Annotated in this window: 40 protein-coding genes and 1 other RNA gene (1 of these 41 running past the window's edge); 23 read left to right on the forward strand and 18 right to left on the reverse strand. The window is 47.0% G+C overall.

All coding sequences use genetic code 11. The features are described 5' to 3' along the window. The 4 genes from JGK11_RS00205 to JGK11_RS00220 all read right to left on the reverse strand — a co-directional run. Positions 1-332 carry the 5' portion of a transposase gene (locus tag JGK11_RS00205; RefSeq protein ID WP_293190646.1) on the reverse strand. The gene continues 814 nt to the left of window position 1, outside the view, so 332 of the gene's 1,146 nt are visible here — the first part of the coding sequence; it begins with the start codon at positions 330-332; its stop codon lies off the left edge, out of view. A 262-nt stretch (positions 333-594) separates the two neighbouring features. After that, the gene (locus JGK11_RS00210; RefSeq protein ID WP_293179263.1) at positions 595-978 is read right to left on the reverse strand and encodes a hypothetical protein; all 384 of its coding nucleotides are present in this window, start codon (positions 976-978) and stop codon (positions 595-597) included. Between the two features lie 23 nt (positions 979-1,001). Continuing rightward, positions 1,002-1,098: signal recognition particle sRNA small type (gene ffs, locus JGK11_RS00215), an RNA gene on the reverse strand. A gap of 23 nt (positions 1,099-1,121) precedes the next feature. Next, the gene (locus JGK11_RS00220; RefSeq protein WP_293179261.1) at positions 1,122-1,388 is read right to left on the reverse strand and encodes a YciI family protein; all 267 of its coding nucleotides are present in this window, start codon (positions 1,386-1,388) and stop codon (positions 1,122-1,124) included. A 29-nt stretch (positions 1,389-1,417) separates the two neighbouring features. On the opposite strand from JGK11_RS00220, the gene JGK11_RS00225 reads away from it, so the two are divergent. Beyond that, positions 1,418-2,071: a 2'-5' RNA ligase family protein gene (locus JGK11_RS00225; RefSeq protein WP_366053240.1), complete on the forward strand. Its 654-nt coding sequence runs from the start codon at positions 1,418-1,420 to the stop codon at positions 2,069-2,071. 662 nt (positions 2,072-2,733) lie between these two features. On the opposite strand, the gene JGK11_RS00230 is transcribed toward JGK11_RS00225, so the two are convergent. Then, positions 2,734-3,663 (reverse strand): sterol desaturase family protein, encoded by a 930-nt coding sequence (locus JGK11_RS00230; RefSeq protein WP_293179259.1) that lies wholly within the window; start codon positions 3,661-3,663, stop codon positions 2,734-2,736. Between the two features lie 342 nt (positions 3,664-4,005). Then, positions 4,006-4,692: a ComF family protein gene (locus JGK11_RS00235; RefSeq protein ID WP_293179257.1), complete on the reverse strand. Its 687-nt coding sequence runs from the start codon at positions 4,690-4,692 to the stop codon at positions 4,006-4,008. A 73-nt stretch (positions 4,693-4,765) separates the two neighbouring features. Here JGK11_RS00235 and JGK11_RS00240 point away from each other — a divergent pair, with 73 nt between their 5' ends. Next, positions 4,766-7,210 carry a putative PEP-binding protein gene (locus JGK11_RS00240; RefSeq protein ID WP_293210156.1) on the forward strand — a complete coding sequence of 815 codons (2,445 nt, stop codon included), beginning with the start codon at positions 4,766-4,768 and terminating at the stop codon, positions 7,208-7,210. A 672-nt stretch (positions 7,211-7,882) separates the two neighbouring features. Beyond that, on the forward strand, positions 7,883-8,329 hold the full coding sequence (locus JGK11_RS00245) for a hypothetical protein (protein ID WP_293190643.1): 447 nt from the start codon (positions 7,883-7,885) through the stop codon (positions 8,327-8,329). A gap of 118 nt (positions 8,330-8,447) precedes the next feature. Here the strand turns inward: JGK11_RS00245 and JGK11_RS00250 are convergent, their stop codons facing one another. Together JGK11_RS00250 and JGK11_RS00255 are read right to left on the reverse strand one after the other, a co-directional pair. Next, positions 8,448-8,735: an RNA-binding protein gene (locus tag JGK11_RS00250; RefSeq protein ID WP_293179249.1), complete on the reverse strand. Its 288-nt coding sequence runs from the start codon at positions 8,733-8,735 to the stop codon at positions 8,448-8,450. A 295-nt stretch (positions 8,736-9,030) separates the two neighbouring features. Beyond that, complete coding sequence (locus JGK11_RS00255; RefSeq protein WP_293150155.1) at positions 9,031-9,249, reverse strand: hypothetical protein; 219 nt, start codon at positions 9,247-9,249, stop codon at positions 9,031-9,033. 14 nt (positions 9,250-9,263) lie between these two features. Between JGK11_RS00255 and JGK11_RS00260 the strand changes: the two genes are divergently transcribed. From JGK11_RS00260 to egtD, 4 genes are all read left to right on the forward strand, one after another. Next, complete coding sequence (locus JGK11_RS00260; protein ID WP_293150157.1) at positions 9,264-9,404, forward strand: hypothetical protein; 141 nt, start codon at positions 9,264-9,266, stop codon at positions 9,402-9,404. A gap of 34 nt (positions 9,405-9,438) precedes the next feature. After that, on the forward strand, positions 9,439-10,227 hold the full coding sequence (gene egtC / locus JGK11_RS00265) for an ergothioneine biosynthesis protein EgtC (protein ID WP_293210158.1): 789 nt from the start codon (positions 9,439-9,441) through the stop codon (positions 10,225-10,227). Beyond that, positions 10,199-11,590: an SUMF1/EgtB/PvdO family nonheme iron enzyme gene (locus tag JGK11_RS00270; protein WP_293210160.1), complete on the forward strand. Its 1,392-nt coding sequence runs from the start codon at positions 10,199-10,201 to the stop codon at positions 11,588-11,590. Before egtC ends, JGK11_RS00270 begins: the two co-directional genes overlap by 29 nt. 346 nt (positions 11,591-11,936) lie before the next feature. Then, on the forward strand, positions 11,937-12,980 hold the full coding sequence (gene egtD, locus JGK11_RS00275) for an L-histidine N(alpha)-methyltransferase (protein ID WP_293179237.1): 1,044 nt from the start codon (positions 11,937-11,939) through the stop codon (positions 12,978-12,980). A 303-nt stretch (positions 12,981-13,283) separates the two neighbouring features. Here egtD and JGK11_RS00280 read toward each other — a convergent pair whose 3' ends face one another. The 5 genes from JGK11_RS00280 to JGK11_RS00300 form a co-directional block, all read right to left on the reverse strand. Continuing rightward, positions 13,284-13,895, reverse strand: coding sequence for a hypothetical protein (locus JGK11_RS00280; RefSeq protein WP_293198213.1), 612 nt, complete (start codon positions 13,893-13,895; stop codon positions 13,284-13,286). Positions 13,896-14,301: 406 nt separating this feature from the next. Beyond that, on the reverse strand, positions 14,302-14,613 hold the full coding sequence (locus JGK11_RS00285; protein ID WP_293179231.1) for an RNA-binding protein: 312 nt from the start codon (positions 14,611-14,613) through the stop codon (positions 14,302-14,304). Between the two features lie 457 nt (positions 14,614-15,070). Continuing rightward, positions 15,071-15,277 (reverse strand): hypothetical protein, encoded by a 207-nt coding sequence (locus tag JGK11_RS00290; protein WP_293203115.1) that lies wholly within the window; start codon positions 15,275-15,277, stop codon positions 15,071-15,073. 133 nt (positions 15,278-15,410) lie between these two features. Then, positions 15,411-16,661, reverse strand: a complete 1,251-nt coding sequence (locus JGK11_RS00295) for a transposase (RefSeq protein ID WP_293179225.1) — start codon at positions 16,659-16,661, stop codon at positions 15,411-15,413. Positions 16,662-16,845: 184 nt separating this feature from the next. Next, positions 16,846-18,528, reverse strand: coding sequence for a tetratricopeptide repeat protein (locus JGK11_RS00300; RefSeq protein WP_293179222.1), 1,683 nt, complete (start codon positions 18,526-18,528; stop codon positions 16,846-16,848). A gap of 742 nt (positions 18,529-19,270) precedes the next feature. Between JGK11_RS00300 and JGK11_RS00305 the strand changes: the two genes are divergently transcribed. The 12 genes from JGK11_RS00305 to JGK11_RS00360 all read left to right on the forward strand — a co-directional run bounded on the left by JGK11_RS00305 (position 19,271) and on the right by JGK11_RS00360 (position 37,137). Then, on the forward strand, positions 19,271-20,086 hold the full coding sequence (locus JGK11_RS00305) for a hypothetical protein (RefSeq protein ID WP_293179219.1): 816 nt from the start codon (positions 19,271-19,273) through the stop codon (positions 20,084-20,086). Between the two features lie 95 nt (positions 20,087-20,181). Then, positions 20,182-21,075, forward strand: coding sequence for a hypothetical protein (locus JGK11_RS00310; RefSeq protein ID WP_293179216.1), 894 nt, complete (start codon positions 20,182-20,184; stop codon positions 21,073-21,075). A gap of 11 nt (positions 21,076-21,086) precedes the next feature. Further along, positions 21,087-23,645, forward strand: a complete 2,559-nt coding sequence (locus JGK11_RS00315) for an Ig-like domain-containing protein (protein WP_293210162.1) — start codon at positions 21,087-21,089, stop codon at positions 23,643-23,645. Between the two features lie 642 nt (positions 23,646-24,287). Next, positions 24,288-25,760: a hypothetical protein gene (locus tag JGK11_RS00320; RefSeq protein ID WP_293210164.1), complete on the forward strand. Its 1,473-nt coding sequence runs from the start codon at positions 24,288-24,290 to the stop codon at positions 25,758-25,760. After that, positions 25,703-26,356 (forward strand): RluA family pseudouridine synthase, encoded by a 654-nt coding sequence (locus JGK11_RS00325; protein ID WP_293210166.1) that lies wholly within the window; start codon positions 25,703-25,705, stop codon positions 26,354-26,356. The genes JGK11_RS00320 and JGK11_RS00325 overlap by 58 nt, the downstream gene beginning before the upstream one ends. Before the next feature lie 85 nt (positions 26,357-26,441). Then, entirely contained in the window at positions 26,442-27,005 is a 564-nt protein-coding gene (locus tag JGK11_RS00330) for a Uma2 family endonuclease (protein WP_293179210.1), read from the forward strand. 231 nt (positions 27,006-27,236) lie between these two features. Continuing rightward, positions 27,237-28,355, forward strand: coding sequence for an alkene reductase (locus JGK11_RS00335; RefSeq protein ID WP_293210168.1), 1,119 nt, complete (start codon positions 27,237-27,239; stop codon positions 28,353-28,355). A gap of 163 nt (positions 28,356-28,518) precedes the next feature. Further along, positions 28,519-30,795 (forward strand): ATP-binding protein, encoded by a 2,277-nt coding sequence (locus JGK11_RS00340; protein WP_293210170.1) that lies wholly within the window; start codon positions 28,519-28,521, stop codon positions 30,793-30,795. Positions 30,796-30,818: 23 nt separating this feature from the next. Further along, positions 30,819-31,277 (forward strand): response regulator, encoded by a 459-nt coding sequence (locus JGK11_RS00345; protein ID WP_293179202.1) that lies wholly within the window; start codon positions 30,819-30,821, stop codon positions 31,275-31,277. Positions 31,278-31,316: 39 nt separating this feature from the next. Next, the gene (locus JGK11_RS00350) at positions 31,317-32,987 is read left to right on the forward strand and encodes an ATP-binding protein (RefSeq protein WP_293210172.1); all 1,671 of its coding nucleotides are present in this window, start codon (positions 31,317-31,319) and stop codon (positions 32,985-32,987) included. A gap of 505 nt (positions 32,988-33,492) precedes the next feature. Continuing rightward, on the forward strand, positions 33,493-34,497 hold the full coding sequence (locus JGK11_RS00355; RefSeq protein WP_293210174.1) for a protochlorophyllide reductase: 1,005 nt from the start codon (positions 33,493-33,495) through the stop codon (positions 34,495-34,497). Positions 34,498-35,130: 633 nt separating this feature from the next. Next, on the forward strand, positions 35,131-37,137 hold the full coding sequence (locus JGK11_RS00360) for a ShlB/FhaC/HecB family hemolysin secretion/activation protein (RefSeq protein WP_293210176.1): 2,007 nt from the start codon (positions 35,131-35,133) through the stop codon (positions 37,135-37,137). A gap of 142 nt (positions 37,138-37,279) precedes the next feature. On the opposite strand, the gene JGK11_RS00365 is transcribed toward JGK11_RS00360, so the two are convergent. From JGK11_RS00365 to JGK11_RS00385, 5 genes are all read right to left on the reverse strand, one after another. Then, entirely contained in the window at positions 37,280-38,473 is a 1,194-nt protein-coding gene (locus tag JGK11_RS00365) for an AIPR family protein (RefSeq protein WP_293179190.1), read from the reverse strand. A gap of 236 nt (positions 38,474-38,709) precedes the next feature. Beyond that, positions 38,710-38,925 carry a hypothetical protein gene (locus JGK11_RS00370; protein ID WP_293179187.1) on the reverse strand — a complete coding sequence of 72 codons (216 nt, stop codon included), beginning with the start codon at positions 38,923-38,925 and terminating at the stop codon, positions 38,710-38,712. A gap of 23 nt (positions 38,926-38,948) precedes the next feature. Then, a complete protein-coding gene (locus JGK11_RS00375) occupies positions 38,949-39,299 on the reverse strand; it encodes a DUF5615 family PIN-like protein (RefSeq protein ID WP_293179184.1) in 351 nt (116 codons plus the stop codon). Then, positions 39,293-39,631 carry a DUF433 domain-containing protein gene (locus tag JGK11_RS00380; protein WP_293179181.1) on the reverse strand — a complete coding sequence of 113 codons (339 nt, stop codon included), beginning with the start codon at positions 39,629-39,631 and terminating at the stop codon, positions 39,293-39,295. The genes JGK11_RS00375 and JGK11_RS00380 overlap by 7 nt, the downstream gene beginning before the upstream one ends. A gap of 14 nt (positions 39,632-39,645) precedes the next feature. After that, positions 39,646-39,882: a hypothetical protein gene (locus JGK11_RS00385; RefSeq protein ID WP_293210178.1), complete on the reverse strand. Its 237-nt coding sequence runs from the start codon at positions 39,880-39,882 to the stop codon at positions 39,646-39,648. A 405-nt stretch (positions 39,883-40,287) separates the two neighbouring features. Here JGK11_RS00385 and JGK11_RS00390 point away from each other — a divergent pair, with 405 nt between their 5' ends. The 4 genes from JGK11_RS00390 to JGK11_RS00405 all read left to right on the forward strand — a co-directional run bounded on the left by JGK11_RS00390 (position 40,288) and on the right by JGK11_RS00405 (position 50,463). Next, a complete protein-coding gene (locus JGK11_RS00390) occupies positions 40,288-40,905 on the forward strand; it encodes a Uma2 family endonuclease (protein WP_293210180.1) in 618 nt (205 codons plus the stop codon). 52 nt (positions 40,906-40,957) lie between these two features. Beyond that, positions 40,958-43,882: a filamentous hemagglutinin N-terminal domain-containing protein gene (locus tag JGK11_RS00395; protein WP_293179172.1), complete on the forward strand. Its 2,925-nt coding sequence runs from the start codon at positions 40,958-40,960 to the stop codon at positions 43,880-43,882. Between the two features lie 61 nt (positions 43,883-43,943). Next, positions 43,944-47,078, forward strand: coding sequence for an S-layer family protein (locus JGK11_RS00400; protein WP_293210182.1), 3,135 nt, complete (start codon positions 43,944-43,946; stop codon positions 47,076-47,078). Positions 47,079-47,847: 769 nt separating this feature from the next. Then, positions 47,848-50,463 (forward strand): CHAT domain-containing protein, encoded by a 2,616-nt coding sequence (locus JGK11_RS00405; RefSeq protein WP_293210184.1) that lies wholly within the window; start codon positions 47,848-47,850, stop codon positions 50,461-50,463. Positions 50,464-50,680 lie beyond the last annotated feature (217 nt).

The following is a 50,680-nucleotide window of genomic DNA, read 5'->3' on the forward strand; positions in this document are numbered from 1 at the left end:
TGACTGTTAGTCTTTTTTTTAAACCTGGGTTGACCGAGTTTTTTACCTTTTCTCTTCCCTTTTAGGGAGTCAAAATAGTTTTTGTAAGCAACATCTAATTGTTTGAGGGATTGCTGCAATGGCACGGATGACACATCTTTTAACCATGCTCTCTCTTCTGTCTTTTTAGATAGAGCTAGAGACTTGGATAGAGTGTTATAGCCGGGATATTTTCCTGACTTGCTTTGAGTTAAGGCATCATTCCAAACAACTCTCACACAACCAAACAACTGCGCTAAACTTTGGCGTTGTTGAGTGGTAGGATAGAATCTGTATTGGAATCTTGCTTTCATTGTTTGTCGTTTGTTTTACTATTCCATTCTAACAGGCTCAGTAAAATTTACCAAAAAATTAAAGCCGTCCTTAAGGACGGGGTTTTAAACCCAATTTTTTGATAAGTACAGCCTGCCTCCAGCGAAGCTATCGCACCTACTCTCAATTCTATTACCTATTGCGGTATATCCACCCACATCTGACAGAGAAGATATTCAAAAAGGGAACTCAAGATTATTATCCTGAGTTCCCTTCCTGCTTTGCTGCGCGAGCTTTTTTCGCTTAATCGCGCTTGAGCCGCCGCAATTCGTCTTGTAAATTCTGTACCTGTTCGCGGAGCTTGTCTACGCCGCCGGTTTCTTTAGTTTCTTTTGTAGAAACTTCTTCTTCCTCAGAAACAATTTCAATCCGCCGAGGTTCAGCGGGTTTTTTGTCCCCAGCAGCTTCTACAGGTGGTTGCTGCTGCTGAGCTTGTTGCACCATATCATCAACAAAGCGACGAGCTTCTTCTGTTGACATCTCACCGCGCTTCACCAATTCATCTGCCAGCTTTTGGGCTTCAGTGCGTAATTCAGTTAACTTGCTGCCAGCTTTTTCACCAGCGTAGGAAGCTAGCCCGACACCAAGGTAAACTGCTTTTTGTAAAATATCTCCGAAACCAGGCATAGGAACTACACCTCATAAAACTGGGTGAACCGGAGACCACGCCTATTACAAGCATCCCGTGTTGCTGCTACCTTCCGGTCCTGACAAGATTTGGGCGTTGGAATCGCGTGGATCCAGTTCATTTACGAGTATAACACAGTTATTTATTCTTCAACCACACACCAGTGATAAATTTCATAAATAACGCAACCGTTCTTCACCAGCGGGTCTTCAGCGACGATCGCCTTTGCCTCATCCATCGAAGCCGCCTCAAACATCAACATACCGCCGCCCCGCCTCGCCCAGTAGCCAGTTTTCGCTCGGTGTCCTTTAGAAATCAAATCTCGGACATAAGCTCTGTGAGCTGGCACGTGCTGGTCAAACACAGGCTTTTCGACAATTCCTTGCTCAATTTTGACAAACCAAGGCATTTTAAATTTTAGATTTTAGATTTGGGATTTTGGATTGTAGATTGGGAATGGGTGTTTTGGTGCGGGGCATTGAGGAAATACTCGATCGCCCGTACTCGGCCATTCCTTCCTTAATTCGATGCTATCCCATGCACCTGTCAAAACAAAGATTTTTTATAGCTTTAGTGGCGCCAGACGATATTCAAGAGCAGATTACCGAGATTAAACTGTATTTTGCCGATCGCTACAACAGCCGTGGTGCTTTGAATTCGCCACCCCACATCACACTGCAACCTCCCTTTGAACGGCCTGCGGCGGATGTGGCGCAATTAGAGGAAAGTCTCAGGGCCTTTACTGCAAATCGGCTCCCAATTCCCGTTACGCTATCCGGTTTTGCCGCTTTCGCACCCCGCGTCATTTATGCGGATATTGTCAAATCGCCCCAATTGCTGGAGATGCAAACAGATTTGATGAGTTATGTCGCGGCAAATTTAGGAATTGTCGATCGCATTTCTCAGACTCGCCCATTTGTACCGCACATGACTGTAGCGTTTCGCGATTTAACTGAGGAGAATTTTCAAACGGCTTGGCTGGAATTCGCAGCGCGCGAACTCCACTTTCAGTTTACCGCCGCTGCCTTAACCTTACTGCTTCACGACGGCAGCCGCTGGAACATCAGCCAGCAATTTCCGCTTGGCGCCTAAACTCTCTCTTCTTTCTCTTCCTTCGCGGACTTCGCGTCTTCGCGGTTCGTTTCCCCAAAAAAATCTTGCTAGCAAATCATCATCAATCAACACTTCGGACACTTTCAGAGGCGACTCGCGGGGGGCGAGAAACCGGGTTTCTACGAGTTTTTGGATTTAGTGACGAGAAATATTCATAGAAACCCGGTTTCTGAGGTTGCAAGTGCATCCACTACAAACCTATAGCCCAATACGGTTGACTTAAGATGGTCATTGCGAGGAACGAAGCAATCGCAGTATATATTTTTCATAGCGATTTACCCCCAGGGCGGTCTTAAGTAAACGGTATTGACCTATATTTCGAGTTCCCATAGGAGGTACTCATGGCCTGCGTGGCCTGCGTGGCCTCCGTGGGCATAGTGCATATCTCACCATGCTTGAGAACCGCTATATCAAATTCTGCCAATCCCGTTTCAATCGCGCTATCAATTGCGAACGGCAGTACGTATTAGAAGTATATTTGAAGGTGTGGGTTCTCAATCATGAGGTAGTTGATGTATCAGAATTCTTCAAAAACTTCCCGATCGCTAGCGCAATCATCTCTTTGTCTTCGAGATCCCGAACCGATCAAAGCTTAAGGAAAGCTTTGGATCGGCGATCGCCCTACCAGAACGAGTCGAGGTTCAATTCCCACCATCAATGCCCTTATAGGACGGCTTGAGGAGGCTCTTTTCCAGAGAAGCCACCGGGAACATAATTCCGGGCTTTTTTGTGGGATGGTTTAGCGTATTGAATACCCTGTCCCAAAATCCTTGAATGCCGTAGTTTCCCTTAAACCGAGAGTGGTGGAGATCGTGAAAATCCGAGGAAATGAAAAATATTGACAGAGAACTGTGACCTTCTAGGTTGTAAGCATTCCCGATAATAGTCCAGGCGCACAATTGAGCAATATCGTATCCGAATACAAAAACAGGCAAAACGTCTGCAACGGTGACGATAGCATATTCAAGCAGGCTTTTATGACCGGCAACAAAACTCGATGAATCCAGGAAGTCGTGATGTTTGAGATGTATTTCCTGAAAGAACTTTTTGTGAAAGAGCCAATGGGTAACGTAAAAGCAGAAATCCGCCGCAATTATTCTCATCAAGAACCATTCAAGATTTAAGAGCCAGCTATTTCCTCGATGAACTTCGGGAGCTAGGTACAGGATAATCGCTGCTGCTGCTAAACTTTTAATTTCTCCGGCCAGGATTCCTCGAACAGTAAATGCAGGGAACGGTTGTTCTTTCACTTTCTTGACTCTGACATTGAATCTTTGCCACCAAGTCTCGTTGGTTTTAAGAACTTTTTCAATAACAATACCGATGCTGTAGAATGAAACCGACCCAACCAACCAGTACAGTAAAACCTCGGCGGTAAAGTCGAGATGGATTTTGTTCGAGAGCCAATAAATTAACTGCTGGAGCAGGGTACAAGCAATAGCAACTTTGATGAAAAACTCTATTTCAAAAAACAAATTAAATAGTTTTACTATTACTTTATCCTTGAAAAGTACAGTTTTTTCAGGGCAATCATTGAGTGGGTTCGGGGGCTGAGATCCGGGACTAAGCATTGTTTTTTTTCACGTTTAGTTATCTGGGTACAAGGAAATACAGTGGCTATCGGTTTGGCAAGGTAGGTGGTGAAAGCTAAAAAGCTTGACAGTCAAATGATTCAGTGTGCCTCACCTGGTAAGAAATGCAGCAGCGCAACTTTGCTCTTCCGAAGGGAGTAAGCTGTTTTACCCTTGATTAGGGTATAATAAAAGGTTAACTCAGTCAATCACTACAGCATTTCAGCATAAGATTATAGCGGTTCTCAAGCGTGGTGAGGTATGCCCGCAGAGACCGCGGAGGCCATGAGTACCTCCTATGGAAGCTGGAAAGGCTATATTTAAAATTGAAAGTAAAACAGCTTAGCGATCGCGCCGAGGGGGACTGGCAAGTGCCACAGTTCCATAAACCGCAATTCCCGACTCTTTCAATGTTTTAATTGCCGACTTGACAGTAGTACCGCTAGTGTAAATATCATCAACCAACAAAACTGGATTGCGCGGGAGACGGCGCCGAAAATCTTTCCCCAAAATTAAAGCATCTTTCATTTCCGCTTGCCGCTGCTGTGCTGTCAGAGCGAATAAAGCCTGAGTATTTTTCACCCGCTCCAAACCGTGCCGCTGCAAAGGCAAACCAGTCAGCTCGCAAAAACTTTCCGCCAAAAGTTCCGCCTGATTGAAACCCCGTTCCTTGACCTTTGATTTGTGCATGGGAATCGGTACAACTGTTAAATTGTCAATAGCTAATTCGGGAAAACTCAGCCAAGATTCTGCCAGCCAGCCACCGAGAGGTTTTGCTAATTGTGGATTTCCTTCATATTTTAAAGCTGCGATCGCCCGTTTGAGAGTCCCGCCGTACTCCCCCCACACAAAAACACGCTGTTGGGAGGCCCAAAATCGACCGGGATCGGGTAGCTGACATTGCTGAAGTTGCTTGTAGCAGTACCCACAAAACTCCTCGGTAGCCGATCGCTGACAAAGAGGACAGTTAGACTTAAGAAATAGATTGAGAAAAGATTTGACTAATCCCGTCCAATTTCGCTCGTTCATCGTAAAATTGTGGTATGTGATTAATGGGAAAAACTATCAAAATTAAATCAGTTTCCAAGGACAGGCTCCCAGCGTGACAAATCTCTACTGGCTAGACAAAATTCAACCTTCAGACCGAGATGCAGTGGGAGAAAAAGCATTTTACTTAAGCTGTTTACTCGCCCAAAATCATCCCGCTGTACCGGGTTTTGTCGTGCCGACTACAACATTTTCGCAGTTTTTAGAGTCGATCGACTGGCTAGAACCGCTGTTGGCTGACTGGCCCCACTCTTCGCTACACTTGAATGTCGATGAACCCAGACAACTGCAATCGATCGCTCGCAGCATCCGCCACCAAATCCTCACCGCCAAACTGCCAGATGCACTACTCTCCACCCTAGAGTCTGCTGTTTGTCAGCTCAACTCCCAAGCCTTAATTTTTCGCCCTTCCCTGACTTCCTGGAACCCGAAAACAACCGGAATCCTGGAATCTCACGCAGTAAGTGCCGAACCAGAAGCCATTGAAGCCGGACTCAAACGCGCTTGGGCAGAATTGTTCAGAGCCAGAAGTCTATTTTACTGGCAGCGGTGCGGCATGAAGATACAGCAAATCAATCCCGTAGTTTTGGTGCAGCCCCTCGCCCCAGCCATCGCCGCGGGCGAGGTAAAAACTAACTGCGGTGCAGCCTGGGAAATCCAAGCCACCAGCGGTTTGGGACTGTCCCTCGCTCGGGGAGAAACCATCCCCGATTACTATCAAGTGCAGCCCGAAACAGGGGCGGTTAACTTCCAGCGGCTCGGTTACAAAACATTAGCATACAATCTCAAAACCGGGGAGGGGAAGCCGAAAAAAAAACCGCTGCTCGGGAATTGGGAAAGCCGAAAAATCACCAATTCTACATTGTTAATTCCCGATTTTGCTGGCAGTTGCGTAGAACTTTTGACGCTGGGAGAGAAATGGCAAAGTGAATACGTTTTAGAGGAATCGCAATTGCAAAAACTCATTGAATTGAGCCAAAAAGTAATCGCCGAATTTGACTGTAATGTAATCTTGGAGTGGACGCTAAACCATACAGCAAACAGTAGCGATCCGCAGTTTTATTTTACTCAAATGCGTCTTTTTAAACGGGAACAAGTGGCGCCCTCCCGGGAAAAAGCGATCGCCCAAACGCGAACTCCTGCTATCCTCAAGGGTTTGGGCGCCGCCTCAGGAAAAGCCGAAGCAATTGCCCAAGTTATGACTAATTCCCACCCAGAAAACGCGGACTTCTTAGCCGGAGGAATTTTGGTAGCCCGCACAATCGATCCGAATTGGCTGCCTTGGTTGAAAGTTGCTGCTGGGATAGTTGCCGAACAAGGAGGGATGACAGGCCACGGCGCCATTTTAGCGAGAGAATTGGGAATTCCTGCGGTTGTGGGAGTTGTCGGGGCGACTCGCGCGATCGCCTCGGGGGATTCGGTATTGGTAGATGGCGATAGCGGAGAAGTTTTTGCCCTCGCTCCACATCCGGCGATCGACACAGCAGACAGCAACCCGCTTCAGGAAACGCCAAACAATGCGGATACATACAGTACAGCAGCAAAAATGTCAATAGCCAACCACCAATTTTCAATATCAGAGCGATCGTCCAATCCCGCATCCTTACCTCGACGGGCAGAATCTCCCGAATCAGTTTGGGGCGCGCCAACGGCAACTCAACTGCTGGTTAATGTCAGCCAAACAAGTTCGATCGATCGCCTCAGAAATCTGCCCATCGACGGCATCGGATTATTGCGATCGGAATTGATGGCATTGGAAGCTTTGGACTGTCAAAACCCCAAAATTTGGCTGCAAGATGGTCGCCAATCGGAATTTGTCGATCGCATGGCAGATTGCCTCAGCTTATTTGCAGCAGCGGTAGCACCGCGACCTATATTTTATCGATCTCTCGACTTGCGCGAGTCAGGAGCCGACGGCAGTTTCGGCGATACCTTTGAACCGGAGTTATTTGATTGGGAGTTGTCCGTACTTCAAAAAGTCTGCGAGTCAGGTCATACAAATGTCAATTTAATTTTGCCTTTCATGCGCTCTGTAGACGAGTTTGTCTACTGCCACCAGCGCTTAGAAACTATTTGGAAAAATCGACCAGACCAGTTTCAAATATGGATTATGGCGGAAGTTCCTTCGGTATTATTTTTATTGCCAGATTACGTAAAAGCAGGAGTTCAAGGAATTTCCATCGGCACCAACGATTTAACTCAGTTTCTGTTAGGCATTCACCGCAACTCCCAACAGGTAGCAGGTGGTTTCAACGGACGCGATCGAGCAGTAATGAGGGCGATCGAGCAATTAATCCAACAAGCCAGGGCTGCGGGGATTCCTTGTTCCATCTGTGGCGATGCTCCAGCTTTGTATCCCGAGATAGTTGAATCCTTGGTGCGGTGGGGGATTTCGTCTATTTCGGTGAATGTCGATACTGTAGAACAGACTTACAGGGCGATCGCCCGCGCCGAACAGCGCCTGTTGCTAGATGCCGCGCGCGCGATCGTTAAAAATTAACCAGCATCCCGCCAGCCCAGCACAAAAATTATTATTGCGATGCAAACAGCAACAATATTTAACCATGATTACAAAAACCCGGTTTCTGCATAGATATATTGCCTTCCATCCTTGAGTGGTTCAGTGATACCGCATTTGGAAACCTAAATCCTCAATTAAAAACATCAGATTTTCAAGCTAGCATAGAAATATCACCGACACTTTAACCGGAGGTAGAAACAGTCAGTAACCCAGCCCTAAAGGGACTGAGCTTGCAAGAGCGATCGAGTAAGCTATGCTGACCAGCCTAAGTCTTAACTGACTACGTTATTTGAGTCACGACACCCTGTGGATACGAAGCTAGTCCCCTGCTCTGTCGCTGAAGGTTAAACAGTCTTAGGGTCACTGAGGCAGTGCTTTCAGCCTAACAAGCTCTTATAACATTGACCGACAAGCTAACATTACCCCGAAAGGGAGGCTCGACAAGAGCAAAAATTATGCGATCGCGAGTTGCAAGGTTTGAGGCGGTAACTGTCCTGCCCTTAAGTACATTACAAAAGTACACCAAATCAAGCAACTCCAAGGCGGTAATGCATAAATGGATAGAGAAAGATTCAAGGCGGTTGAAACCGCCCGTGTTGTTTTCCTCTCAGGTCTTTCATACGCTGAGCTTCCCACTTACCGAGCTTTTTTGTGAAATCAAAAATTATTGCAACCGCAGCAATACTTGCTGCCCTCGGCTGTCTGCATCCCCATCCAGCATTATCTCAACCTGCAACTGACGGCGGTACAAAACCAGGATTTTGGCAACCTCAAGCACAGGTTGACTATACTCGCAACATTACCCTGAGACTGTTAAATGAAACCGGATTAAACCTAGAATACGGTCAATCAGGTGTCGGCTTGTCATCCTTGCCAGTTGGAGCTAGCAAAAATATCATGGTTCGCGTCAGCAACCGCACCGGAGACATTGCCAATATTCCGATTAATGTCAAAGGAGGAACCACAACTTTGAAATACGACTATAACGTTGATGCCAAGGAAAACATTGTGACGGTTCGCATCACCACATCAGACGGCCGCACTAGGCAAGATCGGTCAGTTTATATTGATGAAAAAGGGCGAATTTACTCTTTTTAAAGAACGAAAATTTAATAACTTACACTCTTGAAAGTGGGATGGGGCAGAAGAGCCCGTTCTTTCTGGACGGGCGGGACGCCCATCCCACAAACTTGTGGAAGTTATTTAATTTTCATTCCTAATATCCGCTGTTCCTATTCATGCCTGGGCCTCGATTGCCCTCTTCTTTCGGTTTAGCTTTGTTCACTCGCAAGGGACGCCCCATCCACTCTGCACCGTCTAATTCGGTAATTGCAGCGTCTTCTTGGGCATCTTCCATCATCTCGACAAATGCAAAGCCGCGCATCCGACCGGTTTCCCTGTCGGTAGGTAAGACAACTCGCTTGACTGTGCCGTACTCTGCAAATACTGATTTCAGGTCTTCTTCGGTGGCGCGGTAGGACAAATTTCCAATATAGATAGTCATGTCGATCGAACTAAACTTGTTGTTGCTACATATAATAACCGGTTCATTTGACTCTCAAGTGCCATCTCGCTTAAAACTGACCAGAAAGAATTGGTTGAAAGCCCGCCCGCCCGATCGGGAGAAATTAAAATCAGACTATTCATTACTCCAATACTCGGACTTAAGGGTAGAGGTCGCTCTCCTTCTGTCAACTGTCAACTGTCAACTGTCAACTGTTGAAGGATCGCCTTTGAACTAAAAGGGTTTGCCGCACCGACAAACCCTTTCTACTGACTGCAATAGTTAGTCCTTTTGCTTAGTCGATCGAGATCGACTGAGGCCCCGTGCTTTTAGCATTGGTGGCTTCGGCTGCGGGAGGAGTGTAGGAAGTTGAACCGGCTTGCTCATCGATCCAGCTTCTAACGGGATCTTCGTGAAGGTTGAGTCGAAGCAGGCCAGAAAAAAATCCGCCCGCAAAGGCTATAGGCTGTTGGATCAATTCTTTGACCACTGGGATGAGTTCGTCGAGGAACATTCAAGAGTCTCCTTGTGCTGCTGGGGTTCTATCTTTACTGTACCGTTTGTACGGAGATGCTGGCAGCAGACTGCAAAAAAAGGGCGATCGAGCCTGTTAAAGATGGGCAAGCTCATGCTGCAAAAAACGCTTGCCGGAAAATTGTCGGCAAATGATTTACAATGCTAATCTGTTTGTTTACAAAATTTTATGTGCCGTTTGCTTGGCTACCTCGGCGAGCCGATTTTACTCGATTCTATTCTGTACAAGCCGGAACATTCGCTAATTGTGCAGAGTTACCAGCCCCGCGAAATGACTTCGGGCTTGCTCAATGCTGACGGTTTTGGTATCGGTTGGTATCACCCGCACCTCGATACCGATCCGTTTACTTATAAAAATGTACAGCCAATTTGGAACGACATCAATCTGCCGAGTATCAGCCGATATGTTGAATCCGGCTGTGCGATCGCCTATGTTCGCAGTGCAACTTCAGGACAAGCTATAGATTTGAGCAACTGTCAGCCGTTTCAACACGATCGCCTGTTGTTCGTACACAACGGCTTTGTGCAGAATTTTCGCAAAAGTCTTTACAGACCAATTCGCGATCGGCTCAACGATACCCTTTATCAATCAATTAACGGTACTACAGATTCAGAGCACATCTTCGGCTTATTTGTCAATGAATTAACAGCCAGCAATCTGAGCCTAAAAGCTGCTTTGCAAAACTGCCTGAAAACTTTGGCTGAACTAGCAAACGCTCACCAAGTTGAATTTTCAGCAAATATTATTATCAGCGACGGACAGCAGCTCGTTGCATCTCGTTTTGCTTTCCCAAAAGTCCCTCCTTCCCTGTATTGGCTGCGGGACGATTTAAATTTCCCCAATTCTGTCATCATTGCTTCTGAGCCTTTATTTGGTGGCAATTGGCACGAGTGTCCAGTCCAGAGCACGATCAGTACGGGAGTAGACGGTGAGATCGAAATCAATCCAATCTTGTAAAGAGGCAATTTATCAGGATTTGCAGCAGTGTCGCCGCGGCACTTTTCAACTATTTGCAGACATCGATTACAATACTTTCTGCCGTCAAGCCCATCCGGATTTTAGTCCGGTTGGTTGGCATTTAGGTCACATTGCTTATACTGAGGATTTGTGGCTGTTGCAGAAATGTGGTGGGTTCAAGCCAGTTTTTCCTGAGTATCACCAACTGTTTGCTGCGGATATTTTGCCGAAAAAACAACGAGTTTTTTTGCCTGCGCTACCAGAAGTTGAATTGTATCTGGATGCGGTGCGAAAAAAGGTGTTAGATTATTTGGACGTTGCGCCGATCGCACAACAGGAACGTCTCTGGCGGTTTATTATTCAGCACGAAAGTCAGCACTGCGAAACAGTTGCTTTCGTGCTGCAAATGCTAAGGAAGGAAGAAGGAAGAAGGAAGAGGGAAGAAGGAAGAGGGAAGAAGGAAGAGGGAAGTTCGGCAACGAGCAGTGTACAAGATGTAACGGATTTAACGGATAGAAGTAAGGAGGAAGAAGGAAGATTAATTCCCAATTCCCAATTCCCGATTACCAATTCCCAATTACCCATTACCAATTACCCATTACCCATTACCGATTCCCCAGAGATTGAGATTCCCGGCGGGGAATTTTATATGGGAAGCGATGCTGCTGAAACTTTGGATAACGAGCGATCGCGCCATCTGTGCGATCTAGAAGCATACGCGATCGATCGCTATCCGGTCACTTGCGGTCAATACCGAGATTTTATGACATCCGGCGGCTATCAGAACCGCGATTGGTGGTCTGCTGAGGGCTGGGAATGGCAAAAAGTTCATTTAGTCGATCGCCCGCTTTACTGGTCAGAAAACCCTGCTTTCAACAACCATCCAGTTTGCGGCGTCAGTTGGTACGAAGCCGAAGCTTACTGCAACTTCGTCGGGAAGCGCTTACCATCGGAAGCCGAATGGGAAAAAGCAGCAAGTTGGGATCCCACAAATCAGACAAAACTTACCTATCCTTGGGGAGAAACACGGCCAAATGCCAGCCTGTGCAATCACGGCAATCATCTTGCCAATACCTCCCCCGTTGATGCTTTTCCAACGGGAGCAAGTCCAGCAGGCTGTTGTGATATGTTGGGCAATGTCTGGGAGTGGACAGCTTCAACCTTTGACGCCTATCCAGGATTTGAAAGTTATCCTTATCGGGGATACTCTGAAGTCTATTTTGATGGAGAACATCGGGTTTTGAAAGGCGGGAGTTGGGCAACTTTTCCTCAGGCACTGCGATCGACTTTTCGGAATTGGTACTATCCGGGCGTGCGGCAAATTATCGCGGGTTTTCGCTGCGCCACAACTACAATCACATAGGTTTGTAGTGAGGAATGCGAGTCCTCTAATTTTATGCGGACTAAAGTCCTCACTACGAACCTGTAAGATTTAAATTTAAAAAATAAAATTTATTTCCAGTTAATTTTAGACAATATTTGTTTGTCAAACACCAAAACTTTTTTCCACTTAAAAATACTAGGTTAAAAAAGGTTTGTAAATGATTTAATAATTTAGGTTGATATTTGTTGAATTTTAATTTGTGGACGCGACTCGCCATCGGGTGAGAACATACAGAACGGAGAGCGGCCTCAAAAATCTAGCTTGAGTGCGATCTTCAGCAACGCAACTGTGTGCTATATCAATTTGTGCATCTTAATTTTACTCTATGAAATCTCCAAGACTTTCCGACAAGACAAACCCAGCGTCAACCAAAGAAAACCGGCTGCACTTAGAGCGGCTGGTGAGCGCTGTGGCACCGACACCCGCAGAAATCAATGCTGGCAGCGATGCAATTACCGGGTTGACTCAAAACCCCAAAACCCTGCCTCCCAAGTATTTCTACGACGATCGCGGCTCGAACCTCTTCGAGTTGATTTGTCAGTTGCCGGAATACTACTTAACGCGCACTGAGACGGCAATTTTGCAAGAGTGTGCAGGGGCGATCGCGCATTTGACGGGCCCGTGCGAAATCGTCGAACTTGGCAGCGGCAGTTCCACCAAAACCCGGATTCTCCTCGATGCTTACAGCAAATTGGAATATCCGCTGCACTATTTGCCGATCGACATCAGCCCTACTATCCTAGAAAGCAGCGCTTGTCAACTGTTAGCAGATTATCCATCGCTCCAAATTCACGGACTTGTCAGCACTTACGAATTAGCCTTAGCTAAAATTGCCCCGTCGCCATTGCCAACCCGAATGATTTGCTTTCTAGGCAGCACCCTCGGCAATCTCAACCATCAAGAATGCGATGTATTCTTCTCGCAAGTTGTCGGTGCATTGCAGCCGGGAGAGTATTTTTTGCTGGGAATTGACTTAGACAAATCTAAGGATATTTTAGAGCCGGCCTACGATGACAGTCAAGGAGTGACCGCAGCCTTTAACTTGAATATGCTGCGACATTTAAATCGGAAGTATCAGGGAAATTTTGATTTAGCGCAGTTCGAGCATTGGGCTTTTTACAATCAAGAACAATGTCAAATTGAAATGCACTTGAAAAGTAAGAAAGCGCAAACAGTCAACTTGCGCGCGCTCGATTTAACGGTTGAATTTGCCGCCGGAGAAACTATCCGCAGCGAAATTTCGCGCAAGTTTAATCTCAATACTGTAAAGGCAGATCTTTCGCAGCGCGGTTTAAAGCCGGTGCAAGTTTGGACAGACCCAAATCAGTGGTTTGGCTTGATGCTTTGTCAGTTGACAGTTGACAGTTGACAGTTGGCAGTTGGCAGTTGACAGTTGGCAGTTGGCAATTGTTATTTGTTATTTTTGAATATCTCCCAATAATCAGTAACTACTGACTACTGACTAATAATGACTAATGACTGCTGACTAATGACTAATATCATTTCCGGCTGCATCGGAATAATATATTTGGATGATATCAGTGCGAGCGTCTCGCTCGCGGCATAGATCGCGAGCGAGACGCTCGCACTCTTATAATTACGATGCTGCCGGATTTGATATAATGACTGCTGACTACTGACTGCTGACTACTGACTAATGACTACTGACTAATTAACAAATCGGCCGCTGTCCGGGTTTTACGGCGTGAATGTACTCGCTGCCGGATGTCGGCCATCCCCGCTTGTAATAGGCTTCCTCGGGCTTCCCCCAGCCCAACTGCAACAAAATTTCGAGAAAATCCAACTTTTCCCACTTCGAGAGACTCGCCCATTCTGTACGCTGGGCTAGAGCTTCTACGTCGATCGGCTCGATCGCTCGAAAATCCTTCCCACTATTAATACTCAAATACAAATCCATCCCCGCAGTTACCCGCTCCCAGAATTCCAACATCGCAGTCTTAGCAGCCTTCAGCGTCATCAAATCGATCGGTAGAGCGATTAATTCGTCATCCACTCCCGGGTAGCGCAGACTATTGCCTTTAACCGTCATTTCCCGCCAGACAATCCCAGAAACTTGATGTTCCCGCTGGTATTCGTGCACGGCTGCCTTAAAATTTTGATAAGCAGTGAACTTTTGAACGCCCTCAGATTTGAGAAAGCGATCGATCACGGGGTTTCCTGTAGCAGGAGTTTCAGTCAAATTGAGGCGTCGCCCGTGCAAGCAGGCTTGGCGCTCTTCTGCGAGGATGTTAATGAGTTCCGCCGTGCTGTAGATCTTGGGCATCTTTATTCAGGCAAAATCTATTGATTTGCGGGTCTGGCTGGTTTGATCTGCTAATTTTCAGTAAAGATTATTTGTTTTTTTGAGCAATATCACTTTTGCGTTATTGTAACTTTTCTTTGGAGTTAATTCTAGTTTTGATAGTTTACAGGAGTTGCGCCCATAAATCCCGAAAGCTTCTTGAAAAAAGCAGTTGATCGCGATACAGAATTGCGAGTTAGGCTGTCCGCTGCGCGGCGGGCGTACCTCGTGGAATTTTTCGCCAACAACAAAGCCCCCTCACTCGAAGGAGGGGGCTAAACTGAGTTAAAGGTTTGGCAGTTGTATGTAGCCAGTCTAACAACCCGAAAAAAAAGCAGCATTCGCACTTGCTGTCAACTACCAAAATTCAAATTTTCAGTCTCAAAGCTTAGTATCGTCGTGAAGAGCGATTGTTGTCGCCCCAGCCACCGCCACCCGAGGAGCGTTTGTTGTTGTTTTCGCGAGGTTTGGCTTTGTTGACTTTCAAGTCACGGCCCATCCACTCAGCACCGTCGAGGGCTGCAATGGCTGCTGCTTCTTCTGCTTCGCTGGCCATTTCGACAAAAGCAAAACCCCGCATTCTGCCTGTTTCCCGGTCCACTGGCACTTGGACGCGGCTTACAGTTCCGTACTCGGCAAATACTTCGTTGAGGTCGTCTGATGTGACCTCATAAGAAAGATTACCCACGTAAATCGACATAAAATCTCCAGAATCTATTAGGGTGCAGAGACTTAGATTCGGAGAGAGGCTTGTAAATAAACACCAACAAACTACGCAACCGAATTTAATTCTTGAAAAACTACTATAACATGAAGCCAGCAGAATCAGCAATTGCCTGTCCTAATTTTCAAATTAGGGTGCCGTCGGGCAATCTCCCGCGGAAAGTATTCTTGATAACTGACATATTGCACTGTTAGCCTCATCACCTTGGTTTTTTGCTGTGCGATCGAGCTGAGGGCTAATTTTTTTCGTTCCTGTTAGCAGGTGGATGGGGTTTTATTGAAAATATTGCTCTCGATCGTTATATTGAGATCGGGCACTTTTCGGGTTGCATAGATATCCTGCCTGTAACACCAGAGATCAATCTTTTTAGCCTCGGATTCATGTGTTGACTGAATTTCTAATCTCTGATATCCCGTCTCCGATCGCATTAAATTTAGCGCCCTGTAATGGCGACCCAAAAATAATTCTCAAAAGAGTTCTTAGGAATATCTACACGCATTTTTCTACCCCAAGTATAAACATCAAAACTAACGCGAGATCGATCGCCCTTTCGATCGCTTCCCTCATCAATTGCGACATTTCCCAACAGCGCCACCCAGTGACTCGGATAAGGGATCAGCGGCGGTTTGTTTTGCAGCATTCCCTCAGCGGTAATCAAAGCAAAAGCAAATCCCCCAGCTTTGAGCGCCTCATCGGCGGCCCGCAGCGCTGGAATATCGCCACTGAAATAAGCGTATTGATACTCCCCACCGATGAATCGGGGGGATTCTTGATTAAGACCACAAAGGGACTTTCAAAGGCGTTAACAAAGCACCTCTACTGACTTCTTTGAGACAAAGCCCCAAAGTTGCCGCTACTTTTCTACCGATATTAGCTGCACCGTTGCAGTCGGCATTGATTAACAAACCTTCAAGGGTGCGATACAATCCGCGCTTAACTCGTTTACCGCTTGACTGCCACCCTTCTGGTTTTTCGCAGAATTTAGGTAGCACGTCCCGATCGACAAATGAAGCTTTAGAAGTATATGATTCTTCGGTCACGACAAACCGAATCCCGTATTTTTCGCACAATTGAGCGATTCTATCCTTGAGTCTACAAGTTGGAATTTGAACAAACTTTTGGTTAGTTTGAGAACCCAGATTGAGACCATTTTTCATCCCCACATTCCAACCGAATATCACAGTACCTAGATTGTTAGCTAAACAATGAGCAATCACCTTCCGAGCAGCTTTGTTAACAGCATCTCGCATTGTGCGATTGCGATTTTCTGTCAATCTCTCCAGTCGTTTTGACCAATAACCATTCGCTTTCCCGGACATCAAAAACGCAACGCGCTTATTATATCCTTGATTGAGCGACTTTAGGTGCAACCCATCAACGATAAAGCTAGTCCCAGTATTGCTTACACAGGTTAGCCAATTGTTCATTCCGTGGTCGATCATCAAAGCTTTAGATGGATCTACATCTGCTTGAACCTGCTCAGTCTTGTAGATTAATTCCAAGTAAAAGCAGCCGTTTCTAGGCAGGATTCGATATTCTCTGATTGCTTTGTGGTCTAAGTTTGTGGGCCTAGGTAGATAGAAAGCATCCAGTCCGAACCAAGCTTTAACTTTGGTGCCGAGTGGAAATCTTAATAACCCGTCTTTAAGCTTCACAGAGCGAGCTGTATACGTTACTAAAGCTAGACCACCCTGTCGGTAATTAGGTAGTCTCGGTCTTTGAGTTACTGTCCCTTCTTTTATGCCTTTTAATAGTCCAATATAGGATTTGAAAGATTCGGCAACAGTAGTTAAAATCTGCTGTGCGGTATCCGAATAGAATGCTTTATAGTGCAAATTTCGGTTCTCCGTACCTAGCACTTTATGCAAATCTGCTCTCCCCGGTATTTTACCTGTTTTAAAATACATTTGACGAGCATAATAAATACCGCAATTAGTCAGTTTTGATGACTCACTGCACAGGAATTCGAGAATTGCTTTTAGGTTTTTATCCGGGCTAATTAAATTTTGTTGGCATCCAAACATTTTTGTTACCTCCTTTTTATATTATACCTTCTCACCTGCTATCAAAGGATATTAATTAAAGAGGAAAATGTAGGCGACTAAAGTCGCAGTCGCGTTCCGGACCATGTAAGACAGCCAGGGGCTTCTCGCTCGTCTTTCGGTGAACTGTCAACAGTCAACTGTCAACTGTCAACTGTCAACTGTCTTACCATTTTCCTGACATTGCATCTTTGAGTCTCAATTCTTCTCGGCTGACTAGAGCTTCGTAGTAATCTGGTTTGATTTCTAGGGCGACTCCGTAAGAACTAATTGCATCTTGAGTCCGCTGCAATTTTTGCAAAACATCGCCGCGCTGCGCCCAAGCTTCCCAGTTGTGGGGCTTGAGTTGAATCACTCGATCGAAAGCGACAAGTGATTCGGAATAGCGCTGCATTTTCCCCAGCACCAGGCCTCGCTGCACCCAGCCTTGATAGCTGTCGGGCCAGATAGTAATTGCTCGATCGTATGATGCTAGACTTTGTTCGTACTGTTCCAAATTTGACAGGGCGTTGCCACGTTTCAACCAAGCTTCAAAATTGTCTGGCACGTTTTGAATAACGCGGTTGTAAGCTGCGACGGCTTCTTCGTAACGCTGCAATTTTTCTAGCGCTGCGCCTTGCTGCAATCCTACTTTTGATGTAATGTCTGTTTCTGAACTCAGAGAGATTACTTTGTCAAAACAGGCGATCGCTTCTTCGTATTGCTCCAATTTTTCTAGGGCTTCGCCTCGCAAATTCCAAGCTTCTAGAAAATTTCCTTCAATTTGGAGGGCATTGCTGTAAGCGATAATCGCATCTTTGTAGCGTTCCAATTCTGCTAGGGCCATACCTCTGCCCAGCCAAGCTTCGGGGAAATTCGGATTAATTTGAATCGCTCGATCGAAAGCATCGATCGCACCTTCATAATCTCTTGATTCTGACAGTGTTTGACCGCGCCCGATCCATGCTTCGGGATAAGCGGGATTCATTTGAATAGCCCGATCGAAACAAGCTATTGCCCCATCGCGCCACTGGTGTTTCAGGGCCATTCCTTTGTACAGCCAAGCTTCGGAGTCATTGGGTTGGAGTAGCAAGACGCGATCGTAAGCTGTGACTGCTTCTCCGTATTTGTGCAATTTTGCCGAAGCAATGCCCCGATTGAACCAAGCCAAAGTGTTTTGTGGTTGCAGTTGAATGGCGCGATCGTAAGAAGTTACAGCTTCAGCGTAGCGTTCCGCCTTCATCAGAGCCAAACCTCGGTTCAGCCAAGCTTCCCAATTAGTCGGGACGAGTTTGAGAGCGCGCTCGTAGGCCGCCACAGCCTCAGCGTAGCGCGAGGCTTGCAGCAACACGCTGCCTTGCCTGCACCACATCGCGGGCAAATTTGGATGAAGTTGGGTTGCTTTTTTGTAACAGGTTGCTGCTTTGTCCCACTCCTGCAATTCTTCTAAAACTCTGCCCTGCTGATACCAAGCTTCGTGCTTTTCGGGATTGATTTCAATTGCTTTGTCAAAAGTCGCGATCGCCTCGGGGTGATTTTGCAAACTTAACAGTGCTGTCCCGCGCAGCATCCAGGCCCAATATTCTTCGGGATTAATGGCGATCGCTCGATCGCAACAGGCCACCGTTTCAGCCCAGGAGTGCAGTTGCTTGTAAGCTTTGCCCAGATTCAGCCACGCGCGGGCCCAATCCGGCTTAATTTGCACCGCTTTTCCGTAGCAAATGATTGCCGCTTCGTACCTTCCCGATGCGTAGTGTCTGTTGCCCCGATCGTAATCTGGAAATGCTGCAAAAATTCTTAAAATCGGGGGCAGGAGGCCGGACTCGGGATTTGAGGAGTTTTCTGTGGTAGAAGTCGAGATATCTGGCATACGCCTTACATATAAAATTTAGTGGGTTGACAAGATTGCGGTCTTATATATTAACTTATGCTTTTCTTAACTCGCTGCTATTTTGAGACAAATTTAGCATATCAGGTCTATTACCACAAATTATATTTACTTAACTGTAATGTATAAAATTATGCACCGCTCCCACTTTGCGTATACCGCTGTAAAATACGGTCAGTCGATTTTCGATGTTCGATTGACTCCACAGATGAATCTGGGAGCTTGAACCAGAGTCTAAAATTTTGATCTCTCCACTACGAGTGTCGGAAACTTGTATTCGTAAACGATATTAATTTTCCCAGAATCCTTCAAATCTCTGCGGTGCGAGATCTGAGTTAATAGAGTCTGTCCTCAAAAAGGCAGTGTGTTAACTTTTATTGTAACGGCCATACATCGTTTAATTAAGAGGTATGTTGTTCTTTATATCGAGTTGCTCAGGATGGCAATAAATAGTAGCTGCTAAATATTAGGCAATAAAAATCAATCAATTCATTTCATTGCAACACTTTTTTTTCCAAAGAGCTAAAAGGAGTTGGTTTGGCAAACATCAAAATTAATTTGTATCAGACGTTGATTTGGACAAGACAGTTGAGGGAAGGGTTTCATTATGCCACTCAATTTAAGAATTCGATCGTACAAAACGATCGCCCTAATATGTATTGCCTCGTTACTAATCAACGTGCTCGCGATCGAAAGCACGTACTCTCAGCAGAGCTGCCCAAAAGTGCAAACTTCAATTCAGATTATCGACGAAACTCAGATTATCAACAAAACGGGGAGGAAGATTTTTGGCACGTCCCTTGACACTTTGCAGGAGTCACATTTCAAGAACTATGTAACTATCCTTTCCAAACATATCTCTGCCAAGATTGACGATTGGGCGCAGTGCCACGGGGATTTGAAAAGTTCTCCAGAAGTCGAGCTTTTTTTCGTTAACCGTCCGCTGGTCAAATACCCTCGGCGGATCAAATCCACGACTGTGCCAATCGTAGTACCGTTCAACTTAGAGGGCACGCAATCTAATGGTACCAGGTATTTGGATAGTCCTTGGGTAAAACTCACGTTGGGCCGTTCGCCCACGATCGTTGTGCGTGCGGTGTTCCTGTGGAACGAACGACAGTTTCTGTTCGATCAGGCACTGATGTCGGGCATACGCGCCCCACCCACCAATCCTCTGCTTCCGATTGATCAGCCCATCTTCGAGCAATTTGTACAAGATTACATCGACTCTGTGCTGCTTGTACCGTCTCCAGAAGCCGAGTCTGTTGGCTTAGCCAGTATTTCAAAACGCTTGCCACCAGAAATCCTTTGGCTGTTTCGCAATTCGTGGCAAACTACGCGCGGTCCTTTCTCCGGGATCGTGGCCGGTGCTCTTAGATCCGCCGTTGGGAAGGCAGCGATCGGATATACCGATCTTACCAAGGCTCTCGTTGACCAATTTTTCGCGTCAGAAACGACTGAGATCCGCTACGAAAGCGTTCTCGATCTCAAAGACCTATTCACCCTCGATCGATACCGGATTAACGACCTTCTTCATTAAGGAAAAAAATTATGGCTTGGACATTTCTTCAAAAGACGACGTTAATTTGTATCAGACGTTGATTTGGACAAGAAAGTTGAGGGAAGGGTTTCATTATGCCACTCAATTTAAGAATTCAATCGCACAAGACGATCGCCCTAATATTCATTGCCTCCTTACTGATCAACGTGTTCGCGATCGAAAGCACGTACTCTCAGCAAAGCTGCCCAAAAGTGCAAACTTCAATTCAGATTATCGACGAAACGGGCGGCAGGCAGATTTCTGGCACCTCCTCCGTTGACACTTTGCAGGAGTCACATTTCAAGAACTATGTAACGACCATTTCCAAACATATCTCTGCCAAGATTGACGAAATATCGCAGTGCCACGGAGATTTGAAAAGTTCTCCAGAAGTCAAGCTTTTTTTCGTTTACCGTCGGCTCGTCAAGACTGCGCCCTTAGCACCGTTCAATTTAGAGCGTACAGAATCTAATGGTACCAGGTATTTGGATAGTCCTTGGGTAAAACTCACGTTCAGCCGATCGCCCAGGCTCGTTGTGCGTGCGGTGTTCCTATGGAGCGAACGACAGTTTCTGTTCGATCAAGCACTGATGTCGGGCATACGTGCCTCGCCCACCAATCCTCTGCTTCCGATTGATGAGCCAATCTTCAAGCAATTTGCACAAGATTACACGGACTCTGTGCTGCTTGCACCGTCTCCAGAAGCCCAGCCTGCCGCCCTAGCCAGTATTTCAAAGCGCTTGCCCCCGGAAATCTTTTGGCTGTTTCGCAATACGTGGCAAACCACCTTGATTCCGTTTTACATGTCAGTAGCCCGTGCTTTTGAATTAGCTGTTGGGAAGGCAGCGATCGGATATACCGATCTTACCAAGGCTCTGGTTGACCAATTTTTCGCGTCAGAAGCGACTGAGATCCGCTACGAAAGCCTTCTCGATCTCAAAGACCTATTCACCCCCGATCGATACCGGATTAACGACCTTCTTCGTTAAGGAAAAAAATTATGGCTTGGACTTTTTCTCAAAAGACGACGTTCACAGGTTTTACTACTGTCGCCGAAGAAACACAAATCCTTACCCTTTTGCAGACAGCATATAACGGTTCGTCCACAGCTAAGACTATGTTCGACAGTTGGATTAATGGCGGGAACACAATAGAGATACGATTCCAGCGGAACACTTTTCAAGCTGCTATTGGCAGGGGCATTGTTATAATAGATCCTTCGTATATTAGCGATGTGAGTTACATAAACGATACTGGCAAAGCAGTACCGTACTCGCTACTTGGTGCCCTACTTCACGAGCTTGGTCATGCGTTGACTGGAAAACAAGATAATGGTTCTAGCACTGACTACCAGGGGGATAACGTTCGCTATGTAAACCAAATCTGGAGCGAACTTGGTTTGGATAAGCAGATATCTTACATAGGGCAAGCCAAAGGCAATCTTCTTAGAGTTGGCTATGAGTATACAAACGGCGCGGCGATCGATGCCGCCAGAACTGAGGACGTTGACATGAGTTCGGCCGGACTCGGTATGTCGAACGACCTGCTGATCGGAGGGACATCCCCTAACATTCTTGAGTCTAGTGACGGCAATGACTTTTTGTTCGGCGGTGGTGGTGATGATGAGTTGAACGGAGGCGCTGGTAGAGACACCGGAGTTTATTTTGGGATGAAAGCTGACTACGACATCAAGAAAAATTCAGACGGTTCTTGGTCAGTTCGCAATGCACGCGGTGCAAAGGACGCTGGTTCAGATACGCTGAAAAACGTCGAATTCGTGCAGTTTGACGGTGGTAAGACATACGAACTTAAACAGGGTGGTCTTACCTTCCAAACCGATTTCGCTCTTGTGATCGACACTACAGGCAGCATGGGTTCATCGATAGGAAGAGTGAAGGCGCAGGCATCTTCACTTATTGATGCAGTATTCGCTGGCGGCGAAAAGGATGGTCGCATTGGGATAGTCGGGTTCAAGGACACTGCGCTTGGGCAACCGTCATCGGTTATTCTTCCATTTACAGATCAAGATGACTTTGCAGCCAGAAAATCCGCCGCACTTGCAGCAATAAATGGCATTACTGTAAGCGGTGGCGGCGACCTGCCGGAGACAGCCTTTGATGGGCTTCGTGTTGCGCTAGACGGGTCTATGGGGCAATGGAGGTTTGGCGCAGGCGTGCTTCGGATCGCTCTATTTACAGACGCAGCAGCGAAAGACGGCGCCCTAGCTGGCCAAGTGAACGCCCTTGCTAGTAGTATTGGAGCCACGATAGGAGCGCGTTCCTCAGTGGCGGGAGCGGGCGGCTCAGTCGATACCTTTAACCTGACATTGGGAGGTGACGGTTCGAGCGGTACACAACAACTACTTAACCCAAGTGACCCCAACGCTAATCCCCCTTTCCCATTTGTGCCATCCGACGATCCCATCACTCCTGACCCAACGACTGCACAAGTGCAGATATTTACAATATTTACTGGCCCTAATGGTGTTGATACGTCTGCCCTTGAGGGCATAGCAAACACCACCGGAGGCGACTTCCTTAAGGCCTCGACGGATCAGGACTTGGTGAACATCTTGCTCAACATCATCAATTTACCGCCCGGGTCTGTGAACACTCCTCCCACAGCAGTAAATGATAAGGTCACAACGAACCAGAACCTCGCTGTTAGTATAAATGTTTTAGCTAACGACAGCGACCCCAATAAAAATGTCATAACCATAAAGGCATTTGACAGCGTTTCTACGAAAGGAGGTAGCATTGTTCTTGATAATCGCGGTACGCCTGGTAACTTTACTGACGATCGATTAGTTTACACTTCTTTAACGACCTTTAGCGGTAGTGACAGTTTCACTTATACGATTAGCGATGGAACTGGTACAGCTACGGCTTCTGTTTTTGTTGAAGTCGGCGTTGACCTGGACGGCAGTAATGGGACAGATGGACTAACAGGGACACCAGGAGACGATCGCCTTAATGCAGGTAATGGGAAAAGAACGCTTATTAACAGGAATGCGGTGTTTTTAGGAGATGGTAACGACTCGATCAGCGCCGATGTAGACTCTCCAAACCGTGCCATTGAGAACTTCAACTTTATTGGAACTGGTGATGGTAACGACACAATCACTAGCACTGGCATCCTTTACAACGAGGGTATCATTAATACTGGCAGTGGTGATGACTATATCTTTGTTGATGGTTGCACTTGTACCGGATATGGCATTTATAACAACGGCGGTAACATTAATACTGGTGATGGTAACGACTCCATTATTGCTAATCAAGGCTTTGAGTCAGCCGCCAATAGCAGTGGAAGTGTGTTTTTAGGAGCGGGCGAAGACTATATCAAGGGTTTTGGGAGTGGTGATTTTTATGGCGGAAGCGGTAATGACACACTAGAATTAACGCCAGGAAGTTATACCGTTGGGATATCGGACACGTCGAGGACTTTCACCAAAGGTGACAAACTTTTGATAACTTCCGAGTTTGAAAAACTCATAGCTGGTAGTACAACGTATGACTTCACCAGTTTGACGGCTGGTCAGACAATTGTTATCGTCTAGCAGTCTATTTGGAAGTAGGGACAGCTAGCTATGAAAAAAGTTTTGCTGTCCTGAAAGAGCCTTAATTCTTAACTGATACAGCATATTCCATATATATTTGGTACACACAATCTGATCTCCCGTGTAAGGTGCGTCGCCACCCGTACTTCAGCAAGTTATATCCAATATCTAGCAGTGACGCACCCTACAGACCGCTAAGAGGGCCCAAGCCCAACAACGTCCGCGAATATGAGAGCTCGATCCGCTATATTAACTTATGCTTTTGTTAAATCGCTGCTGTTTTGAGAGAAACTTAGCATATCAAGTCTGCTGCCGCTCATTATCTTGGCTCTCCTGGGTTTATGGTGGATACGGTATCAGACACAACTGTTCGCGATTCTGTGATGCTCTCTTCGTCAAGGATATGCGGTTTGTTTATCACATGCAGCCATCCTACTTGGCAGATACCGCTGTACAATACGGTCAAGACACCAACAAATATGGGGTGCATCTTACTTTGGCGAATATATCCGTAGGGGCGAAGCATGACCGCAGTCAGTAGGGGATTATAACTAATAACTTATATGCGGTCATGCTTCGCCCTCTTCAAAAGTGAGATGCACCCCAAATATGTCCTGATCGAGATTTTAAATCAAATTTAATATGCTAATTCTACACCCGCTTTTAGATTTCACGGACTATTTTATGGACTCCGATCGGGGGTCGATCGACTCTAGCCCCAGTTATTGGTACGAAGGGCATTGCCCTCAAAGTGCGGATCTGCTGAGATTGCCACGTACTCGAATGTCTGAAGAAATCGCCAGGGGTTTGATGCAGTACCTTGCTGCTGACGATTCCTACGATCGCGAGGGGAAGATGTACGGCATCTTGCTCGTGGAAATGCCTTGGGGGGAACAGCGAATTCTCAAAGCATTTTCTGGGTTGCTGAACGGTTCTAGCGTTGTTGACGGGTGGGTGCCACCGATTCCGGGGCGATCGCGAGTTGCTTTGACAGAAGCGCGCACGCTGGCCCAATTGGAGGCGATGAAACAGGAACTGATTGCACTGAATCAACTCCCGCAGCGACAGGAATATGCAGCCTTATTGAGCGAATTTGAATTGCAATTGCAAGTTTTGAATGCGCGGCACCGCAATTGCAAGCAGCAGCGAGACGAACAACGTCAGCTAAGCAGTCAAACTCTCGCAGGAGACACACTCTTAATAGCCCTGGAAAAACTAAATCAAGAAAGCCGTTTGGAGGGAATTGAATGCAGGCAATTAAAACGGCAGCGGGATGCAATATTGCAGCCTCTAAAAAAGATCGTTGAAGCTGCCAATGAGCGGATGCGGGTGCTCAAACAAGGGCGAAAAGAACTTTCCCGCCAACTTCAGGCCGAGATGCACGCAGCTTACACTCTGGTGAATTTTTTGGGAAAATCGCGATCGATCCAGGAATTGATGCCAACTAATTCTATTCCGACTGGCACCGGCGACTGCTGCGCGCCAAAATTGCTGCACTGCGCGGCAGCAAACAATCTGAAACCGCTAGCAATGGCTGAATTTTGGTGGGGGCCGCCATCGGGTGACAAAGTTCCGGGAGAGTTTTATGGTGCTTGTAGCGATCGGTGTCAGCCGTTGATGGGTTTTTTGCTGTCAGGATTGCCACAAAATCCAATTGTTTCGGGGCCGAAAGCTTACCCGGCTTTTACATCGTCAGCTAATAGCAAAAGTCTGTCAAAAGCTTCATCGAAAAAAAGTGTAAATCAGTCTTTTAATGGTGGCATCGAATCCCGCCCGACAAGTCAGACTTTTAGGGGCGGGCTAGAAGCCCACCCCACAACTCATCAAAACAATCATGGTGGAACGGGCATCTTGCCCGTTACCGATCGCTCTTGGGGCGCGCCAGATGCCCAACCCCTACTCCCCACAACNGGGGCGCGCCAGATGCCCAACCCCTACTCCCCACAACTCATCAAAACAATCATGGTGGAACGGGCATCTTGCCCGTTACCGATCGCTCTTGGGGCGCGCAAGATGCCCATCCCACAAATCTCAAAAAATTTGCTGGAACGAGCATCTTGCCAGTCACCAATCCCCAGGAAATGCTGCCAATTGTTTATGAAGACAAATGGTTAATTGCAGTCAACAAACCCTCAGGCTTGCTGTCAGTTCCAGGTCGTTATCTGGAAAATCAAGATAGCGTTTTGAGTCGCTTGCAAAACTTGTTACAGGACGGGTTAGAACTGACGGCGGTGCATCGGTTAGATTTAGCAACATCTGGGATTTTGTTGCTGGCGCGGGACAAAGAAACCAGCAGTCAACTAAGCCTGCAATTTGAGAAACGGCGGGTTCACAAAGTTTATGAAGCAGTGCTTTCGGGGACTGTCAACATAGAGGCGGGGACGATCGCACTCCCGGTAAAAAAAGACCCGAAAAATTCCCTGGTTCAGCAAGTTAATTTGGAGTGCGGAAAACCCAGCATTACTAGGTTTCAGGTAATGGCGAAGGAGGGAAATTGTACTCGCGTCGAGTTTTTGCCGCTGACGGGGCGCACGCATCAATTGAGGGTTCATGCAGCGGATGTTCGAGGGTTGGGAATACCGATTTTGGGCGATCGACTTTACGGATGTCGCGCCCCTGCGAACCGACTGCACTTGCACGCGCGGGAACTCTCCTTTGAGCATCCGCAGTTGGGTTCAAGGCTCAGCTTACAGGTGGCGACGCCATTTTGATCGCGCGGGCGATCGCAAGTCCGATAGTGCGATCGCCCGAAAGTAAAATAACAAGTTATCTCGCCTCTGTTTAGGAAACCTGAAAATGCTACAGACTCCCACGAAAACCCTTACCCTAGAAGAGTTTCTGAATCTGCCGGAAACGGAACCCGCCAGCGAATACATTAATGGACGCATCATCCAAAAACCAATGCCACAAGGAGAACACAGTGCAATTCAGACAGAATTGCCACCTGCCATTAACTCGGTGCTAAGATCCCAGAAGATTGCCCGAGCTTTCTGTGAACTCCGTTGCACTTTTGGTGGGCGATCGATTATACCCGATGTTTCGATATTCTTGTGGAACAGGATTCCTCGCCAGGAAAATGGTGCAGTGGCTAATGTTTTCTCAATTGCTCCAGATTGGACGATAGAAATTCTTTCGCCCGACCAAAGCCAAACAAAGGTAACTAAAAATATTCTACATTGCTTGGCTCGCGGAACGCAAATGGGCTGGCTGATTGACCCCTCCGAGCAATGTGTATTTGTTTATTTGCGCGATCGACCAACAGCATTTTTTGACGAACCAGATGTACTGTTACCAGTGCCAGAATTTGCCAGAGAATTCAATCTGACAGTTAAAGGTTTATTTAGCTGGCTGCTGGATTAACTAAAAGTTTCGCAATAGTTCACCAAGATATTTGATATTAAAGCCCTCGTCTGCCGCCGGCGGTTGATAGTACGCAGTGATATACGCAGGCTATATCCGTAGGGTGTATCACTGCGTACCTTAGCAATAAATACGCCCATTGATATTTGTTGGCAAGTCCTGTTTAAGTTATCTTGAAAAGCGATCGAACTCCGATTGCTCACATTATTCAGTAAAGGACAGATCGAGATTATGACAACTCAAACAACATCTTCACTCCTCCTGAGTCCCTTCAAATTGGGAGATTTATCCTTAAAAAACCGGGTAGTCATGGCACCCATGACGCGATCGAGAGCCGGTGAAACGCGGATGCCCAACGCTTGGATGGCCGAGTATTACGCTCAGCGGGCCAGTGCTGGTTTGATCCTGACAGAAGCTACGGTGATTTCTTCTCAAGCTAACGGTTGGCTGAATACGCCCGGTATTTATTCAGACGAGCAAGCCGAAGCTTGGAAACAAGTTGTAAATGGGGTTCATGCCCGCGAAACACCAATTTTCATGCAGCTTTGGCACTGCGGGCGGGCTTCTCACAGCAGTTTTCAGGAAAACAATCAATTGCCAGTTGCACCATCTGCCATCAAAATCAATGGAGAAGGCATTCATACCCCTGCGGGCAAACAACCCTACGAAACTCCCCGCGCTCTAGAAACAGATGAAATCTCGATCGTTGTGGAAGATTATCGCCAGGCCGCAGAACGGGCAAAAATGGCGGGTTTTGACGGTGTAGAAATTCACGGTGCTAACGGATATTTAATTGACACTTTCCTTCAATCCAAAACTAATCAACGCACAGATTCCTATGGCGGTACAGTTGAAAATCGCTACCGTTTTCTCAAGGAAATTGTGGAGGCAATTCTGACAGTATTCCCTGCCAACCGAGTTGGAGTTCGACTTTCTCCCAACGGTGTTTACAATGATATGGGTTCTCCCGATTATCGCGAAATTTTTCTGTATATTGCAGGTCAGTTAAATGTCTACGGTTTAGCTTACCTTCACCTTGTGGATGGTTTAGCTTTTGGCTTTCACGAATTGGGAACGCCGATGATGATAGGAGAGTTTCGCGATGTATTTTCCCAGCCGCTGATTGGTAACTGCGGATACAATCAAGAACTAGCCCAAACAGCTTTGAGCAACAAAGTTGCGGATTTAATTGCTTTTGGTCGGGATTTTATCAGCAATCCGGATTTAGTAGAGCGTTTTGCTGGCGGTTGGCCGCTCAATCCGCCTGCGGTCGTCGGCGTCTGGTATTCTTTTGGGCCTGAAGGTTATATTGACTTTCCTACTTATCAGGAATCAGCAGCTATTTCTTAGACTGTTGAGCAAAAAGCTGACTGTAAGAGAATTTTTGGGCGGAGTGAACGTCCGGGCTGTTTCCTCCACCCAATGTGTAATGTGCGTCGTTTCCGGCTGCGAGAAAAGTGTTTTAATAAAGAGAAATAGAAATCATTTCTAGCCGGAGTTCTCCGCACGATTTATGATAGATGAAGTTGTTGATTTCACCCAAACTGTCGATTTAACCAATTGCGATCGCGAACCGATTCAAATTCCAGGGCTGATTCAGCCCCACGGGGTGCTGTTGGTTTTGCAGGAGCCTGACTTGAAGATTGTCCAGGTCAGCAATAACGCGTTGGCTTTGCTAGGTCAACAGCCCCAAGATCTGTTGGGCAAACCGCTATTAAACTTACTCGCTCCCCAGCAGATTAATGCAATTCGGCAGTGCTTAAGCGAAGACTTTGAGTATGTGAATCCGTTAGATATTTCTCTAAAAGCTAAAACAAAATTACTTCAGTTTGATGGCATTGTTCATCGCTGCAATACCATAATCTTTTTAGAATTGGAACCAAAAAAGAAAAGACCAAAAACAGACTTTTTCCATTTTTACCAGCGATTAAAAGGAACGATTACTAAAATTCAAAAGGCTCCAACCTTGCTGGAGATGTGCGAGGTTGTAGTTAAAGAAGTGCGAAAAATCACTGGATTCGATCGCGTTATGGTATATCAATTTGATGCCGCAGGATCCGGACGGGTGATTGCAGAAGATCGGGTAGAAACGCTAACGCCTTATCTGGGCTTGCACTATCCGCCCAGCGACATTCCCCAGCAAGCGAGACAGCTTTATACCCTCAACTGGCTGCGGTTAATTCCCGACTCCACCTATGAGCCTGTGGCGTTAGTGCCAGCGCACAATCCCTTAGACTCGCGCCCGACGGATTTGAGTTTATCGGTGCTGCGGAGCGTGTCTCCCGTACACTTGGAATACCTCAAGAATATGGGTGTATCAGCCTCCATGTCTATTTCACTGATCCAAGACCAAAAACTATGGGGGCTGATTGCTTGCCATCATTCGACGCCGAACTATGTGCCCTATAGCGTGCGAACCATGTGCGAGTTTGTGGGGCAGGTAATGTCGATCGAACTTGCAAACAAACAAGATCGTGAAGACTTAGACTACAAAATGACATTGAAGTCGCTCCAAAGCAAGTTTGTAGAATCGCTATCTCAGTCAAAAAGCTTCTGGGATGGATTAGTTCAACTCAACTCGAACCTGCTAGATCTGGTGGGTGCGACGGGAGTGGCGGTTTGCGCGGGAGAACAAGTTATTTGTATTGGTGAAACGCCGCCAGAAGCTGAAATTCCTGCCCTGCGGGAATGGATTAAAAGCCAAATTCAACACAACCTGTTTCAAACCCGATCGCTATCTGAAATTTATCCAACCGCAGAGTCATTTAAGAGCGTTGCGAGTGGACTGTTAGCATTAGAAATTTCCAAAGTCAACAAAAATTATATACTCTGGTTCCGTCCAGAAGTGATTCAAACAGTCAACTGGGGCGGCAACCCGAACAAACCTGTCGAAGTCACAATCGATCGCGAGATGCGGTTGTCTCCTCGCAAATCCTTTGAACTCTGGCAACAAACGGTGCAGGGCTGCTCGTTACCTTGGAAGTCCTGCGAGATCGAAGTCGCCACCGAACTGTGCAGCCTGATCGTCGGGATTATCCTCAGTCAGGCAGATGAAATGGCAAAGATTAATCTAGAATTGGAACGCAGTAACACTGAACTAGATGCCTTCGCTTACGTCGCATCCCACGATCTCAAAGAACCGCTGCGCGGCATTCATAACTATTCCAATTTCTTGATAGAAGATTACGGGGAGGTGTTGCACGAGGATGGCATCGCTAAATTGCAAACGCTGGTGCGCCTAACCCAACGCATGGAAGATCTGATTAACTCTCTGCTACACTATTCTCGGCTGGGACGCACCGAACTTTCGCGCCAACCCACAAATCTCAACGATTTAGTGCGACAGTCGATCGACATTTTAAAGATCGGCGGGCCTCCGCAAGCGATCGAGTTTCGCACTAAATCGTTGCCGACAATTGCCTGCGATCGCACTCAAATCAGCGAGTTATTCACCAACCTGATTAGTAACGCGATTAAATATAATAATAAAACCGAGAAATGGGTGGAAATTGGTTTGATCGAATCAGAATCCGCGAGCAGTAAAGACCCGAGTTTATATACCTTTTATGTGCGAGATAACGGCATTGGCATCCCCCAAAAGCATTTGGAGCGAGTTTTTCAGATATTCAAGCGACTCCACGCACAAGACGAATATGGTGGCGGTACAGGGGCAGGTTTGACGATCGTCCAAAAAATTGTCGATCGACACGGGGGAAAAATTTGGGTAGAATCGACGCCCGGTGAGGGCAGCACGTTTTACTTCACATTGTCAGCAGCGGTCAAACCATGACCGGATATTCAGCGATGCGTGCTATGCAACTCCCTCCCTTGCTGATCGTTGAAGACAGCGACGAAGACTTTGAAGCGTTCCAACGTTACCTACACCCATCTTTTTCGCAAATCCCCGTCTATCGCTGCACTAATGGCGATCGGGCCCTGGCGTTTCTCTACCGCACCGAACCCTACACCAATCCTAACACTGCTCCGCGTCCGGGACTGATTGTGCTAGACCTCAACTTACCGGGAACGGATGGGCGAGAGGTACTATATAAAATAAAACAGGATCGTAATTTGAAAAAGATTCCGGTGGTTGTTTTCACCACATCTAACAATCCCAAAGACATCGCAGCCTGCTACGAACAAGGAGCGAACAGCTATATCATCAAACCTATGGATTTTAAGCTGTTGAAGCGAAGTATTCAGACGTTGTTGAGCTACTGGTTTGAAATCACGATGCTCCCTGTTCAGTCTCCGGAGGAAGACCAATTATGAGTCAAGTTGAGCGCACTGTTTTGATTGTGGAGGATAACCGTGATCTATCCCAACGGCAGAATCAGGTGGGCGCTGAGCCTGGGGAAAGTGTTTTATAATGCGATCGGGCAAGCGATGCGGATGTCGGGCGTAGATTTGGATATCACCGATCGCAAGCACACCGAGGAAGCACTGCGTCACAGTGAAGAGTTTAGAAAACGGGTGTTAGACAGCAGCAGCGACTGCATCAAAGTGCTGGATCTGGATGCACGACTTTTATACATAAATACAGGAGGGATGTGCCTGTTGGAGATCGACGATCTCACCCCCTATTTGAACGCGGAATGGCTCTGTTTTTGGCAAGATGAAGCTCGGGAAGAGGTGGAAGCTGCGATCGCGGCGGCGAAGGCAGGAGAAGTGGCTAGATTTCAGGGCTTTTGTGCCACCGCCAAAGGCACGCCAAAATGGTGGGATGTCGTGTTAGCACCGATCCGGGATGTGGCAGGCCAAGTTGTACAAATCTTATCGACTTCGCGGGATATCACCGATCGCAAACAAGCGGAAATCGAACGCGATCGCATTCTGCAATTAAAACAAGCTGCCCTGGCCGAATCGGAAAGAGTTAACCGCATCAAAGACGAGTTTCTGGCGGTGCTTTCTCACGAGTTGCGATCGCCCCTCAACCGGATCTTAGGCTGGACGAAGTTGCTGCAAACTGGCAGGCTGAATGAAACCAAAACTGTAGCAGCGTTAGCGACGATCGAACGGAATGCCCTGGCACAGGCTCAATTAATTGACGACTTGCTCGATATGGCTCGCGTGCTGCGCGGCAAACTGAGTTTGAATGTGACTGCTGTCAATTTGTTGTCTACCATTGAATCTGCGATCGAAACAGTGCAGACTGCCGCCACCGCCAAGTCAATTCTGATTCATCACGTGCTATCCAATATCGGGCAAGTGTCTGGGGATGCGGTTCGCCTCCAGCAAATTGTCTGGAATTTGCTTTCCAACGCTGTCAAGTTCACTCCCAAGGGTGGACGAATAGACGTTCGATTAGAGTTAGCAGACAACCAAGCGCAGATTGTGGTAACAGATACGGGTAAAGGCATCAATCGAGACTTTTTGCCCTACATCTTTGAGTCTTTCCGTCAAGAAGATGCTTCTGTTACTCGCAAACACGGGGGGCTAGGGTTGGGACTGGCGATCGTTTATCAACTGGTAGAAGCCCACGGCGGAACAATCAAAGCTGACAGTTTTGGGGAAGGAAAAGGAGCCACTTTTAGAGTCAGCCTGCCGCTGCTGAACGTCAAAACAGGGGAAAATCCGGACAAGTTATTAGAAGCAGAACAGGATCTCAGAGGCATCCGAGTGTTGGCAATTGATGACGAGGCAGACAGCCGGGAAGTAATCGGCGCATTCCTGGTTATGGCTGGAGCGGAGGTGATGACAGTTGCATCTGCGGCTGAATTTATGGTAGCCCTAGAGTCGTTTGTGCCGGATGTTTTGGTGAGCGATATTGGAATGCCAGAAGTCGATGGCTACAGTTTGATCGGATATGTGCGTTCTCTATCACCGGAGCGGGGGGGACTGATCCCGGCGATCGCATTGACTGCCTATGCTGGAGAAATCAACCACCAACAAGCTCTGGCAGCAGGCTTTCAGAGGCACATTTCCAAGCCTGTGGAGCCAAATCTATTGGTTGGGGCGATAGCTGATTTACTGAGCAAATAGCTATGAAAACATCAGCCATAAATTGAGCATATCTTGATAACTTATTTCTCAATAATAGCTCATACCTAATACTTTTAACAAGACCATTTCCGACTACCTTTACCTTTCAATGCGTTCAAGTTCTTCCCTCATATATATCATGTTCGCAGTGCGGACTTAAGTCCGCAAAAACGGTTCGTAGTGCGGACTTAAGTCCGCAAAATGCACTCCGATTCCGACTGAAGTCGGCACTACGAACTTATCTCCCGACTGAAGTCGGCACTACGAACTTATCTCCCGACTGAAGTCGGCACTACGAACTTATCTCCCGACTGAAGTCGGCACTACGAACTTATCTCCCGAATCTCCGAAAATGGGCTAGGAGTGTCGATCGGCAACCTAGAAAGTTGAGATTCACAACGTTTGGGCCTATCCTATTAACCTGAGGGCATCTGAAAACATCCGAGCTGCTAGCTCAGCTTTTGAGATGCCCCAAAATAATCAATAGCCAAGCATTTTTAAGAAAATGGCACAAAATCACAAGTCAACGGTTATCATCACCGGCGCATCCTCCGGCGTCGGCTTGTACGGCGCCAAAGCCCTTGCAGACAAAGGATGGCACGTAGTCATGGCCTGTCGCGACGTGCGAAAAGCCGGAGACGCCGCTCAAGAGTTGGGCATACCTCAAGGTAGTTTCACGATTATGCACATTGACTTGGGCGATTTGGAAAGCGTGCGCCGATTTGCTCGGGAATTCAAATCAAGCGGCAGGCCTCTAGACGCTTTGGTGTGCAACGCAGCTATCTATCTGCCTTTGATTAAGGAACCGCTGCGGAGCCCTGAAGGTTACGAGTTGACGATGACTACCAATCACCTCGGTCATTTCCTGCTGTGCAATCTGATGATGGATAGCATGAAACCTTCCTATTATCAAGATGCGAGAATCGTGATTTTGGGAACTGTGACTCACAATCCAGACGAGTTGGGTGGAAAGATTCCGCCGCGTCCTGATTTGGGCAAGTTTGAGGGTTTTGAAGCGGGTTTCCAAGATCCGGTTTCGATGGTAGATGGGAAGCAGTTTGAACCTGTCAAGGCTTACAAAGATAGCAAAGTTTGCAACGTGCTGACGATGCGGGAATTGCACCGCCGCTTTCACGAATCGACGGGGATTAATTTCACTTCGCTGTATCCGGGATGCGTGGCGGATACGCCACTTTTCCGCAATCACTATCCTTTATTTCAGAAACTTTTCCCGCTGTTTCAGAAGAATATCACCGGCGGTTATGTGTCGCAGGAGTTGGCGGGCGAAAGGCTGGCAATGGTGGTTGCAGATCCAGAATACAAGCAATCTGGGGCTTATTGGAGTTGGGGAAATCGTCAGAAAAAAGATGGTAAGTCTTTTGTGCAGAAGGTTTCTCCGCAGGCGCGCGATGATGAGAAAGGTGAGCGGATGTGGGAGTTGAGCGCTAAGTTGGTGGGATTGGCTGACGGAGCTCCCATGGGTGCTGCTAGTGCGAGCCGCCCTGCATAATTAGGTTTGTAGTGAGGACTTTAGTCCTTCTTCTTGCGGACTAAAGTCCTCACTACGAACCTTGACGCACACAGGTTTGTAGTGAGAACTTCAGTCCTTCTTCTTGCGGACTAAAGTCCTCACTACAAACCTGTAGTTTGTGGGATGGGCGTCCCGCCCGTCTTTAAAGGACGGGCGGGACGCCCATCCCACAATAATTAAAATTCTAAGTTATTTAATTCGCGCTCCTAAGTTATTTAATTCTCATTCCTTACCAGGAAAAATTGGTTTAAATCCCCAAGCCTTGTAGGGAGAAATTAAAAAAAGACGATTGATTGCTCGACTCCTCTTCCTTTCCGGTAGAGGTCTCCCTCCTTTCGTCAAGTCAACTGTCAACCTGTATGCTGTCAACTGTCAACTGTCAACTGTCAACTGTCAACTGTCAAAGATATTTTTGCGGATCTGCATCCGGTTGCTGCGTAAGTTTTGGCGGAGGAACCAAAAGGTCGATCGACCTTTTGGTTTTTAGCCGTTGGGAAATTCTTGGCAGTGCCCGGTGTTGCCTTTTTTTCGGTTAAGATTAATTGTTAGTTTAGGGTGCGCTGGTTCCTTAAAATATTTTCACCCAATCTAGCGAGATAATAATTATATCATATGAACTGTAGATCGCAAAAATTATTTTTAATTGCTGGAATCTTTGGCTTAGTTTGGTTGGGAAAACCGACGAAAACATCCGCGAGCAACGTTGAAATTTTGACTTCAAATGTTGAGGATTTGGCAACAGTCCGCAGCGGAGCCGATCGACCTTTACGAACCAACGACACGAATCTTGACACCCGGGAAGACTTGCCGGCCACTGAGTCCGATCGATCGACTTTGGCACCAATTCTACCTGCGGAAACTCCCGATTTACAGCCAGAAGCTGCCAATTCTGTCGATCGCACATTCGCCACGAACGATCGAGAAACTCAGCTTTCTAACCGAGATCAAAAGCTAAAAGAAAATATAGGTATCGATCGAGATTCGCAACTGAGCCAACTGCCCAACCCAATTCAACCCAGAGAGCCGGAATTGCCTGCACCAATAGCCCCGCAACCGCCGCCGCCGTCTCCCCTCCAACCAACTCCCCCAACACCAGTTCCCGGCGATTCCAGACCGGGGATTCCGGGTACAATTCGGGTTTTGCGGTTTGAATTTGAGGGAAACACAGCTTTTAGCGATCGCGAACTCGCAGCAGTTACGCAACAGTTTGCGGGGCGCGACATCACCTTTGCCGAACTGATCGCAGCAGAAGGGGCAGTGACTCAAAAATACGTAGCAGCAGGATACATCAATTCCGGCGCTGTAATTCCCGCCAACCAAACATTTCCCAGAGAAGGAGGTGTGGTGAAAATTCGGATTGTCGAAGGCGGATTAGATGAAATTCAGATTAGTGGAAACAGGCGTTTAAATGCCAATTACGTGCGATCGCGCTTGGAACGTGTCACCAGGCGGCCATTGAATCGCGATCGGCTGCTGGAAGCGTTGCAAATGCTGCAACTCGACCCCTTAATTGCCAATATTTCGGCAGAATTGCAAGCTGGAAGCCGCCCGGAAAACAGCCGTTTAGAAGTGCGGATTAAAGAAGCAGACAGCTTCAGCGGCGAAGTTTTTCTAGACAACAATCGATCGCCCAGCGTGGGCAGTTTTCGGCGCGGCGCGCGCATCAATCAAGCGAATTTGCTCGGTTTGGGCGACGGATTAGAGCTATCCTACGCTAACACCGACGGCAGCAACGAATTCAACGGCAGCTACACAGTCCCCGTCAACGCGCGCAACGGCACGATTCGGTTTGCTGCGAGTGCTGCGAGCACTAACGTGATCGAGGAACCGTTTGATGCTGCGGAAATTGAGGGGAAATCGCGAACTTACGAGTTAACTTACCGCCAGCCGATCGTCGAAAAGCCCGATCGCACTTTGGCTGTGGGAGTAACTTTTTCGCGCCAAGAAAGCGATACATTCCTGTTGGGAGAAAGATTTGCGCTGTCAGCGGGAGCAAACGAGCGCGGCGAAACGCGGGTTTCGGCGGTGCGGTTTTTTCAAGAATACGTGCAGCGGAATTCCCGACAAGTGCTCGCAGCGCGATCGCAGTTTTCCATCGGTACCAATTTTTTGGGTGCTACTGCGAACGATAGCGGCCCTGACAGTCGCTTCCTGGCGTGGCGCGGACAAGCGCAGTACGTGAGGCTGCTAGCGCCGGAAACCTTGCTAATAGTGCGTTCCGACATTCAGTTCGCCGATCGCCCGCTGCTGTCCCTCGAACAAATCGGGATCGGCGGCGTGCAAAGCGTGCGCGGATACCGGCAGGATTTGTTGTTAACTGATAGCGGTGCGATCGCATCTGCGGAAGTGCGTATTCCAATTTGGCGCGTCCCGAAGGTCAAAGGATTGTTGCAGGTGGCTCCATTTATCGATTTGGGGGTAGGCTGGAACCATTCTGGCGAAAAAGCTAATCCTGATTCTGACAAGCTTCTGGGTGCTGGTGTGGGGTTGGTGTGGCAGATGGGCGATCGGTTTAATATGCGCTTAGACTATGGTATTCCCTTGATTAATGTCCGAGGGGGCGATCGAACTTTTCAGGAAAAAGGCATCTATTTTCGGATTAATTACTTTGCTTTCTAAATTGTGGGTTGCGTTGAGTGCGATCGAAACCTAATCTTCGCTTCGCCCAACACTTCAGCAACAGAAGAAGATTTTGGTGGGTTTACCAAAATCTTCTGACCATCTGCCTCTTCGACTTGTTAGCCCTCTACTGAAGACTCAATTAGATTTGGACAAATTTCATGGCAATTATATTTGTGAGAGTATTCCAAGTACTTTTGGAACGACCGAAAGAAGCCGCGCTTGACCGTGCTTCGGCTTTATATGTATCCCAAAGGCGATCGACAAGCATCATTCCATATTTCTCCCACAATTCTTCCACAGGACTGATCCACTGACCATCTTTAATCAAAAGACGGAAAGCTGCTAAAACAGGCATCACAAACGGTGGTGCAACAGTAAGGTTAAAGGTTCGCCCTGTAATCAAAGTAGATGGTTGATTACTGCATCCACTGACTTTAGAGATGACAATCTTTTTGCCATTGCTACTGTGCCCATTCAGAGCTTGATGAGTCTCCATAACTTTTTCCTCCAACCACAAAATTTCAGGTAACAAAGGGAGAATATGTTCGTAATTTTTGTTACTCCATTTACTTACAAGAGAACCCTTGCCCGTATAGGCAGTTATGGGATGACTCTCTTTTCTGAAATCAAACAGCTCATTATTCAGCAAAGCAAGTCGTTGAACAAGATCCACGACAGTGTATTTTGGAGCATTATCTGGGTTATCCTCAAATTCATTTGGCTTGAAAATCACATTTTTGCGATATTCTGGAGGTAAATGCTTTTCAATTGCCTGCCAGTCCCCTTCAAGATTCTTTAGTGCATAATCTGGCACTGCCTTGGATAGATTTCTGGCACGACTAATACTTGCAACATTCTCTTCATCAACCCCAACTGCTACCGTGACTTGAACATGAGCTTCGTGAATAGTTGGATAATTTTCTCCTCGCTTGTGCTTCCCATATAGAGCGTGCATCAGAGCCTTGTAGGTGTGTCCTCCATTAAGAACACCGTGCCCCAGAAAGTCTTCTGTTTCTTCGTTCGGCTCATTGTATATGATTCGGACTTTAAAGTCTCCGCCCTCAACTCGTTTCGCTTGAAGGGAGTCAACAACCAGCATAATTCCGTTGTTGTTATAGATAAACTGCTGCGGTTCTAACCTTAAGGTTTCTAGCATAGCCTTTGCAGGCTTTGCAGTCAGGTCAGCATTCCTAGCATTTGGTCCGAAAGGAAAACCTTGTGGTAAATCTTTAACTGCTAATGTTAAAGACCAAAGCTGCCGCTTATCGTCGCTATCTTGAAACACGCGACAGGCAGATTTGGCAGAGAATTGAACTTGCTGCTTATCTTTCATAATTCACTTTTCCTTTGTTCAACAGAACGATTAATTAGGTTCAACAGAACCTATCTACTAATCTAGCACAGATTTTTGAAAAGGCAAGCCTAGTAAATATCCTCTTTTAGCCAACTCACAAAAATTAGAGAGCTAATTGTATGGCAGTTGGGGTGCAATACTGGATATAATCGAAGCATCCATCTTTGCCAGTTGACGTTGAAGAATACTCAGATGATCTGTATCCAGTAAATATTTCATAGCTCATCTTGAGCTTTGAGGAGAGACTCATCCCCTTGGCGAATCGCTCGTCCATAGGCAAGTAGCTCCTCAAAGGCAGGTTCATCTTTGAAAGACCCTATAATTTGCTGCAACCAATTCGTCGGTTGAGAAGCTACAATTTGGTTCTGCAACTGGGCGATCGCTGCTTCCACTACTGCAAGCCGTTTCTCTAAAGAAGTGTTAATTGCCATTTGAGTTTCCCTAGTTAATCCTTTCACCACGGGAGGTACTGAACTTGACCTTCCAACTCTCCCTCCTGACTGCACTCTACAAGGACAAGAATGTCCTCAATCACTCGTCCGATCGGAGCATCCGTGCTAATTTCGATCACCCCTGGCATCGGCTGACTTTGCCTCACTCGATCGTAGGCATAGCGAGTAATCGTAGCGACATCGTGAGTCAGCAGAATACGCCCTTCCTGCGCTGCCCACTCTAAGACGGTTGGATCATCTTTCCCTGACAGCCCAACATCTTGTACGCGAACGATGTCGAGCTTTAGGTTACGGCGAAATAACCCTCGAACGATCGTATTGTCGAAGTTTTCATCAGCAAGAAATTTTAACATGGTTCTTGCGCTGTTTTGCGGGCAAGCAGGCGATCGCGCAAGCCTTGTGGGTCGAATTTTGCTTGATTCATAGTGCGAATCTCTTGCGATTGCTGCCGTCGCTGTTGCAAGTACGCTTCTACTTCCGATTCGTGCTTGAGATAGAAGGCGATCGTGGCATAAACGTCAGCTAGATTCAGAGACGGATAGCGATAAACAGTTTCTTCTGCGGTCGCGCCCTGCTGAAAAACACCGATTACAGTATCTAATGTAACGCGAGTTTTGCCGACGAGAATCACACCATCTTCATTTGCATTTAAAGGAGCCCGTTCAGCTACGATTGTCAGTGTCATAAGCATCTTCAAATTCAATATCCCAATAGTAGCAAATCCACTCGTCGCGCTTCCAACATTGCAGCCACGTCCTCATCTGTCGGTGCGGGTTGGTCTGTCTTTAGCAAGCCTCGCATCCGCTGAATCGCACCAGAACGATCGCCCCTGGTAACTGGCGGATATTGCAAGGACTCAATGATGGCGCTCACTAACGCAAGGCGATCGCTCGGTGGCAGTTTAAAGACGTGCTCCTTGACTTCTTGTAGCAACATAGACGGCTCCTAAGATTGAAGGTGTCTACCATCTAGTATGAACGATTGCGTTCTCCATGACCAGGTAGAATTAGCTCTGTTCCCGGTAACTCATTCAAACTCATGACTCTTTCTCCTCTGAGTTATATCAAATCCCGTAGCATCAGAATTTTTCATCTCTCTTATCTCCCTCTGTGTTCTCTGCGTTCTCTGTGGTTAAATCACGATCGTGCAACGGTCAACGATCTTACATTCAAAACCTTTGATAAATTTCTCACATTTTAGCGCTGACAGTCAAATTTTATTAAGTGGCGGTCTCGATCGCTACTTGGATCGCGATCGCACTGATACGATCCAAATATATAATTATAATGGAACCGGAAACGATATAAATCCTAACCTAGTTAACACAAGAGGGCTTGTCTTATGGTTCAGACAAAAACTAAACTAACATTTGTAGAGTTTATCGAAAAGTACCCCGACGGATCGGGCATCTACGAACTTGTAAATGGAGAGATTGTCAAAGTGGAAGCAACCAGAGCTCATAAAAATGTAGCACGATTTCTAGTATTTGGCTTTAACGATGAAATCAGGCGCTTGGAACTTGACTATATCGTTGACAAAGATATAGTTTTCAGAACTGTAACAGCGAGGGGGCAAGAGCAAGGCAGAAATCCTGATCTCGGCGTGGTCAAGGCATCAGTATGGAATAGCAATGTCCGCGGCTACGGAGCCCTTACCGAACCTATACAATTAGCAGTAGAAGTAACTTCAACTAACTGGGAAGACGACTATGTTGATAAGTTGGATGAGTATCAACGGCTCGGTATTTGTGAATATTGGATTGTGGACTATTTAGCTATCGCTTCTAGGGCTTATTTAGGTAATCCCAAAATTCCCACAGTTTTTGTTTACTCTTTGGAAAATGACCGCTATTTAGTTCAAAGTTTTACAGGTAATGAGCGCATTATCTCTAAAACTTTTCCCGAACTAGAAATCACTGTAGAGCAAATTGTGATTAGCAGCCAAATGCAAAACCTTTAGAGAAACGAGATGAGCTTACACAGATCGACTTTATCCTAAAAATAATTTTTTTATGCCTCGCTTACATTACTCCCTACTGTTTGCCTTCCTGTTGCTATTTCCCGCAAGTGCGATCGCCCAAATCATCCCCGACAGCACTTTAGGTGCCGAAAGTTCGCGCCTTGTACCGGATACAATCAACAACTTACCCTCAGATCGCATTTCAGGAGGCGCAACTCGCGGCTCTAATCTCTTTCACAGTTTCCGCTCCTTCAACATCGGTGAAGGGCGGGGACTTTATTTTGAAAATCCCAGCGCAGTTTCTAACATCTTCACCCGCGTCACGGGCGGGCAACCCTCAAATATTTTAGGAACCCTCGGAGTCCAAGGCAATGCCAACTTATTTTTAATCAACCCGAAAGGAATTGTCTTCGGCCCCAATGCAAGATTAGATTTGCGCGGTTCATTTGTCGCTTCAACGGCTGACAGTATTGTATTTAATAACGGCTTTGAATTCAGCACCACCACAGGGCAAACATCCCCACTGTTAACAGTTAATATTCCAGTTGGTCTGAGATTTAGAGACAATCCCGGTACAATTGTCAATCAATCCACAGCTACAGGAACAGTCAATCTCCCAGGAACATCTCCCGTAGCGATTCCAATTACCGAGAGAGTTGGCTTAGCAGTAGACAAGGGTCAAACTTTAGCACTGATTGGCGGCGACATCCAAATCCCAGGCGGCAATTTAACCGCTAGTGGCGGACAAATTTTGCTCGGTAGCGTAGCCAGTCCTGGTTTAGTAGATTTGGCACTAACCCCTGGTGTATCCGGGCCTGGTAATCTTACTTTAAATTATGGCAACATTCAAAACTTTGGCAATATTCAAATATCCAATGGTACGCTGATTAACACGAGTGGAACAGGTGGCGGTAGAGTAGAAATAACAGGTGGAAATATCGGTATCAACGCTGCACAAATATATGCGTTCACCTTTGGAAATGCTGGCGGAAAAGGTATTGATATAAACGCCCAAAAAATGCAAGTAAAAAATGGCACGCAATTGTCTACTTTCACTTTAGGAGATGGTGCTGGAGGTAATATCAATTTGCGCGGTGCTGATTCGGTAGAAATGAGCGGGCAGGGAATTGAGAGCTTTCAACAAATTGTAATTAAATATCTCCTATCGGGAACAGTTGACCCTTTTGACCCTAAGTTTATGTTTTTTAACGGTACTGCTGGCGCCGGAAATGGGGGAAGCGTCAACATCGATACCGGACGGCTGCTGATGCGCGATGGGGTAGTAGGTAGCGGCATTACTTTAGGTGCTGGAAATGGCGGCAATCTGAATATCCGCGCCAACACTTTTGAAATCGCGAGTTCTGGAATCAACAACGCCACAGCTAAAGATAGTAGCGGTGCCGGAGGAAGCATCAACCTTGATGTTGGGCGGTTAATTATGCGCGATGGTTCCCTTCTCGGCAGTACGAGTTACAGTAACGGGCCGTCGGGAAATATCACCGTAAAAGCTGCTGAATCGGTAGAACTGTCCAACTCCAGTAGCAGAACTGCTATATCAACTGGAATCAGCACTCTCAGTATCGGTTCTAGCGGCAGAGCAGGGGATATTACGGTTGATACCAAGCGCTTGAGTCTTGCTGACGGTTCTGCTTTTACATTAGGAACAGGTATATTAGTGGGCTTTCTGTTTTCCAGGAACGGCGGAGCGGCGGGAAACTTAACAGTTAGGGCCAGCGAGTCAGTGGAAATTACAGGAATTTCTCCTGTTTTGACTAGCGGGAATCGCACTGATAGTGCGCTGAGTTCTGCAACTTTGAGTTCTAGTCGGGGCGGGAATATCCGCGTCGATACGCCGAGGTTGGTGGTGCGGGATGGGGGGCTAATTTCTACGAGATCTTTTGGTGCTGGAAATGGAGGTGATGTTACTATTAATGCCGATCGCATTGAAGTCAGTGGCATCAGCAGTAACGGTTTATCTGTCAGTTCAATTGATGCTTCTGTCGGCAGCCGGTTCCCGATTAATAGTCCCAACCCGACGGCGAATGCTGGCGAATTGAATCTTAATACCCGTCAATTGATCGTTCGGGATGGCGCTACAGTCACGGTGCAGGCTAGGGGAACCGGACGGGCTGGTAATATCAATGTTGTCGCAGATGCAATTTCCCTTGACGCCAAAAGCAGCATTGACGGCACAACTGTATCCGGTACGGGTGCAAATATTAACCTGCAAGCAAAAAGCATTGAGTTGCGACGCGGCAGCCGGATTACTACCGATGCAGGTAATTCCGACGGCGGTAACATCAATCTCAACAGCCAGATTCTAGTCGCCCTCCCCCAAGAAAATAGCGACATCACCGCCAACGCCCGCACCGCAGGTGGCGGCCGCGTCAATGTTAATGTCCCGAATGTCTTGGGCTTTGCAGCAGTCGGCCGCGAACAAGTCAGAAGCAGGTTGAATCTCAGTGACGCGCAATTTGCAGCTTTGCAAGTCAGTCCTACTTCTCTGCTTGAGAGTAGCGACATCGCCGCGATTTCTCAAAGTGCAGGCCCGGCTTTGCAAGGTACTGTTACTTTTAGTTCTTCTGGGGTGAATCCCGCTCAAGGTTTGGTAGAATTGCCACAAAATGTGGTGAATCCGGCTGCATTAATTGCGGCAAATCCCTGCATTGAAGGAGCCGATAACGAGTTTACTGTTACTGGTCGGGGGGGAGTGCCTCCTAGCCCCAATGACTCTCTGGGTAGCACAGAAACACCGTTTCCGTGGATAGAAATAGAAGAGGAAGGAAGAAGGAAGAAGGAAGAAGGAAGAAGGAAGAAGGGAAGAAGGGAAGAAGGTGAAATTCCCGATCGGGAAGTTGTTCCTGCTCAAGGCTGGGTGATGAATGAGAAAGGGGAAGTTACGCTGGTGGCTGCGGAAGTTGCCGGTCAATTTCCACAGCGCACGAGGCGTCCTGATTCTGTTTGTCAGCCTCGATAACTACAAACAGGGCAAATGCTAGAAATTTTATGACCGAATGTTAGCTAACAAAAGGTTGATTATGATTTTCCAATATCTCTACTTATGGCAGATTTGCCAAATTAATGAACTCAAAGACCGAGACAAATACTATATTTTAAGAGTGATTTACCTTTTAGATCGCGATCGGTCGATTACGAAAAGAAAAACGGTTCGTAGTGCGGACTTTAGTCCGCAGAATAAGAGCGGACTAAAGTCCGCACTACGAACTTTACTTGTTGCGGTTAATCGACGGAACCTGATATTATTTGCATTTTTTTACCTGTGTCTGTTTACTGAAAGTGCGATCGCCCAAATCGTCCCCGACAGCAGCTTGGGAGCAGAAAGTTCGCGCCTTGTACCCGATAATATCAACAACTTACCATCAGAGCGAATCACTGGTGGTGCCACTCGCGGCGTGAATTTATTTCACAGTTTTCGAGAATTTAACATCAAAAGTGGAGAGGGAGCTTATTTTGAAAATCCCAGCGGAATTGCTAACATCTTCACCCGCGTCACGGGCGGGCAACCCTCAAATATTTTAGGAACCCTCGGAGTCCTAGGCAATGCCAACTTATTTTTAATCAATCCCAGAGGACTTATTTTCGGCCCCAACGCTCGGTTAGATTTGCGCGGTTCGTTTGTCGCTTCAACTGCTGAGAGTATTGTATTTAATAACGGCTTTGAATTCAGCAGCACCACAGGGCAAACATCCCCGCTGTTAACAGTTAATATTCCAGTTGGTCTGAGATTTAGAGACAATCCCGGTACAATTGTCAATCAATCCACAGCTACAGGAACAGTCAATCTCCCAGCAACATCTCCCGTAGCGATTCCGATTACAGATCGAGTTGGCTTAGCAGTAGACAAGGGTCAGACTTTAGCACTGATTGGTGGCGACATCCAAATCCCAGGTGGCAATTTAACTGCTAGTGGCGGACAAATTGCACTCGGTAGCGTAGCCAGTCCCGGTTTAGTAGATTTGGCACTGACATCGAGTCCACAGCAGGGGAGTTTAAGTTTAAATTATGGCAACATTCAAAACTTTGGCAATATTCAAATATCCAATAGTACGCTGATTAACACGAGTGGAATAGGTGGCGGTAGAGTAGAACTCAAAGGTGGAAATATCGGCATCAATGCTGCACGAATATATGCGCTCACCTTCGGGAATATTGATGGAAAAGGTATTGATATAAACACCCAAAAGTTGCAAGTGCAAAACGGGACGCAATTGTCTACTTTCACTTTTGGAGATGGTGCTGGAGGTAATATCAATTTGCGCGCTGCTGATGCAATAGAAATCAGCGGGCTGGGAATTGAGGGCTTTCAACAGATTGTAATTAAATATCTGGCATCGGGACTAATCGACCCATTAGCTGCGAACTTTGTGTTGCTTAATGCTACTGCTGGCGCTGGAGCAGCCGGAGACATTAAAATCGATACTGGACGCCTGCTGATGCGGGATGGTGCAATATTTGGCGGCATAGCTTTTGGTGCTGGAAATGGTGGAAATTTAAGCATCCGTGCGAATACTTTTGAGATTCAGGGTTCTGGGAGCAACAACGCAACAACGAAAGGGAGTACCGGTGCGGCAGGAAATATCACCGTTGATGTCCAAAGATTGATCCTGCGGGATGGTGCTATTCTCGCCAGCACTAGCTACAATGCTGCCCGATCGGGAAATATAACAATTAAAGCTGCTGAATCGGTACAATTGTCGAACACCATTTCTCAAACTGCTGTCGCAAGCGGCATCAGCACGCTTACCATCGGCTCTACCGGAAAGGCGGGAGATATCACTATCGATACAAAACGGCTGAGTCTTTCTGGGGGCTCCGCGTTCACCTTGGGGAGCGGTGTTTCGGTTGGCGGAGTTATCTTCTCTACGAATGGGGGGCCAGGAGGAAACTTAACTGTTAGGGCTAGCGAATCAGTAGAAATTGCAGGTATTTCTGAAGTTTTGAGCAATGGGAATCAAGTTGCTAGTGCTTTTTCCTCTGGAACAATTAGTTCTAGCCGGGCCGGGGATATCCGCATTGACACGCGAAACCTGATTCTGCGGGATGGGGGCTTCATTTCTTCTAATTCTTCGGGTAAAGGAAACGTGGGGGATATTACGATTAATGCCGATCGCGTCGAAGTAAATGGTAGTTTAGGTAATCCTCGTTTTAACAGTTCTATTGATGCTTCTGTTGGCAAGGCGACGGGTGATAATCCCAATGCTACGGCAAATGCAGGTTCGGTGAACTTGAATGTCGATCGATTGATTGTCCGGAATGAAGGCAATGTGACGGTGCAAGCTTTGGGAACCGGGCGCGCTGGTAATATCAATATTGTCGCAAATGCGATCGGCCTTGACAACAAAGGTAGCATTGATGGCAGAAGTGTATCCGGTGTCGGAGCAAATATTAACCTGCAAGCACGAGACATCCAATTGCGCCGCGGGAGTCGAATTACCACCGATGCGGGTACTTCTGAAGGTGGCAATATCAATATTAATAGCAATACTTTGCTCGCCCTCCCCCAAGAAAACAGCGACATCACCGCCAACGCCCGCACCGCAGGTGGCGGCCGCGTCAATGTTAATGTCCCGAATGTCTTGGGCTTTGCAGCAGTTGGCCGGGAACAAGTCAGAAGCAGGTTGAATCTCAGTGACGCGCAATTTGCAGCTTTGCAAGTCAGTCCCACATCTCTGCTTCAAAGTAGCGACATCACCGCGATTTCTCAAAGTGCTGGCCCGGCTTTGCAAGGGGCGGTAACATTTACTGCTTCTGGGGTAAATCCCGCTCAAGGTTTAGTAGAGTTGCCACAAAATGTGGTGAATCCGGCTGCGTTAATTGCTGCTAATCCCTGCGTTGAAGGAGCCGATAACGAGTTTACTGTCACGGGGAAAGGAGGAGTGCCACCGAGTCCTAATGACTTTCTTGGTAGCGCACAAACGCCGTTTCCGTGGGTGGAAGCAGAAGGAAGTTCGGCAACGAGCGCTGTACGGGATGTAACGGATGTAACGGATAGAAGTCCGAAGGAAGAAAGGGAAAAAAAAGCTCGGGAAGTAGTTCCGGCGCGCGGTTGGGTGGTGAATGAGAAAGGGGAGGTGACGCTGGTTGGATACAATCCAGGTAATGCTGCTGAGTCTCGCAATCCTCGATCGAATTCTCTTTGTCCGTCGCGCTGACAAGATGTTTTTTACGGCGGATAAACGCGGATTAATTGGGTGCATCTCAATGCAAGCAAATATGTTTGTATGGGCTATAGCATGACCGCAGTGAATATAAGATTATAACTAATAACTTATATGCAGTCATGCTTCTTCAGGCTTCAAAAACCAGATGCACCCGATTAATTGGTGATTGGTAAGTGGTGTACTGAATTTAAATTGTCTATTTTAATGCAATACAATTGAGAGCAGACCGCCAAGAGAGCAAAAGCCATGTGAAAAATAAATTCTGCGATGGGAGCATCTCAGTTTTGCTATAGTGCGAGCGTCCCCGCTCGCGTGCGTCCCCGCTCGCGTGCGTCCCCGCTCGCGTGCGTCCCCGCTCGCGTGCGTGTATAAGCCAATACGGTTTACTTAAGACAGTCCGTTGGAAAAACGAGGTGAAAAATAGACGCTGCGATTGCCGCGCGTGGACGTTCGCAATGACAAAAAAGCATTAAGTAAACCGTATTGGTGTATAAGCACGCGAGCGGGGACAGCACTAAAATAAAAAATGCTTCTTACAAAACTGAGATGCTCCCTTCTGCGATTGCTTCGTTCCTCGCAATGACAATTATCACCCAATACAGTTTACTTAGGACGGTACAGGGGGAAAAAGCAATGTGAAAAATAGATTCTGGGATTGCTTCGTTCCTCGCAATGACAATTATAACCCAAGCCTATTGTATTTTAATGCCCTATTTCACCCTCTCCCACTCTCTCCCCGTCTTCCTACAAGTGCTTGAATATGAAATTTACCCGATCGCTCCGACAAGCAATTCTCTTATTTCTGATATCCTGTCTGCTAGCGGTGGCGATTCCTCCCGCAGTTGCTCAGATGCGGTCACCACCAGCGGTGCAGCTTGTCCGACAAGCTCGAACTCTGTATGCTTCAGAACGTTTTTCCGAAGCTGTGCCGCTGTTACAGCAAGCGGCGACGCAATTTGAGGCAAAAGGTCAAAATCTCGATCGCGCGGCGGCTTTGAGCAATTTAGCTGCAACCTACGGGCAACTAGCGCTTTGGGAACAAGCAGAACAAGCTGTGAATTCGAGTTTGTCGGTGGTGCGGGCGCAACCCAAAACTCCCGAACAGCAGCGGATTTGGGCGGAAACTCTCAACATTCAAGGACAGATTAAACTCGAACGGGGGCAGACTCAAGATGCGATCGACATTTGGACGCAAGCTGCTAAATTTTTTGAGCAAATTGATAGCAAAAATCAACTTTTGCAAGTTCAAATCAATCAAAGTCGAGCTTGGGAAACTCTCGGACTTTACCCCAGAGCTTGCAAAATATTGTTAGGTTCTTTGAACCTGGAAAACAAAACCTGTGAAGTTTTGCCCGCAGGCTTAGTAAGTTTGAAAAATCAATCTGTTTCCTTAGAAAATATTCGGGCAATTAATGCTTTAGCCAGGGTGCTGCGGGTTTTGGGACAACTGGAACGCTCCGAGGATTTGCTGTCAGCGGGAATGGAAGCAGCCCGAAAAATAGGTGTCCCACAAGAAGAGGCTGCAATTTATTTGAATTTGGGAAACACAGCCCGGGCTAAAAGCAATAAACCGGGTTTGAGTATGGAAAAGCGGACTGATTTGGAACGCTCCGCCTTAGAATATTATGCTCTAGCGGCAGAGGCGATGCCGGGGAAATCAACTATCGGGATGCAGGCGAGGTTGAATCAATTGAGTCTGTTTGCAGATAGCCAAAATGCCTCGGAAGCACAGATTTTGTGGCGTTCTCTTGAACCTCAAGTCGCTCAATTCCCTTCCAATCGTGCTGGGCTTTACGCTCAAATTAATCTAGCACAGACCTTGATTAAATTGGATAAATTACCAATCGGTACTCCAGGTTTGAGCGATATCGCTCAAATGCTTTCCTTGGCTGGGGAATCGGCAAACCGTTTGGGCGACAAACGAATACAAGCTTATATTTTAGGAGCTAGGGGCAAGGTTTACGAACTCAAACAACAGCATTCTATAGCTGAAACTTTGACTCTTGAAGCTTTGAGTTTAGCACCGGCGTTTCAATCTCCCGATATTGCCTATCAATTATTGTGGCAACTCGGACGGATTCGGAAAGCTCAGGGGAATACAGAAGGGGCGCTCGTTCAATATACTCAAGCTGTAAATGTATTGTCTTCTCTGCGCGGCGATTTGGTAACAGTTAATCCCGAAGTGCAATTTTCGTTTCGGGAAAGTGCCGAACCAGTTTATCGGGAATTAGTCGGGCTGCTGTTGCAAGATGAATCCCCCACTCAAGATAAGTTAAAACAGGCTCGCCAAACGGTGGAATCTTTGCAGTTGGCGGAATTGGATAACTTTTTTCGGGATGCTTGTGCTGATGCTAAACCAAAGTCGATCGAGGAAATCGATCCGACGGCGGCGGTGATTTACCCAATTATTTTGAGCGATCGTTTGGAGGTAATTTTGTCAATTCCCGGCAAGCCTCTGCGCCGCTATACGACTAAGAAGTCTCAATCCGAGTTAGAAACAGCCTTCAGACTAGCCAAAAATACCATCAGGCCTTCTGCTTTTGTGCGCGACAGGTTCCCACCTATTCAACAGGTTTACGACTGGTTAATCCGCCCCGCAGAAGCCGATTTGACTGCCAGCGGGATTAAAACGCTGGTATTTGTGCTCGATGGTTACTTGCGAAATCTGCCGATCGCAGTGCTGCACGATGGCGAAAAGTTTTTGGTAGAAAAATACAGTATTGCTTTGGCGCCGGGACTGCAATTGCTGGCACCGAAACCGCTCAGCCAAGTAAAGTTAAAAGTGCTAACAGGTGGCTTGTCGGAATCGCGTCAAGGCTTCTCGGCTTTGCCGGGGGTGAAACAGGAACTCGAACAAATTTCAGCCCAGATGCCGGCGAGTGCGCTGCTGAATCAAGATTTTGTCAGCACGCAGTTGCACGATCGCATTAAAGCTTTGTCTTACCCGATCGTCCATTTAGCAACTCACGGTCAGTTTAGCTCGAATGCGGCGGATACTTTTATTGTGACTTGGGATCAAAAAGTAAATGTTAAGGAGTTCGATCGACTTTTGCGATCGCGCACTGGGGAGAAACAACAGCCGATCGAGCTTTTGGTGTTGAGTGCTTGCGAAACTGCTTCCGGCGATAACCGGGCCGCATTGGGTTTAGCTGGCGCCGCAATTCGATCGGGTGCTCGCAGCACAGTCGCCACCCTTTGGCAAGTAAACGACGAATCTACCGCTATTTTTATGACTGAGTTTTACCGCCAGCTTGGTGGTTCTAAAGCCAGCAAAGCTGAAGCCCTCCGCAACGCTCAATTAACCCTGCTGCAAAACGAAGAGTATCAAAATCCTTATTTCTGGGCGCCTTTCGTGCTAGTAGGGAATTGGCAATAAGTTGACAGTTGGCTGTTGACTGTTGACTGTTGACTCCGAAAGCAGTTTGTAGGGGCGGTGCCCCCTGGCCCGCCCTCTTAGTTGGGTGGTTTTATTGTCGGGAAAAGAAATCTGAAACTACCAAAATTATCGATCGAAGATTGGCTCGTGCTTGGGCCAAGGTACGTAGTTGCGCTTCAGCGCTCTTTCCTAGATCTCAGCAAAGAGTGCTCCCATC

This window comes from Microcoleus sp. PH2017_34_RAT_O_A (genome assembly GCF_020737885.1).
Lineage (GTDB): Bacteria > Cyanobacteriota > Cyanobacteriia > Cyanobacteriales > Microcoleaceae > Microcoleus.

Excerpts from the sequence above, each read along its gene's own strand:
- JGK11_RS00235 (WP_293179257.1), bottom strand. The coding sequence starts at position 4,692 with ATGAACGAGCGAAATTGGACGGGATTAGTCAAATCTTTTCTCAATCTA.
- JGK11_RS00365 (WP_293179190.1), bottom strand. The coding sequence starts at position 38,473 with ATGAAAGATAAGCAGCAAGTTCAATTCTCTGCCAAATCTGCCTGTCGC.
- JGK11_RS00220 (WP_293179261.1), bottom strand. The coding sequence starts at position 1,388 with ATGCCTTGGTTTGTCAAAATTGAGCAAGGAATTGTCGAAAAGCCTGTG.
- egtC (WP_293210158.1), top strand. The coding sequence starts at position 9,439 with ATGTGCCGTTTGCTTGGCTACCTCGGCGAGCCGATTTTACTCGATTCT.
- JGK11_RS00290 (WP_293203115.1), bottom strand. The coding sequence starts at position 15,277 with ATGCTGCAAAACAAACCGCCGCTGATCCCTTATCCGAGTCACTGGGTG.
- JGK11_RS00315 (WP_293210162.1), top strand. The coding sequence starts at position 21,087 with ATGGCTTGGACTTTTTCTCAAAAGACGACGTTCACAGGTTTTACTACT.
- JGK11_RS00210 (WP_293179263.1), bottom strand. The coding sequence starts at position 978 with ATGCCTGGTTTCGGAGATATTTTACAAAAAGCAGTTTACCTTGGTGTC.
- JGK11_RS00330 (WP_293179210.1), top strand. The coding sequence starts at position 26,442 with ATGCTACAGACTCCCACGAAAACCCTTACCCTAGAAGAGTTTCTGAAT.
- JGK11_RS00370 (WP_293179187.1), bottom strand. The coding sequence starts at position 38,925 with ATGGCAATTAACACTTCTTTAGAGAAACGGCTTGCAGTAGTGGAAGCA.
- JGK11_RS00360 (WP_293210176.1), top strand. The coding sequence starts at position 35,131 with ATGAACTGTAGATCGCAAAAATTATTTTTAATTGCTGGAATCTTTGGC.
- JGK11_RS00345 (WP_293179202.1), top strand. The coding sequence starts at position 30,819 with ATGCAACTCCCTCCCTTGCTGATCGTTGAAGACAGCGACGAAGACTTT.
- JGK11_RS00295 (WP_293179225.1), bottom strand. The coding sequence starts at position 16,661 with ATGTTTGGATGCCAACAAAATTTAATTAGCCCGGATAAAAACCTAAAA.
- JGK11_RS00380 (WP_293179181.1), bottom strand. The coding sequence starts at position 39,631 with ATGACACTGACAATCGTAGCTGAACGGGCTCCTTTAAATGCAAATGAA.
- JGK11_RS00375 (WP_293179184.1), bottom strand. The coding sequence starts at position 39,299 with ATGTTAAAATTTCTTGCTGATGAAAACTTCGACAATACGATCGTTCGA.
- JGK11_RS00395 (WP_293179172.1), top strand. The coding sequence starts at position 40,958 with ATGCCTCGCTTACATTACTCCCTACTGTTTGCCTTCCTGTTGCTATTT.
- JGK11_RS00280 (WP_293198213.1), bottom strand. The coding sequence starts at position 13,895 with ATGCCCAAGATCTACAGCACGGCGGAACTCATTAACATCCTCGCAGAA.
- JGK11_RS00385 (WP_293210178.1), bottom strand. The coding sequence starts at position 39,882 with ATGTTGCTACAAGAAGTCAAGGAGCACGTCTTTAAACTGCCACCGAGC.
- JGK11_RS00405 (WP_293210184.1), top strand. The coding sequence starts at position 47,848 with ATGAAATTTACCCGATCGCTCCGACAAGCAATTCTCTTATTTCTGATA.
- JGK11_RS00390 (WP_293210180.1), top strand. The coding sequence starts at position 40,288 with ATGGTTCAGACAAAAACTAAACTAACATTTGTAGAGTTTATCGAAAAG.
- JGK11_RS00285 (WP_293179231.1), bottom strand. The coding sequence starts at position 14,613 with ATGTCGATTTACGTGGGTAATCTTTCTTATGAGGTCACATCAGACGAC.
- JGK11_RS00335 (WP_293210168.1), top strand. The coding sequence starts at position 27,237 with ATGACAACTCAAACAACATCTTCACTCCTCCTGAGTCCCTTCAAATTG.
- JGK11_RS00250 (WP_293179249.1), bottom strand. The coding sequence starts at position 8,735 with ATGACTATCTATATTGGAAATTTGTCCTACCGCGCCACCGAAGAAGAC.
- JGK11_RS00300 (WP_293179222.1), bottom strand. The coding sequence starts at position 18,528 with ATGCCAGATATCTCGACTTCTACCACAGAAAACTCCTCAAATCCCGAG.
- JGK11_RS00400 (WP_293210182.1), top strand. The coding sequence starts at position 43,944 with ATGATTTTCCAATATCTCTACTTATGGCAGATTTGCCAAATTAATGAA.
- JGK11_RS00310 (WP_293179216.1), top strand. The coding sequence starts at position 20,182 with ATGCCACTCAATTTAAGAATTCAATCGCACAAGACGATCGCCCTAATA.
- JGK11_RS00230 (WP_293179259.1), bottom strand. The coding sequence starts at position 3,663 with ATGCTTAGTCCCGGATCTCAGCCCCCGAACCCACTCAATGATTGCCCT.
- egtD (WP_293179237.1), top strand. The coding sequence starts at position 11,937 with ATGAAATCTCCAAGACTTTCCGACAAGACAAACCCAGCGTCAACCAAA.
- JGK11_RS00355 (WP_293210174.1), top strand. The coding sequence starts at position 33,493 with ATGGCACAAAATCACAAGTCAACGGTTATCATCACCGGCGCATCCTCC.
- JGK11_RS00340 (WP_293210170.1), top strand. The coding sequence starts at position 28,519 with ATGATAGATGAAGTTGTTGATTTCACCCAAACTGTCGATTTAACCAAT.
- JGK11_RS00255 (WP_293150155.1), bottom strand. The coding sequence starts at position 9,249 with ATGTTCCTCGACGAACTCATCCCAGTGGTCAAAGAATTGATCCAACAG.